The following is a 52,399-nucleotide window of genomic DNA, read 5'->3' as shown; positions in this document are numbered from 1 at the left end:
CACCCGAACCATTGACTAACCCAACGGATTGTTTCACTATGTGAACCGAAGCATTGACTGTCACAGCGGATGGTTTCACTATGTGACCCTAACCATTGGCTAACGGAGACGTCTTAGAAAAAAATGAAAAATATTATATAGGTAGTTTTACTTTTACCAGAATTATTTATCTTCCTTTTTAGAAAAACTAAATTATTCACTAAACTAAACCAACCATGACTAGGATATATAATATCTCCGACGCACGCTTGCTACAGCACACTGGGGTCTTGCTAGAGACCATCAAAACAGATCTACCACAGTTTACAGCATTTGACCCAGACCTAGACGAAGCGCTCATTACCGAGCTATCGGGATTGTACAGCGAGACCCTCGAAGAAGGTGGAGATGATGTGGCACGTGGCAAAGTGGGCGAAAAGACACAGTCCCTCCTCGACGAAATGAAACGCGCCGACAAAGCCACCAAATCGCTGCGCTACTGGGTCAAAAAGACCTTCGAAAAAGACCCTGCTTCGCTCAAGCGCTTCCAACTGGTCAAGTACTGGAAAGTTAGAGATAGACAGCCAGAACTGGTCGTCTATATGAACACGCTAGCTGCCGTCGTGGCGGAGTTGAGGGCACCGCTAGAGGCTGCCAAAGTACCCGTCGATCTCCTAGACAGCGTCAAGTCCATCGCCGATGCACTCTCTGCCGCTGATATCTCGCAGGAGAGTAGCAAGGGAGGCCGCAGTGCAGCCACTCAGGCGCGCGTCACCCGCCTCAATGCCATCTATGACACAGACCGAAAGATCAACAACGCAGCGGAGTTCATCTACGATGATGATCCCGCCAAGCGCGAACGCTACCGCATCCCCGGCAATGCCAAACCAAGCACCGAGGACGAAGAGCCCGAGGGTGAGGGTTGAGACACGCTGAACTACACAAACCAAAAGCGCAGCTGGACGCCATGTAGGGTGGGCAGCTGCGCTTTTCATTATATTGTAGGCAAGGAAATCTATAGATTAAATAAAAACATAGTAGATATAAAGTGCAGGGTGAACTATATTCGGTTGTTAGCCACAATGAAAATTAATAATGAAGGAACACTCCATTGACTATTTAATTGACAGTATATATAACTCAAAAACGAAAGAGTATTTTCATGAAGTGATTCAGTCATATTATGCTAATAGCTATCGGTCTTCCATAGTCATGCTATACTCAGTTGTAATTTGTGATTTGATATACAAATTGGAAGAACTACGAGATGTTTATAATGATGAATCGGCCAAGAAAATACTAATTGAGATAGAGAAGCTACAAAAGACTAACCCAAAATCTTCTGAGTGGGAAAACAAAATTGTTGAGTTAATTTCTGAAAGGACCAAGTTATTGGAAGTGTCTGATGTTGAAAACATTAACCAAGTACAAAAGCATCGACATTTGTCAGCACACCCTGTACTGAATCAAACTTCATTATTATACAAACCCAACAAAGAGACTGTTAAAGCTCACATCAAGAATATGCTTGAAGGCATTTTAACTAAACCTTCAATTATGTCAACTAAAATATTCAATGAGTTGACTATTGATCTCGCAACTAATAAAAATCGATTTTTAAATGATACAGAACTAGCTCGTTTTTTAAATGCTAAGTATCTCAAAAACCTTCGTCAAGAAACAATTAGTGACATATTTAAAAAAATGTGGAAGCTTGTTTTTAAACTAGATAACGAAGAATGTAATGAAAACAGAGCTGTTAATTACAAATGTTTAAATATCCTTTTCGAAATCAACGAAACCGAAATAATTAAACTTTTAAAAGATGAAGAAACATATTTCAACGGAATTATTGATGGTGAATGTTTAAAATTAGCCATTCGGTTTTGTTTCTACCATCCTTCTATTTACAAAGCGCTCAGCGTTATTAATCAGGATCAAATCAACTATGAAATAAAAAGTTCTATAAACCTGCTTTTCATAAGCTGGTTTGCATATGATTCTTTTCAGAATTTTATTGATCATTTAATACCTTCAATCGAAAAAGGAGAGCGCTTTTACGTTGAACAAGAATACTTTGAATTGTTGAAATCACTCTTAAATGATTACGACATGAGAAACGAACTTCTTGACATCTGCATTATTACATTTATTAAAAGTGGATCTTTTGATAGTGCCGATAGAAATTATTACAACAGAATTGATCCTTACTTAAAGGAGTTCTCTTCAGATCAATTGATTAAACTAATTGAGGGAATAAACGGTAACTCACAAATTAATAGTAGAAACCAAGCGAAGTACACGAACAAAAAAATCAAAGAAGTCTGTGATAAGATGTTACCGAAAGACTTCAATTATTCGGAATATTATCACTTTTAAAAAAATGTTGCTAACAAGCTGTGATAAAATCATGCTTGGACAATGCTAGAGGGAAGTTTTCTGCATTATGGCAGCCCCGCCAATTCGCAGAATTGGCCTAATTGAGAAATAAAAAAGGTAATAGCCCATTTCGCAGAGTTGGCTATTTAATAGACGAAACATTATCTTCACTAAAACGCACGATTCATACAGGATCGCTATACACAAGAAATATTTTTCGTAGAATTGCTATCTTTTCGATTATGACAAAGGAATCAAAATCATCATACCTTAACGAGATTAAATCAAGAATTTCTCAAAAAATGCCGAAGGTGATTGAAGAGATTAAGACCTATGAAGACAAGCTCAAGAACGGCCAATTAACTAAAAACCCAAAGACAGCACCTCAGTTTAATGGATAAACCCATTCTAACCGTAGTTGCTGGTTGTAACGGGTCAGGTAAATCATCATTCTCTTCTGCCCTTACCCCCGAAAACACTGAACCTTTTGATTACGACAAGGAATATCTGAATATTTATCGAAACGAGACGGATTCAGATATAAGAGACATTGTTGCTCACAACAAATGCAGACAATCAGAGAATCCCCAGCGGTAAGCGGATAATCTTACCTGTCTGCCGGAGAGTGGTCAGTCTAACTTTTCAAAGCTGTATTTCCAGTCACTGCCAGAGCCTCGGACTACTGAGGAGACAAAAGGCCGAACTTTGGAAAAGATGCTTTCCAGTTTATTGGTATTATTTTCCAACCTATTTTTGTTGCTCGGGTATAAGCATGAGGGACGAATAAAATTTGTGCCTCTAACTAGGATTTAGGAATGAGAGAAATTTATGCAGAGATTATTACCATCGGGGATGAGATCCTGTATGGTCAGATATTGGATACCAATTCGCAGTGGATCAGTCAGCAGTTGGACGACATAGGCGTCAAAGTCAGACGAAAATACTCGATCTCTGACCAGTCGGAGGTGATCAAAACAGCAGTGAATGAGTCGCTCGCGCAATCCGATTTGGTGTTTGTCACTGGGGGGTTGGGGCCGACCAAGGATGATTTGACCAAGCACAGCCTAGCAGCTATGTTTGAGATGCCGCTGGAGCTGAATCAAAGTGCATTGGAGGACGTGGAGGATATTTTCAAGCGATTTGGAAAAGAACTCACCGAGATCAATCGCCAACAGGCCTTTTTGCCCAAAGGCTCGACGAAGATCACCAATGAGCGGGGGACAGCTCCTGGGATGTGGTTTGATAGGGACAAGAAAGTGGTGGTGTCTATGCCTGGTGTACCCTTTGAGATGAAGGCGATGATGACCAAGACCATCTTGCCTAAGATCAAAAAGCGTTTTCAGCTTCCTGTTATTATTCACAAAGTGATTCGTACCATAGGGATCGGAGAGTCGTGGCTCTCTGAGGAGATTGCCCGTTGGGAAAATGCATTGCCTACACACTTGGCCTTGGCCTATTTGCCAGGCAAGGCGCAGGTGCGGTTGCGACTCACAGGTGTAGGAGAGGAGCGCGAGGTGCTAGAGGCTGAGATGGAGGAGCAAGTCGCAGCGCTATTGCCCACGATACAATCCTACGTGTATGGTTTTGGAGACTTGGAAATCGAAGAGGCAGTTGGTGAACTGCTCAGGGCGAAAAGCCTGACTATCGCCACCGCAGAGAGTTGCACCGGCGGGTATTTGGCACACAAGATCACCTCTGTGTCAGGGAGTTCGGATTACTACACGGGCTCTGTGATAGCTTATCAAAATGAAGTGAAGATTCAAGAGCTCAACGTCTCTCCCAAAACCATAGAAAAGCACGGTGCAGTGAGTGAAGAAACTGCCAAAGAAATGGCGGAAGGAATACGGAAAAAACTAAATGTAGACCTAGGAATATCTTTGACAGGGATCGCAGGTCCGGATGGAGGTACAGAAGAAAAACCTGTAGGTATGGTATGGATGGCAATATCCTTTGGTGGGACAGTTAAAACGCGAAAAATTCAATCACCTGGTACGCGCATTCTCAATATAGAATACAGTGGTGTCAAAGCCCTAGACTTCATCCGTCAAACGTTAATCGAAGCGTGATTTTTAGGCTGATATAGCCTATATTGCGGCATATTCCCAAAAAATGAAATTGACACGGTTATGGCTCATGTAGAAATGGTAATGCCCAAAATGGGTGAAAGTATCATGGAAGGAACGATCCTTTCGTGGTTGAAGAAAGTAGGAGAAAATATAGAACAGGATGAGTCTGTTTTGGAGGTAGCTACTGACAAGGTAGACACAGAAGTACCTTCTACTTACTCGGGTGTATTGCTCGAGATTTTGGCCAACGAAGGAGATGTCGTGGAAGTAGGGAAAGCCATTGCTGTCATCGAAGTGGATGATAGTCAAGTAGCTGCGAAAGAAGACGCTTTGGAGGAGGAAATCGCTGCTGCAGCGGCTGCCGAAACCTTACTCGTCGATGCAGTAGAAAAACATTCTGCTGCTGCAGTCAAACCAGCAGCACCTAAGACCCAAACACAAAAATCTGAGGTAGGTAAGTTTTATTCACCACTCGTGATGACGATTGCACGCGAAGAGGGGATCAGTATCCAAGAATTGGATAACCTACAAGGGACAGGCAAGGAAGGTCGTGTCACCAAACGGGATGTCATGGCGCTACTGAGAGACAAGAATCCGAAGACTTTTGGCTCTGAGCCAGGGATCAAATCCAAGTCAAGTAGTAAGCCGAAACCGAAATTTGGAAATCAACCTACTCCAGCCATATTTACAGGAGAGGATGAGATCATTCAGATGGACAGAATGAGGAAAATGATCGCTGATCGTATGCTCTCATCGGTTCAGACTGCGCCGCATGTCACGTCATTTGTAGAGGCAGATTTGACGTCAGTGGTCAACTGGAGAAATCAGCACAAGAAGGCTTTTATGAATGAGTATGGTCAGGCGTTGACCTTTACACCGATCTTTATAGAAGCCATCGCCAGTGCGATCAGGGACTACCCTATGATCAATGTACAGGTCGAAGGAGATACCATCGTCAAGAAAGGGAATATCAACATTGGTATGGCAGTGGCACTACCATCGGGCAATCTCATCGTCCCAGTTATCAAAAATGCAGACCGAAAATCTATCAAGGAGCTGTCCTTTGCGGTGAATGATCTGGCGAGACGGGGTAGAGACAATAAGCTTACCGCTGATGATCTCAGTGACGGCACCTACACTATGTCTAACGTCGGGTCTTTTGGCAATGTGATGGGAACACCTATACTCGTACAGCCACAGGTTGGGATATTGGCTTTGGGCACGATCGTGAAGAAAGCTAGTGTGATAGAAACAGCTGAGGGAGACTTCATCGGTATTCGTCACAAGATGTTCTTGTCACACTCCTATGACCACCGAGTGGTAGACGGGGCACTAGGAGGGATGTTCGTTCGTCGAGTAGCAGACTATCTAGAGCAGTTCGATACGACTCGATCAATATAAATTCACTTTAGTTAGACTTAGCTAAGCCTAACTAAAGTTCTATTTCTATATAGTTGAATGTAGCTCCGAGTAGATCAGCATAATCTTCTCCCGCCTCTTGCATGTCTTCATCGTAGGTTTCGTAGTACCAGTTGATAGATACTTTGTTTCCGTTTTGCTCTACCAGAAGAATTTTTTTCAAGATGTCAAAGATGCACTTCGAGGAGCTGGTGTTGAAGTACTCCAACTTGAAGTTGGCGACTAGATTTTTGGTTCCTCCATCAGCAAATTCCACGATACCGTTGATGAGTTCGGTGTAAAAACCGATGGCATTTTCGGGGCTAGATTTTCCTCTGAGTTCGAGCAGTCCTCTAGCTGGGTCAAAAAATATGAGTGGGGTTGTTCGTGTAGGTCTATAGATGATCTTGTTCATGGGAGACGATTTCTCTCTATCCGTATTAGAGGTGCTAGTCCTACTGTTTGATTGAGTAATTGGTTGCATTCTAGGTAGGTATGTTACAGATTTCTTATTGTCGGCTAATAGACAACCTATCAATTCGAAAAATAGACGGGAAGCCCAAGTGCTGCTTTGCTAATATATCTTTTTTGTTTTGAATAACTAAATTTATTTGAGATTATACATAGGTAGCTACCTATCTTTGAAGGATGAAAAAACCTCTACTAGTGGTGGTCGCTGGACCTACAGCTGTAGGCAAAACGGCCACTTCTATTGATCTAGCATTGCATTATCATACGGAGATTATTTCGGCAGATTCGAGGCAGTTTTATCAAGAGATGGAGATCGGTACTGCTAAGCCTGACGCAATGGAGCTAGCTGCCGTGCCGCATCACTTCGTGGATTCACATAGTATTACGGAGGATTATGATGCGGGACATTTTGCTGAAGAAGCAAACGCCCTATTGCTAGAGCTCTTCCAAAAGCATGAGGTTGTGTTTGTCGTCGGGGGATCAGGACTGTACATCAAAGCCTTGTGTGAAGGGCTCGATGATATGCCGACTATCCCAGAGGATGTTAGGGTACAGCTGAGACGAGAGTTTGAGCAAAACGGTTTGGTGCCTTTGCTCGAAGAGCTTCAAAGTTCCGATCGCGTCTACTACGATCAGGTAGATCGAAAAAACCATCAACGTGTCATTAGGGCATTGGAGGTTACGCGTCATACTGGGATGCCATTCACGCACTACCGAAGTGCCCAGACGCAGACCAGTCGCCCTTATGAGGTGATTAAAATAGGTATTGAGGAGGACAGAGCTGTACTATACGAACGGATAGACCAACGGATGGATCAAATGATTGCTGCGGGTCTTTTTGATGAAGCTAAAGCATTGTATCCTCAGAAGGGATTAAATGCACTGCAGACAGTAGGGTACAGGGAGATTTTCGGCTATTTGGGTGGAGACTATGATTATGAGGAGGCTGTTCGACTCCTTAAGCGAAACTCTCGACGTTATGCAAAACGACAGATGACGTGGTTCAAAAGGGACGAGTCTTTTGTGTGGTTTCAGCGGACTCAGCTGGAAGAAATGATCAGGATGATAGATGAAAAAATGCGAGCAGGTTGATATTCACTCGCTATGTTGTGATTGCTGTACTCTTTGTTATTTATTTTCCTCTCTTGCCTGTTTTTCTAGTGCCTTTTGTTTTGTAGCGTACAAGTCGAACTGGTCAGGAGATAAGAGTTTCTTCATTTTACTATCTCGGGTCTTTTTATGTGCTTTGTAGCCTTTGTACATTTTGACTTTAGAGGTTTCGTTGGTTTGCACCTCTTGTAGACCACTGTAGTATTCGGCGGTGATTTCGTCGAAGGTGGTTTTTTGATCGGTGGTTAAATTGAGTTCTGAAAAATACTCATCCATATCTATCTCTGAAGTATCCTGTGCCCAAGAGAAATGACAGAGAGATAGTAACAAAACAGTAGCAATACAGGTAGGTAGTGGTTTCATGTTAATGACAGGTTTTGTTTCTACATAAACTTACAACTGAAGGAAAATTTAACCTCAAACAAATCGAATAAAGTTGAAACTATTTGATGACGCGTCTAAACGTTTTGATATTAGACTTGTAGTAGTTGCTCGTGAGGTCGGACTGAATCACTCCTCGTGAACTAGAGGCGTGGATGAAGTAGATGTGATCCTGGTCTACCGAGGTAATGAGTCCACTATGATACCATTTGTTTCTTTTTTCTTTGAACTTAAAGAAGACAACATCTCCTGGTTTGAGTCTGTTCCAATTTACTTTTTTCCCATATTTAGATTGATCCTTGGAAGTTCTAGGTATTGTGTATCCTGCTTGTGAGAAGGAGTTTTGAATCAAACTACTACAGTCTATGCCGCTTTGAGAGGTGCCGCCATATCGATAAGGGGTGCCTGTATAACTTTCTGCTGTAGAGATGACGAGGCTGATTTCACGTAGTTTCTTTTTCTTTTTTTTACTCTGCCCATGTGCTGTCTGAGAGAACCCCATCACGGTGATACTTAAGAAGAGTATTAAAATTTTTTGCATACGAGCACTTTCTTTATCAGGTATCCAAGTATTATGCCATTGTCAATTGCCTTACTTTGCAGCTAATACTCGCGAATAAATTTAGAGTTTATTGTCTTTATTCTAATTTTGTGATCGTAAAAATTAATCAAAAAGTTATGTCTTGGCAGTTTGAAGAAGAAGAGATCGTATTAATCGAAGAAAAAGAAGACGAAGCAAAGGGCTTAGTTGTGTTCAATGATGACGTCAATTCTTTTGATCACGTGATTGATATTCTGATCAAAGTCTGTAAGCATGAAAGAATACAAGCCGAACAGTGTACCTATATTATTCATTTTAACGGGAAGTGTGAAGTGAAAAAAGGGACCTACAAAGCGCTGAAACCAATGAAGGAAGCTATTCTAGATGAAGGCATCAATGCGTCGATTGTATAACTTGCGGAGATGGAATTTCCGAGCGAACTTATAGAGGAGGCGGTTAGAGAGATCTCTAAGCTCCCAGGTATTGGTAAGAAGACCGCACTGCGTCTAGCATTGCATTTGCTCAAGGAGAAGGAATCTGCCACCGAGAATTTATCAGAGTCTCTGCTGAGACTACGCAAAGAGACCCAATACTGTGGCACTTGCCATGTGATCTCCCATACGACTGACTGCACCTGCCGCACGATCAACACCGATCCCTCTGTGATCTGTGTTGTCGTAGATACGCCTGATATGCTAGCGATACGTAGCACAGGGCAGTACAAAGGGACTTTTCATGTATTGGGGGGAGTGATATCACCCATCGAAGGGATAGGACCAGAGGATTTGCATATTGATTCGTTAACCACCCGTATCCAAGCTTCTGAAGGAGAGGTAAAGGAGGTTATATTGGCACTCAGTGCTACGATGGAGGGTGATACTACTTCTTTTTACATTTCCAGAAAATTAGAAAACCTTGGTGTGACTATCTCTACAATTGCCAGAGGAATCCCAATAGGTGGAGAGTTAGAGTATGCCGATGAGGTGACACTGGGACGAAGTATCGTGACACGGACGGCTTATTCGAACGGTGGTTTTTGATCTGAGAACTACTCCAGTCTACTAATTGATTTCTTGTTAAGTGTATTTGAACAAACTTTAACCAGACTGTTAAAATTTTAAAACTCAATCACTTCTACCTTGTGCAAAGCTTGTCTAGTTTTGCACACCAAATTATAGATCGAAGACAAGACATGGAACAAGTTTCAAACAGAATTAAGAATATGGCAGAGTCTGCCACTTTAGCGATGGCAGCCAAAGCTAGAGAATTCAAAGCCAAAGGTATCGATGTGATTAGCCTGAGTCTGGGTGAGCCAGATTTCAAAACACCTAAACATATCCAAGAAGGTGCTAAAGAAGCGATCGATTCAGAAAAATACTTTGCCTACCCACCCGTCAATGGTTATGCTGACCTGAGAGAGGCCATCTCTGACAAATTCAAGAAAGAAAATGGATTGACTTATTCTCCAGACCAAATCGTCGTGTCTAACGGAGCGAAGCAGTCTATCGCCAATGTATTTTTGTCTATACTGAATCCAGGTGATGAAGTGATCGTATTGTCTCCGTTTTGGGTGAGTTATACGGCGCTTATCGAATTAGCAGAAGGTACGCCAGTGCTGGTCAAAGGGGGTATTGAAAACGATTTTAAAGCTACTGCTGAGCAAGTCAAAGCAGCGATTACAGACAAAACCAAAGCAATGATTTTCTCCTCTCCTTGTAATCCGACAGGTTCGGTGTTTACCAAAGAAGAATTGGAAGCGATCGCTGAGGTATTGAAACCTCATGATATCATCGTGATTTCAGATGAGATCTACGAGCACATCAACTTCTCTGGAGGACATGCGAGTATCGGAGCGATCGACGGGATGCAAGACAAAACGGTAACTGTCAATGGTGTCGCAAAGGGCTTTGCGATGACTGGATGGAGAGTAGGATATATCGGAGCGCCGACTTGGTTGGCCAAGGCATGTAACAAGATTCAAGGACAATTGACATCAGCCAATAGTTCTATTGCACAGCGCGCTACCTATACTGCACTGACGACTGATCTCGCGCCTACCAAGGCGATGACAGAGGAGTATGGTAGACGTAGAGAGTTGGTTCATGGTCTATTGAGTGATATCCCAGGGTTCAAGGTCAATATGCCACAAGGAGCATTTTACTTCTTTCCAGATGTGAGTGATTACTTTGGTAAGTCTGATGGTAATGTGACGATCAACAATGCGTCTGATTTCTGTCTATATATGCTGGAAGTAGCACATGTGTCGCTCGTAACTGGAGAGGCTTTTGGTGATCCAGACTGTTTGAGACTGTCTTATGCTGCGTCAGAAGAGGATTTAAGAACTGCGATTAGCCGTGTCAAAGAAGCTGCTGCTAAGTTGAAATAATCATTTTGATAGAGGAGTGGAGTTCTTTCACTCCTCTATTTATTTTATTATCGCCTGATTTCATTAGTTTTATCCCATAACACTAACGTTAGAAGTCAGATTGAGAGTTAACCACCTAATTTTTACCCTCTTTATTTTTTGCCTCTGTACGGCATCTCTTGCTGTCGCAAAAGATCAGCCAGAAGTAAAGCAAGGCATACTTGATCTCCGTGATTGGGAATTCCAAAACAATGCGCCCTTGAAGCTGAAAGGTGAGTGGGAGTTTTATTGGAATAAACTGATCTTCCCGAGTGCTTTTGATTCATCTCAGATAGATCCTGTTTATCGACTTTTTCCGAAGCTATGGAAAAGAGATACCGTCGCAGGACGAATCATCGAGCCATCAGGATTTGCTACGCAAAGAGTTCGTGTGATTCTTAATTCAGTCACACCAGAGTTAGCCATATCGATTCCTCACTTTTACAGTGCATATATTTTATTTATCAACGGCGAATTCATCGCAGCGAATGGTCAGGTAGGTAAGAGTGAGACGACATCTAATCCGCACTGGGAGTTAATCACCAGAGATTTAAAAATCACCAATGATACGCTGGACATAGTCCTGCAGATTTCGAATTTCGATCACTCACGGGGAGGAGCTTTTGAACCCATAGAGTTGGGAGAGAAAGTCATCATGCAGACCCAAAACAGAAGAGAGGAGGCGAATGATTTGATCATGGCGGCTAGTTTGTTTTTTGTAGGGTTATTCTTCATGGTGTTGTTTTCATTCGGTAGACACGAGAAACCCATTTTTTTCTACTCGCTGTTTTGTTTGTTTTATAGTTATCAAACGATAGGGACTGGTAATTATACTTTTCATTCTCTGATGCCAACTGTGCCTTGGTTGGTGACACTAAAACTGGAATATATAACCATGTTTTTGTCTGCTTGGTCTTTTTCTTTCTATTCCTATCATCTTTATCAGAAAGAAACCTCACGGATATTTATGTTTTTTACCTCCGTGTTTTGTGGTGCGAGTGTGTTAGTGGCCTTGTTTTTTCCCGTTAGGATATTTAGTGAATTGGCTACACCGTTTTTTGTGTTTGTCTTGTTCTGCTTTGCCTATATGTTTGGGACCTATGTCTTGGCAGTATTCAGGCAGAGGGAAGGGGCTAAACTGTCTTTGATCTCTTCTTCTATCCTGTTTTTTGTGATAGGGACGCGTATATTGGAGTATTTTGGGTATTTGGAAATGTCGCTGATGTTTTACTTTTTAGGGTTTCAGCAATTCTTTTTTATCCAATCTATCATCCTGTTTTATAAGTATAACCGCAAGATCGAGTTGGCCAAGGAAAAGGCTGAATCAGCAGCTAAATCTCAATCCGACTTTTTGTCCATGATTTCTCATGAGATACGTACGCCACTCAATGCTGTCATCGGGTTGACCAATTATCTGATCGGGGACGATCCAAAGGAGGAACACGTAGATGACCTAAAGACTTTGAAATTTTCGGCAGAGCACCTACATATATTGATCAATGATGTGTTAGACTATAGTAAGTTGGATGCTGGGAAGATTGAGTTCGAATACATAGATACTAATATTGTCGAGGTGTGCAAAAATATCGTCAAGGCACAGGAACCTAAGGCACGTGAGAAGAATATCTACCTGAACATGATTCAAGATGATGAGATACCTAAGTACATTCTCTGTGATGGATTGAGAATGAGCCAGATTCTGACCAACCTCATCGGAAATGCCATCAAGTTCACGAACGAAGGAGGAGTAACCCTTAGTTTAACCAAAATCATGTTGACAAAGAAACGGGTGTCTATCAAATTTACCGTAGAAGATTCGGGGATAGGAATTCCAAAAGATAAGCAGGTAGAGATATTTGATAGTTTTTCTCAGGCATCGACCTCTACGACGAGACAGTACGGCGGGACGGGACTAGGATTGTCTATAACCAAGCGTATTTTGGATCTGCAAAATATCAAAATCAATGTGTTTAGTACTGAAGGGCAGGGGTCGAGATTTTATTTTACCCAGACATTTCAAATCAGTGAAATTCAAGAGAAAGTGACCGAGAAGATTAGTGAAGAGAAGAATCAACTCAAGGGTAAGAAAATTCTCTTGGTGGAGGATAATCCAGTAAATGTGATGGTGGCGAAGAAGTTTCTGTCGAGATGGGATATCGATGTAGATGTTGCAGAGAATGGTCGTGAATCATTAGAAAAGACTGCGACCGTCAAATATGATTTGATACTGATGGATCTCCAGATGCCAGTAATGGATGGATATACTGCGTCTAGAGAGCTGCGAAAGGGTGGTCTTGAAACGCCTATCTTAGCACTGACTGCATCGGTGATGCTCGACGTGGGAGATAAAGTCTACGAATGCGGGATGAATGATTTCATTACGAAACCATTCGAACCCGAGGATCTTTACAATAAAATAGTAGGACACATAGAGAGAAGTAGAGTCAAGCGACTCTAATCGCACTTAACTAGCTCTCCAGTTTTTTACGGTCTCGATGAAGACCTTTACTTTCTCTGGAGAGATATCTGGATATACGCCATGGCCTAAATTAGCGATGTGCCTGTGTCCTCCAAAGTCTTCAAGCATTTGGATCGTGTGTTTTTCAATCTCCTGATCAGAGCTGTATAGCACGCATGGATCAAGGTTTCCCTGCAATGTCTTGTTGTCTCCAATCAATCTTCTAGAGGCTGAGATGCTCATGTTCCAATCCAGTCCGATAGTTTCACATTTGAGCTCATTCATGCGTTTTCGTGCGAAAAATGCTCCTTTTGCAAAGACTGTGATGGGCACTTCGTCTATGGCATCACAGATTTTGCTGATGTACTTCAGTCCAAATGTATCATACTGATCTGGAGATAATATACCTGCCCATGAGTCAAAGATTTGAATTAGGTCTGCTCCTGCCTTGATCTGTGCTTTGAGGTATAGTATCGTGCTGTTAGTGATCATGTCTAGGAGTTGGTGGGATAGCTCTGGTTCTGCGTAGAGCATCTTTTTTGCTTTGGAGAAGGTCTTGCTGCCTGCTCCCTCTACCATGTAGGAGAAGATAGTCCATGGAGCTCCTGCAAATCCGATTAAAGGCACACGGCCGTTGAGTTCTTTTTTTGCAATTTTGATCGCATCTAGTACATAGGATAGGTCTTCCTCTGGGCTGGCAATGCGGACTTTAGAGAGATCTTTGGCCGATTGAATGGTATTTTCGAACCAAGGGCCTTGTTTTTCTATCATCTGATAGGGTAGTCCCATGGCTTCTGGGATAACTAGAATGTCCGAGAAGATAATGGCGGCATCTACCCCTAATAGATCGACAGGTTGTATCGTGACCTCTGCGGCTAGCTCAGGTGTCTTAGCTAGTTCGATAAAACCACTGACGCTATTTCGGACTTTTCGATATTCGGGAAGTATACGGCCGGCTTGCCTCATCAGCCATACGGGTACACGTTCTATTTTTTCACCTTTGGCGGCACGAATCAATAAGTCATTGTGAAGCGTCATATGCTATGCTGTTTTTGCTGCAAATATACATTGCAAAGTAGACTAGCGGTAGTCTGAGTGCAGACTAATGTTAGGGAATTTATAGTTCGCCTTCTTTCAGTTGGATGTTGACGTCTTGGATGATTTGATCCATCTCAGAGGCAGTTTGGTTGGCTAGAAAAACGAGCTCTTTGATTTTTTCGGGATCGTTTTCGTCTTCCAGAAGGGCGAGTAGACCGAGGACGTTGGATAGAGGCCTGCGTATGTTGTGAGAGTTCATAAATGCGAACTCTCTGAGTTGATTGTTTTGTTCTTGGATCTGCTTGGTTCGTTTGTTTATGGTTTGTTCTAGATTATGGTTGATGGATTGTATTTTTTCGTTCTGAGCATCGATCTCTTTGTTGAGCGAAATGAGTTTTCTTTCGTTTCGTTTTTTTGTACTATATATCCATATCAATACTCCTATCAGTAGTAGCGCGAATATTAGCGCAGATAAAAACATTGTATTGAGATAGCGCTGCCTTAGCAATTGGTTATTTGACTCTTGGATGACTCGTTCCTTTTGTGCCACTTTGTATTTGGCTTCTAGTTCTATGAGATCGGTATATTGTCCATGTTTATAGAGGCTGTCCTCTAGTGCATGGTATTGAGTGTAGTAAGTGAGGGCTTCTTTGTAGTCTTTTTGTTCTCGTTTGACCTGGTAGAGGTAGTCCAGTGCTTCGTGTTTTTGGTCTGTAGATCGGTTTACTTCGGATAGTTTTAGGGCATGTTTTAGGGTATCTTCGGCTTCTTTGTATCTTCCTTGTAGATAGTAGGACTGGCCTAAATTTGTCATATTATGGGTCGCTTCGTAGTGATCATTTCGTTCCATATTGCTTCTTAGGGCTTCAAGGAAGTACTGGTCGGCTTCTTTGTAATTACCTAGTTCCAAATAGATGACACCAATGTTGTTGATGTTGAATAGCTCTTTTTTGATGTCTTCATTCTGGCGATTGATTTCTAAGGATTGTTGGAGAAGGGAAAGAGCTTTGTCATATTGTTTTAGATCTTTGTAGACGACTCCTTTGTTGTTGAGTATGTGTGCTACATAGGCGGATTGACTAGAACGCCGACAATACTCTTCGCTCATATTGTAGTAGTCTAGTGCTCTGATAAAGTCCTTTTGCTTCTGAAAGTTCCAAGCAATGTTGTTGTAGATTTTGCAGAACTGACTATAGTTACTTTCGATATCTTTTAACCCATCGAGCGCCATAAAGTAGTACTTCATAGAGTTTTGCAAATCACCATCAAAATACCATGCTGCACCTATCTCATTGTAAGTTGACACGATGAGGTTGTTGTCCCCCATTTCTTGGGCCAGTAGCAGAACTTCTTCGTAGTGTTGAATGGCCAGTTGAGGGTTGCTTTCTTGTTGAGTCCGCGCTAAAGTTAATAAGACGCTTGCTTTTTGCTGAGGGATGGTGGTTGTGTCTAATTGGATTTGCAAGCTGTCACTTTGTGATACTGGGGCATGAAGGTCTATGAAACCGCTGATCAATAAGAACAGGCACGCAATTAGTGAAGACATATTGGGTATGACGAATTTATCTCAAATTAGGAGATAAATTCGTCATACAAAAGCTTTGTGACTCAAAATGAAGTGCGTCATATCGAAAAATCTTCTGGTTTTATTCAGACGATTTTTCACGGTCTCTTGCTATTTTCTTAGATGACTGTCCTAGTGGGCCTAAGAAGTGTTTTGGGTTGTCATCGAAATGTATGAGTAGCTCATCTAGGTCGAGTATCGCCTGATTCAAATTGGTGTATAGGGAGTCTTCGTTGAGTAGTTTCCCTAAAGAACCTTTGCCATTGTTTAGGTCTGTGACGGTCGTTTCGAGTTGTGATAGTGTCATGTTGAGACTGTTGACAGCTTTTTCTAATTCCAATCTGTTGATCTTGTTTAGTGTGCTATCTGCAGAACTCATCAAAGGTCCAAGTTGAGAAATTTTCGTGTCTACATTTTTGAGTAGCCCGTTGAGGTTATCAAAGGTTCTTCTTAGATGATTGTTGTTTTCGACAACCAGCGTATTGACATTAGACACGGTGACATCTAGGTTTCTTAGGGTGCTTTTGATTTGTTCTCCTGTTCCTTTCATTCCAGCCATCACCTCACTGAGGTTACTGATCATGACTCCAATGTCTTCGGTGATAGGTTCGGCACTGTTGAGGATAGCTGCCAGTCCTAAGTCGACTTCTCCTTGTATGGTGTCGCCACTTTCTAGTGGTTGGGCGATGTTTTTGATGTCCAAAAGAATCGATTTGCTACCTAGAAAATCGCTATTCATCAGCACTGCAGAGGAACCTTTGCCCACGGTCAAATTGCCTTTGATGTCAATTTCGACTATGATTTTGTTGTTTTGGTTTTGGAGAATTTCTATCCCACTGACTCGTCCGACAGCAAAGCCGTTGACAATGACAGGATTGGACACGTTGAGCCCATCGATGTTTTCATAGATGGCATAGAATTGTTGCGTGTTGCTAAAGAAGTTGACGCCCTTTAGAAAGTTGAAACCGAAATACAATATTGCTCCTGAAATAGCGGTGAATAGACCGACTTTTAGCTCTTTGGTCACAGTTGGGATTAATTTTTTGATTCTAGTTCGTTTTTGTAATCTCTAAATGCTCTAAAGATTCCTGATGCAATATACGTTTGTTGAAGTTTATCGTTGAGGTCTTTTTCTTCTTTTGCATTACTGAGGAAACCTGTTTCTATCAATATGCTCGGCATACTGGTTTTCCAAAGTACTAAAAATCCAGCAGATTTCACACCACGACTCCTACGACCTACTCGGTTTTTGAATTGGTCTTCCACATTTTGAGCTAATTCGAGGCTGTTGGATTGGTAGGCACTCTGATATAGAGAGAATAGGATGTAGGACTCTGGAGAGTTGGGATCGAAACCTTCGTAGTGCGCTTCGGCATTATCTTCCATGGTAATTACGGAGTTCTCCCGCATCGCTACTTCGAAGTTTTCATCCGATTTGTGTAACCCCATGATATAGGTTTCTGTACCATGGACGGTTTCGCTGTAGGGTGCAGAATTACAATGAATAGAGATAAAGAGATCTGCGTGGTTGTTATTAGCTAAGTCTGCTCGTTCGTAAAGTGTCGGGAAACTGTCGTCTGCACGAGTATATATAACTTCTACATCTGGTAAGTATTCGTTGATTATCTTGCCCGTCTCTAGCGCGATGCTCAGTGCGATATCTTTTTCTAGAGAAAAGTCACCAGAGGTGCCTTGATCTTTTCCACCGTGGCCTGCGTCTATGACGATTTTTTTGACCTTATAATCCTTAACCCCTGTATTGTTAAAAGAGGCGAATAATATGCCAAGCGCAAAGAAGACAATAACTAAAATATTTTTCATCAAGAGTTGTTTAGAACTTTATTGGCGATATTTTTGTACAAAAATGTATATTTTTAATTGAAACTGAAAATCCTAGTGCCCAATATAAAACGCCTGTTTTTATGCTTTTTATTCATCGTAGCAGGGGCAAAAGGGTTCTCTCAAAATGTTGAAATCGATACAGCAGAAGTCCTTGATAAAGTGACTTTTCTGATCCAAAACGGGTATATCGATTCTCTAAATTCCTATGCGGAATATCGCTCTTTTTTACCAGATTCTATCATATCGCTTTTGAGCCCTGATTCTCCTATCCTCCAAGGAGACTCTACACTAGTGCCCAAGAAGAAAACTAAGAATGCCGTCGAGACTACTGTGGACTACAAAGCCAAGGATTCGATTTATTTTGATCTGACCAATCAAAAAATGTACCTATATGGAGAGGGAAGTATCGAGTATGGAAATATAGGCTTGACTGGTGAGCGGGTAGAGATGGACTGGGTGGGCAATACGATACAGGCCAATTATGTATTGGACTCAGCAGGTAAGAAAGTAGGGAAACCAGTTTTTACCGAAGGGAGCGATAGCTATGTCACAGATGACATGATCTATAACTTCAAGACCAAAAAGGCTTTGATCAACGGGATCATCACAGAGCAAGATGGCGCCTTTATGCACGGAGAACGAGTCAAGAAGAACGAGCGTGATGAGATGTTTATCCGTGATGCCAAATATACCACCTGTAATCTGGAGCACCCTCACTACTATATCAAGGCAAAAAAACTGAAAGTGATACCTAATGACAGGGTACTGTCGGGTCCTTTCAATATCTATTTTGGGGAGATTCCTACGCCCATTGGTTTTCCGTTTGGGATGTTTCCATCTCCTAGGGAGAAGGCTTCTGGGATTATATTTCCTAGTTATGGGGAGGACAACAATCGAGGCTTCTTTGTGAGGGGTGGTGGATATTATTTTGATATCAGTGAGTATGTTGATCTCAAATTGACTGGTGATATCTACACGAATGGTAGCTATGGGCTGAACGGTGCTTCTACCTATAAGAAACGCTACCGCTACTCGGGTAATCTAGGAGTGCGGTACAATAAGACAGTGAGTCCTACTTTCGAAGATGATTCTTTTTCGAAGGATGTATGGGTCAATTGGAGTCATTCTCCACAGTCTTATGGTACTTCTCGGTTTTCGGCTTCTGTGTCTGGAGGTACGACTACCTATAGTGCCAATGCCAACAATGTGGGCTATGACTATACCAATAGTATCAATGCTCAATTCAACTCTAATATTTCTTACTCTAAGACCTTTCAAGGAACGCCTTTTAACCTGACTGTAAACGCACGACAAAGTCAAAACATAAGTACAGGAGTCGCCAGTGTTACTTTGCCAGAAATTAGTTTCAATGCCTCTAGAATTCAACCATTTAAGAATGTAGGGAATTGGAAAAACAATGCACTCGGAAAACTCGGATTTACCTATAGGCTATCTGCTAAAAATGAGATGAGCAATTCTCCAGTCTCTATTCCGAGTTATGTGGTGAATTCTAACGTCGCCTCTGATGAAATTTTAAGTTTTAACAGTGATAATTTTCCATTGCTATTTAGTCGAGCAAAAATGGGGGCTAGGCATCAAATCCCTGTCTCTACTTCTTTTAACATGCTGAAGTATTTTACGGTCAGTCCGAGTTTTAACTATACTGAGGTGTGGTACCCTAATGAACTCAAGTACGAGTATGACCCTGTTTTGGAGGGGGTACAAGTTGATACATTGAGTCAGTTTTCTAGGGCGGGATGGTGGAGTTCTGGAGCATCCATGTCGACGCGTTTGTATGGTATGTACAATTTTAGGAGTGATAAAATCAAGGCGATACGTCATGTGATGACACCAAATGTAGGCTTTAGCTATAGTCCTGATTTTGGGGATCCCTCTAAAGGGACTTATCGAGATGTGCAAATTGATGAAGAGGGAAACACACGTAGACTATCTAAATATGAGGGTTTTGCCTATGGAGGTCCAGCTAGTGGAGAGAGTGCCAGTGTCTCTTTCTCTCTCAATAACAACCTAGAGATGAAAGTGAAATCCAAGGTCGATTCGGTCGAGGAGTATAGAAAAATCAAAATATTCGACAATCTGTCTTTGTCGTCTGCTTACAATTTTCTAGCTGATTCGTTTAATCTAAGTGATATCAACTGGAATGCGAGGACTTCTTTTTTTAAGGGAGCCATGTATGTGAGTCTTAGTGGGACGATCGACCCTTATGTGTATGTCTTAGATAGTGTGCAAGAGACTACTAGTGGTGAGACATATCATCAGAGACAGATCGATAAGTTCGCCTGGAACAACGGGCAGGGTCTAGGGCAGATGACGCGAACGAGTATGTCGGTGGGTTTGAAACTACAACCTAAGAGCGCTAAATCTAATGGTAAAGACCCCGCTCAAGACCCGAATGCAAATGATCCATTTGGGAATAATAGTGGGATGTTCAATGAGGATGAGAATTTCGAAGCGGGCAATGTGGATGATTTTATCTCTTATGATCCAAATATGTATGTGCCATTTGATGTGCCATGGAGTTTGAATGTGAATTATTCGCTCAATTATCGAAAAACAGGTTTTGAAGATTTTATCATTACTCAGACGTTGAATTTCAATGGATCACTGAGTATCACAGACAAGACTCGGATCAATTTTAACTCTGGTTATGATCTGGAGGAAAAGGAATTTACAGTGACAAGGATTAACGTCAGTAGAGATCTACACTGCTGGAATCTTAGTTTCAACTGGGTGCCATTCGGTCCACGTCAGTCCTACTACGTCAGGATAGCAGTTAATTCTCAGCTCCTCAAAGATCTGAAACTAGATCGCAGAAGCCAGTCTGCTTATACGAGCTTCTAGCAGAGTTGATACAGTTATAGTGGTTTAGAATAATGTCGCCCAAATTACAGTTATTTCAAATCTCTATCCTGAAGACATAGTCTATCTAGGTGTAGTTTTGCGACGATGAACAACAACTCAATCTATTCCTTTCAATTTGGTCTGCTCTGCCTGAGTGGTCTGCTTTTTTTCGGTAGTTTCAACATGATTATTCCTGAGTTGCCATCGCACCTATCGAGTATGGGCGGAGGGGCGTACAAAGGATTAATCATAGCACTGTTTACCGTGACGGCTGGGCTCTCTAGACCCTTTAGTGGAAAACTCGCCGATAGAGTAGGGCGTGTCCCTGTGATGATTGTAGGTGCTTTGGTCTGTGGAGTAGCGGGTCTGATGTATCCGCTGGCAGGTAGTGTTTGGGCATTTTTATTGTTGCGATTGTTTCACGGTTTTTCGACGGGATTTAAACCTACCGGTACTTCGGCTTATGTGGCGGATATTATTCCTGCGAATAGGCGAGGAGAAGCGATGGGTGTTTTGGGTTTCTTTGGTACGGTTGGGATGGCGATGGGGCCAGCGATAGGCCCTGTGATCGCACAGCAGTTTTCGTTGGACGTGATGTTCTATGCATCCTCTTTTGCTGCAGTATTATCAGTGTTGATTTTGGTGGGGATGAAAGAGACACTAAAGGAAAAGGAGAAGTTGTCGTGGGATCATTTTGTGATCCAAAAGAATGAGATATACGAGCCTAAGGTTTTTGCACCTGCCTTTATGATGATGGTGTCTGTATTTGCTTTTGGAGCGATCTTGACGGTAATGCCTGACATCAGTGATCAACTGGCGCTTTCTAACCGTGGACTGTTCTTTACCTACTATACGGTAGCATCATTGATGGTGAGGATAGTGGCAGGTAAAGCTTCTGATAAGTTTGGGCGAGTACCGGTTCTCAAACTGGGCTGTTCGATCATTTTCATCTCTTTATTGCTTTTGGCGAATGCCGATACCTCCGTGTTGCTTTTAGCGACAGGTGTATTGTACGGTGTGGGAGCAGGGCTTTGTTCTCCGACGATATTTGCATGGACGATAGACCTGAGCGATGTAGATCATAGAGGGAGAGGGATGGCGACCATGTATATATTCCTAGAGATCGGAATAGGTAGTGGAGCGTTGCTCGGTGGCTGGATCTATGGCAATGAGTTTTCGAATATTCCTATGATTTTTTATAGCTGTGCGGCGGTCGTGTCTGTCGGTTTTGTTTATTTATTCTCAAGAACAGTGCGTAATTTACCTGTTATTAATGAAGCATAAGGATGAAAAATAAGGGACAAAAAATTGCTAAGTATGTTTTTGTGGGCGTGTGTATCGCGGAGTTATTGACACGCATATTTGATGTGCCGCAATTACAGCACTTTACCAAACCACTACTGATGCCCGTACTGTTGGTGTATTTTCGTCAGGGAACGACAGGCCGTTTGACGCCTTCGTTTTTGTGGGCAGCTGCGGCATTGGTTTTTTCTTTTGTTGGGGATTCTGTGTTGATGTATGATCAGCCTATTTACTTCATGATAGGTTTAGGTGCTTTTGCAGTGGCTCATGTGTTTTACATGGTTTCGTTTAGCGGAGCGGTAGCGTCAGGCGTAGCAGGTCCGAGTTTGCTGTCCAAAGGCCTGTATGCGATTCCGTTTTTGACGGTGTACGGCATACTCATGTCAGCACTATGGCCAACGCTCGGGGCATTCAAAATCCCTGTAGCGGTGTATGCCTTGATTTTGATAGGTATGGCACTAAGTGCTGTCTATCGCAATGGTCGGTCGGGTCAACAGGGGGTGAGCCAAGTGATCTTTGGTGCTATATTGTTTTTGCTATCTGACTCCCTTCTAGCACTTAATAAATTTTACATGCCTATGGCTAACGCAGGAATCTGGGTCATGTCGACCTACCTACTGGCTCAGTGGAATATCATCAATGGCCTGCAGAAGCATTACAATGCTTAGTGTTGAAAATCGTAGCGAATGGTGTTTGTAAGCTTGTCGGTATTGACCAGTTTGTAGTCCGTTTCCTCTTCAGTGAAAATGGGGGTTGGAATGCCTAACGCTTGACATGCTTTGTTATAGAACTGCTCTTTGGTCGGATGACTGGGAGAGCAGACACTGAATCGTTCTCCCCAGATGTTTTGTTCCATGATTGAATTAATGACCCCAATACAATCGTCGAGGTGAATCATATTTATAGGATTGGTTTTTCCGCCTAGAGTCTTGCTTGATAAAAATCTACCAGGGTGTCGATCTGGCCCATATAGTCCTCCAAATCGTAGTATGGTCGTAGCAGGATTCGCTATCAAATCTTCTATTTCTAGTAGTGCTACACCGCCTCGGCTGGAGGCGTTATGGCTGGCGTCTGACTCTGTAACTTCACCAGAGAGGTTAGGATAGACGGCTGTCGAACTGATGAAGATGATTTTGGTCTTTGTAAAGTCAATCTGCGTAACAATGGACTGTATCATCTTGTGATGAAACTGAGGGTCGTCAGGAGTATTGCGTGGCGGTATGTTGATGATGATCAAATCAGTATCGAAAAAGTCACCAATCTTTACTTCTGCTTTGGAACGGTCAATCAAATAAGGTTGTATGCCGAGGTTTTTTAGTTTGTCTAGCTTTTCGGGGGTCGTGGTGGAGCCTTTGATTAAATAACCCTTGGACGAGAGGTGCTCGGCCAAGGGTGTTCCTAACCAACCGCATCCTAGTATGCTGATACTTTTCATATTGCAAGGATAACATAGGATGAATTATATGAAGCACTAAAATATTCTTTATAACCAGTCGGGCATGGTGGCATTGTCTAGGAGTAAAACTCGGTCTTGCCCAGTCGCTACGTCAAGGGTGTATATTTTGCTAGTACCCGAGCCATCATTTTTTTGGTTCACGAAAATGAACAAAGATCCATCGGAGGAATACCTCGGGTATAGATCGTTGGTGCCATTGGGCTTGAGTACGGCGTGGTAGGTCCATTCTGTAGGGTCACTGAGTGCTACGGTGACGATCTGTGCATTGAGCTTTCGTCCGCTCAGTGTTTCGTGCCCCGCTACATCTAGAGTGAATACAATCTGAAGGCCGTCGATGGAAAAGCTAGGGTTTTCTAGAACACCAGGTTGGTCGGCGATAAGTTCGGTCATGGATGATCCGTTGGTATTCATAAGGTAGATTTCTCCATCGTTGATGTTCACCCCGACGGTTTCCACAACTATTTTGTTGGCACTTTCGCTCCAGTCTACACTTCGAAAATGTCTATCGGCAGGAGCTGTGGCCAGAGTCGTGAGATTGCTACCATCCGCATTGATTTGGTAAAGTTTGTTGTAGTGGCAGTAGACGAATTTGGAGTTGTCAGGAGACCATGCATAGCCTCGACCATTCTGATGGTAGGATGCTACTGGAACGGAGGTGACCTTGGTGAGTTTGTCCCCTTCGTTGTTGATGGTGTAGATGTGGTTTTCTAACCCGTCATTGCCAATGTAGGCGATTTTGGTTCGGTTGCTATTGTACTGTGGGTTGTACTTGTTTTGACTACTGTAGGTGAGTCGGGTAGGGCTGTCGCCATTGATGTCGGAGGAGAAAACTTCTTGATTGCCAGTACTACTGATAGAGGTGTATAGGATTTGATTGATAGGGAAGGGGATAGTTTTGAACTTCCATACTTCGCTATATTGAATTTCTCCTTCTTTGTTTTTGGTACTGACTTGCCAAAAGTATTGGGTGCTGAATTTTAGATTTTCTAGCACCAAAAGGGTGTCTGTGAGCCCACTGATTTGCAGGAAGGGTGTACTGGAATTGGACTCTAGGACTTCTACATCGTAGGATACCACAAAGGTGGAGTCGTTCATGTTTTGCCAATTGAGTTGGACTTCTACGTTGACTTTGTCTTGATTGTCTGCTGGGGTAGGGTTAGCAGAGCTGACGAGTAGACCTGCTACTGGACTCATGGTGAGCGTGGTAGAGCTTTCCGAGTCGGAAAAAACAGATATGCTAGATATTTCTGTATTGTAGTTGTTTAGATTGGCTCTGACACTATAGTTACCTGTTTCTACCTCTGGGAAAATAAAGAATCCCAAAGAATCGGTAAATAGTACACTGGATGAAGGAACGGTGGTGATTTCTACTCCTTCTAGTGGGTTGCCTGTGCCAGCTTGGAGGACTGTGCCAGATATGCTGCCTTTTTCTTTAAAGTCTATGGTATCTTCTTTACATGAAGAGAAGAGATACATAGGGATGATTAAAAATAAGAAGGAGTGTGTTTTCAGGGTAATCTTCATTGGGGTAAGTGTGGAGTATAGGGGTTAATAAATGTGCCTCGGCTACCCGAGGCACATTGAAAATTATCTACTGATTACGGAGACGTTCAGTTCGTTTCCTTTCTGCTGGATACCAATGTTATGATTACTAGCACCGAAGTTCATATAGAGCGCATTGTTGTTGTCACCATTCTGAATATACTCAGTAGAGTTGTCCGTCCCGTAATAACTGTAATGCGATATATTGTTGTCTTTGCCATTTTGTAATATTTGTAATTCGGTATTGGCACCAACTGTGTTGATATAAATTTGGTTGTCTTTTCCCCTCTGCGTCATTTGCGTATTGCCATTTCCCTGTTGGGAGGCTTGCATTGAGTTGGAGAGGCCAGCTTGATTGATTTGATAATCAAAGCTGCCAAACTGGTTTAGATATACTGAATTGTTTCCTCCATGCTGATTGATCTCATTGAGCAGCAGACTTTCTGCATTTAGCTCTTGTACAGTCAGGCTTTGAGGGTTTTCTTGGGCATAGCTATGCCCAAGAAAAAACAATAAAATAAAGGATAACCAAACTAGTCTTAAGATTTGCATGGATTAGTTCCCTTGTGTTACAAATGCTGAGTTTGCTACACCTGCTTGTGTAATGATGCTCACGTTACCCATACCAGACTGGTAGCTAGTCGCCATGTTACCCGTTCCAGATTGTGTAGTGTATGCTTCGTTCTCCGAGCCAACTTGAACTTGCATCGCCATGTTACCCATACCAGACTGATTTACTTTTGCTACGTTGTAGTCACCTGCTTGTCCCTGTATCGAGCTGTTCAGTGTGCCGTTAATGTTAGCTATACTCGTGTTGCCATTGCCTAATTGACCTTGTACGGATAGGTTAAGATTGCCGTCTTGGTTGATGACGGCAGAGTTGTCATCACCTAGTACCTCTAGTTGCAGCGCTTTGTTTCCATTTCCTACTTGATCGATAGATGCAGCGTTGTTTGACCCTAGGATTTGGGCTTGCAGTGCATAGTTAGACTGTCCTTCTTGGCTAATTAGCGCAGTGTTATAGTTGCCAGCTTGCCCTTGTGCAGCCCAGTTAGAAGATCCATCTTGCGAGATTCTAGCAGTATTTTCTAGTCCTGCTTGTACTTGCCATGCGTCGTTGCCTGTTCCTATTTGCGCAATTTTAGCGGTAGAGCTAGCTCCGTATTGTTCCTGAGAAGCCATGTTGAATGATCCTTCTTGCGTCGCTACAGCAGTGTTTGCGTTACCCTCTTGGTATTGAGTGGCGTCATTGCCTTCGCCTGATTGAGTGATTTTCAACGAGCCATCTTGACCATTTTGTTCTTGGTCAGCGATGTTGCTGTCTCCAGTTTGCTTGATGCTAGCTAGGTTATCATTAGCCGTTTCGCCAGTATACTGAGTTGCTTCATTGCTCACACCCTCTTGGTTGATAGAGACTGTGTTGTATCCATTGTAGTAATCGCCTTTTTGTGTTTGCGTCGCTACGTTAGATTCGCCTGCTTGCTTTACAGATGCACTGTTGTGCGTTCCTCTTTGATCTTGCGTAGAAGTATTGCTTTCACCTTCTTGCTTAGCCGTTGCACTTAGCTCATTACCAGCTTGAGACTGAGTCGCGAGGTTCAGGTCACCACTTTGTGTGATTTTAGCATCACCACCTCTTGTCCATTGGTTTTGTCTTGCTTCGTTTTCAGATCCGGACTGAGAGATTACAGCAGTGTGATCGTTGGCATGACCGCCTTGTCTCTGTACCGCTAGGTTTTCTGATCCAGATTGTGAGATGATCGCACTGTTGCCAGAGATGTCTCCAGATGTACCAGGATCCATTTGATCTTGGCTAGCTACATTCATGTCACCAGACTGTTTGATTTTCAAACTGTTGTCTTCTCCATACTGAGACTGCGTTGCACTGTTGCTCACACCACTTTGTGAAGCAGATGCACTGTTGCTTGCACCGTATTGTACTTGCGTAGCGGTGTTCGAGACTCCGTTTTGGTTGATGCTCAGGCTACCTAGATCACCTTCTTGTGTTTGAGAAGCGATGTTAGCCTCGCCCATTTGCGAAGTAGTGGCTGTATTGTCATCACCATCTTGAACTACCAAAGCACTGTTGTTATCTCCACTTTGCGTGATCGTAGCGGCATTGTCATCACCAGTTTGCTGTACACCTACTGGATCACCGTACCATTTAGTACCTACGGTATTTCCTGTGCCAGACTGTGTGATTTTTGTAGTGTTTCCGTCTCCGCGTACTTCAGCAGATGCTACGTTATCAACACCAGACTGAGATACTTTGACACTGTTATCATCACCGAATACTTGTGATGCTGTCCAGTTTTCTTCTCCCGCTTGTGTAGCATTCGTGGTGTTGTTGTCACCACCAACGTAGAATCTAGCATGCTGATCATCTCCCGACTGCTTGATCGTAGCGTCGTTATCATTACCGTTTTGAGAAGTAAGCGCTTTGTTGCTCACACCTGATTGCTTTGCCAGTGACTTGTTGCCATCGCCGTTTTGAGTAGTTTCAGCTTCATTCCACTCTCCACTTTGATCGATTTTAGCTGAACTTCCAGCTCCTTCGATTCTGATGGTACCATCATTGTCTGATCCAGATTGAGTGATTTCACCTTCACTACCGATACTTCCCGATCGGAAAATACCCACAGTAGCAGTGTTTCGATCACCTTCTTGGTAGGTCTTTCCCTTGTTGGGGCCATTGGCAGAAGTGACAGTCGAAACGTTTTCAGTTCCTTTTTGCACTTGATTGGTCTTGGCACCAGCGTTGAAAGAGGTAGAAGTAGCGGTGTTGTCATCGCCATACTGTTTTTGAACTGCTTCTCCACCTGTAGCCCATGTACCGCTTCTCATTTTGATAGTCGCTACATTGTCAGATCCTTCTTGCAGCTGAATTGCTTTGCCTCCATTTTGAACGTCCATGTTGCTCGGTGCATCACCTTTGAAGTCACCTTGATGGATAGAAGCAGCGTTATCACTACCTTTCTGGGTTTGTTTAGCTACGTTATCGGAGCTAGTTGACCCATTTGTACCGATTCCGTCTTGCGTAATCGTAGACTCGTTAGAGTTGCCCGCCTGTAATACAGACGCATCATTCGAATTGCCTAATTGTGTCACTGTCGTAGCATTGAAATTGCCGGACTGAGAGACATTAGAATTGTTGTTCTGCGCATAGGCAGAGATTGTGAGCATACCTAATAGGCACGCTGCAACACTTTTCATTGTGTTCATAGAAATATAGTTTAGTTAAGAAATTCAAGTTGGAAGTGACCGTCTGTCACTGGGTTGCTGGTCGAAAATCTACTTTTACTATTATTCTGAATAATTGCTGCTTACTATACTCTCTCAAAACCAGATCTACCTTTTGTAAGATTCACTCTTGCTAGATCGATTTCTTCGATTGATTTTTTCTCTTCTTTGTGTCAAATAAAAGTTAAGTCCAATATGACCGCCCATGATGTAGTCGTTGTACTTTCCTTGTTCTATGTTGTCAAAACTGTCTCCAAATAGATTGATATAGCTATACTGACCAAATAAACCTATGTGGTCAGATAGCATGTATTCGATCCCAAAATTCCCTGTGACTTGAAACTGCATGCTGTAGTCATCTGTCATGTTAGTAGTAGCGCCTATGCCGACTTTGAGGTATGGCGTAGCGCGATAGCCGTTTAGCATTCTATAGGTGATAGAAGTGCTATTGGTGAGTGCGTAGAATTCGTAAGCTTCGGAGATGCCGAGCTGTCCGTAGTAGCTGTCTATACCTATACTGACTGGGTTGGTGCTAAAGAACTGGAGTCCGAAATAGGCGTTGGGTTTCACTTCTCTTTTGTAGTAGTCTCCATACATTTGGTTGCCCCCAGCACCGATACTCATGCCGAAGTTGCTTCTGCGTTCTTTGGTGATGCTACCAAACTGGTCTCTGCGTTGTACGCTCCATTTGGACTGATTGTATTCTGATACGGTAGTGTTGTCTACGAATTCGGTGGATTCTGCTTCCCAAATTCCTTCTTCTATTCCTTCGACGATGAGGCCAATGACGGATTGCTCGATGGCTTCTCGCACAGCCATTTCAGCGGGTTCGTTGTAGGTGAATCCAGTTTCTGCTTCTAGTAATTTTTGTGGAGCGACGAACTTGAATACGCCTATGTCTACTTTTTGGGAGAGAATGGTTTTGGAGGTGTAGATAGTCTTTAGGATTTTTCCATTGATGGTAGAAACAGCTCTTAAGTAGACTGTGACGCGATCTTCTCGGTATTGTCCAGACGAACTCATACCCAAGTATCTAGCACCTATGCCCCCGGTGAGGACATTGCTGTCAAAGGAAATGATACCACCCTCTAACAGAACACCAGCGTACAATAATGGTGGAAGAAGATCTCCTTGTGTGTCTTGATTGCCATAGGTGGCTCTGCTAGAGCGGATGATTTTTCGCTCGTTTAGCAGGTTAGGTAGTCCCTCTCTCTCTATCGGTACGAACCAGCCTGACTCTTCCATGGTTCGGATCAAAATGGAAGTAGCACCTTGGGTGACAGCCGTAGACCAGTTGGAGCCTACTTCTGACATTTTGTACTGCCCCGTTTGGTCTCTGAATTTATAGACGGCCGCTACGATTTTTTCTTTGGGTACTGGCAGGCTAGTTAGATGTTGGTAGCGTGCGCTTTCTTCTCCCTGCTCCGCCTGAGTTACTTTGACAGGCTGATGTACCAGTGGGGCACAACTAGCCATAGTCGCAACAATTCCATATATAATGAGGCGATTGATCATGTGTTTAGTGTAGAGTGAATTTCTTAGGTTTTTGGCTTTGAGGAATATTGATTAGTAATAGGGGACTGTTACTAGGGTTTCGCTACCATCACTGGTGTTGACTACATATACATTGATTCCATCGGTGTTGGATGATACTTCTATTTCGAAGGAGCCTATACTGTAAAGGCCATTTTCTAATCCGTTTTCACCGAATAAGTCACCTGTTAGTTCACGGGAGAGTAAATTGAGGACTTGTCTGTTGAGGTTTTCTTCGAAATTATCAAGGTCTGTATCACTCAAGGAACTTTGGTTTTGATGCTGATTTTGTTCTTGAGCTGAGCTCAGTAGCCAGTTGTAGTTGAAAGTATCTCCTCCGAATGCTGGGTTGATAGGCTTGTAGACAAAGTCTTGCGCCTGTAGTCCGGACATAGTCATCCAGAGTATGCCGATCAGCATAGTGAGTTTGGTGTTTAGGTGGTTCATTTTATAATCTTTCTATTTTCAGAATAAGCCTGTTCCAGTCATGTCATCTCCTTCGAGTTGCTCCAGTACCTCTCGATACTGTATTACATAATTGTATGCGTTATAGCTGGCCTGGTCTGAAAGCTCAACCAAAAAATCATGCCTTGGTTGTAAAAAACTTTCGAATACAAGTAGTTCGTTTACATAAACTTGTACTTGTGTACTATTACTTCTTGCTGGTCGCTCTTTAATATGGATGATAAAGGAATCTTCTACGTCTGGCCAGTTCCAATTGGTATAGAACATGTCGTAAAAATCTCTACCGCTTTTTGATAGGGTTTCATCAACGATCAACTGATCAATCTCTATCAAAACACTTTCTGAAAATACATCTTGAGCTTGGCCCTGAGCATTGAAAAAGAACCCAATCAAAAACACACTTACGTGTATTTTTATAATGTTTTTCATATAGTGAAAGTAGAAAGTTAAATTGTATTAATCAAGCTTAGAGTAGGCGGCTAGGTGATAAGGGGTGTGGCTTGAAACGTCGAGAGTGGTTAAGTCAAATATAATCTTAGAATAGTAATAGTATAAATATCCTAGTGAGCCTGTAGTGTGTTTGTTTCGAAACTGTTAATTGTTAGTTAAAATATTGTTTTACAGTGTTTTATGATTGAATTGGTTGCGTGATTTTTCGAGCTTCTTAATCAGTTTGATAGACACCCATCCCTGAAAACAGGTATTTTTGTGTTTCGGGGTAAGAAAAAGTAGAGGTTCTTTTTGGAGTGAGGCGGAAGCGGTAGGTGTGATTTATGGTAATTGTACTATTTTTATAAATAGTATGACTGGGAGTCAATAGGGAAATGCGTAATTGTTAATAGGAGTTGGGTTTTCTTTGGAGCTTAATGTCAGTTATAGCTTAACCCAATGGGTTAAAATCTTACATCTAGTAAAATGCTGTTTAGTACATTGATCATCTATCTTCTTTTAACTTTTAAACCTGAATTGAAACATTTCATTCAGGTTTAAAAGCATCATATAAGAATCAATTTTATTGGATCAAATCACTCATTTCTTTTTCAGATATTTTTTTAAAGAACACTCTAGGGAAACGACCTGACACCAATGTTGTACCTAGCACGAGTAGATTATTGTCCTCATCTACCTTGATGGAGGAGAGGGTGTATGGATTGATATTTCCTATTTTTAATACGCCAACTGATTCTGAAGTGGCTATGTCAAATACATTGAGCGCAATTTGACGAGATTGCGTTTCGGCTGCTATCACAGAATACATGGTACCATTGCGCTCATAACTCACGATGTTTGCAGGCGTTCTAGATTTGTATTCCGAGAAGGGGACATTCATAAAGTTGATACTAGATGTCACCACATCATTTGCGATAGCCTGGTTGGGCTGTATGAAGTTGTCATTGAACTGATAACCAAACAATGAGTAGCCGCCAGACGGCAAGGGGAGTAGCGCAGTGAGTCCACCATCGGTTCCTTGTCCTTGACAGACGCCTGTTGGGTTTTGCCCTAGGTTAGTAAATACGAGAGACAGCGTGTGGTCATAGATGCCATTGAAGTAGTAGGTCGTCTCGCTGAGTTGCCCACAAAAGAATGGTAATCCATACCGCTCTGGATCAGTAAAATGATCAAATATCACGGCTGCTATGTCATTGTTGGTTCCTATAGAGTAGGCAGCGTTAGTCGTAGCAGTACCGTCGAGGTTGACCAAACTAATGATGGTTTGATCCGTCCCATCAAAACTCAGTAGGATGATGTTGTCATTGGTGCTGAGGCTTGCGGCGAGAGGCCAAGTAAGTCCATTGCTCAGTGGGGTGATGACGAGACTTTCGATGCTGCTACCAACACTGGCAAGCTGTGCTCGTTTGTTGTTGTCCATCATCACGAAGTAATACATGTCATCTATGGTCATGAAGTCACCGATTGGTGAGTCATATTGTTCTGCATTAAGAGTGGTTTCTGCTACGTAGTTTCCTTCTTCGTCCAGTTCTATGAGTTGTACACCTGAGTAATTGCGGTCATCATCTGTGTTTTTTAGTGATTGACTGGTGAGAACCAAAAAACCCGTTTCGGTAGCGACTATATCTATCGGGTAGTAACTCTGGTCGCTTCTGAAGCTGTCGTATATTTTGGTGAAGGATGTTTTAGGATCGATTTCATCGTCTTTACATGCAGCAAGGATGATTAGCAAGAAGAGGGCGTATACTAGGTTTTTCATTGTTATCGAGAGGAGAAGGTGTTGTCAATGTATCGTAGTGGGAATATGACACTAAGAGATGCATTGATACCATTGATATTCGTTTCGTCATTAGACTCGCCGAGTGATACGAGATCGTTTTCGCTGTAGCGTTTGTCGGTATCGGTGATGGAACTCAGGCCATAGGCATAAGAGACCTCTAATACCGTTCGGATATTGCCTACATCCCACCCAAAGCCGAGTCCGGCGAGCGCACCATAATAGTTCTGGAATTCTTCTTTGACATCTACCGTGACAGACCCACCATCATAGGTTTGTGGAGTACCGGTGATATAGTCTGTGTGTTTGATGTCCGTTTTTTTGTTCGCATAGAGTGCGAAAGAATATTGAAACCCGGCCATGATGTAGGGGCGTAGCTTGCCTTGTTTGATTATCTCATAGCGGAGAGAAATAGGTAGCTCGATGAAACTTGCTGTTTGCTTTATGCTGTATTCAGTCTCGAAAGTTTCTGTATCCAGATCTCCAGTCCACTCTAAGTTACTTTTGTAGTGATACCCTATTTGCTTGAATACAGGTGTAATGGCAACAGATACCCCCTTGTGGTAGAAGGATAAATCCAAGCCTATTAACACTCCTGGTTGGCTGAAATTCTCGTAGGTTTTTTCTAAAAGCTCCGTGTCGTAGTTGATCGGCGTTACCGATGAGTATCTGTCTTTAGGATTGGGTTGGGTGAAATTGGCACCAAACTTCAACCCTAGCCACCATTGTGTCTTGAGGAAGTTTTGGTATTCAGAGCCAGGCAATCTTGGCTTCATATTGCGCTGCGCTAGCACGGACTGGCTAGACAGGAGTAGAACAGCGATTAGTGCTGCTTTACTTGCGAACAAAAAGGCGTTTCGTATCATTGAGTTTAGGTGATTTAGCTTTGATAAAGTAAAATCCAGGCATCATATTCGTGAGCTGAAAAGTGATCGTATGCTTGCCTGGCGTGATGAGACGTCTCGTAGAGCGTACTACTCTGCCTGACGAATCGATCATTTCAAAATTAACATTTTGTGTATCATTGACCATCACTATGGCTTGGACATAATTCGTTGCAGGGTTAGGGTAGATGGACTCTATCTGGAACATGCTCTTTACGTAGCTGTCCGTTCCTGTGATTACTTCTTTGATTAGATCAAGTGGCTCGTAGGTGCCACCGTCATGGCTTGGCCCTGAGATGAAGTCTCCGAATAAGATGTCATTTTGGATTACAGATTGATCCACACCCATCCACTCATGTAGGAGGTTGGCGTAGAGCTGTCGGTAATCGAACTGCATGTTGACATTGTGATTATCTAAGTCTGGGTTAGTACCATAGATACCAGCATTGACACCCGCGCCGAACATCATGACTGGCCCGCCAGTTCCGTGATCTGTACCGTATGATCCGTTAGATCCGATTCGGCGGCCAAATTCGGACATGGTTACTGACATGACGCGTTCTGACAATCCTCTGCTTCTGAGGTCTGCGTCAAAGGCATTCATAGCCGAGCTGATGTGATAGAGCAGTGCAGCATGCGACCCCAAAGTAGGATCGTAAGAGGTTGTTTGATCTGCATGGGTATCGAACCCACCGATTTTGACCAAGAATACTTTGGTTTTGAGTCCCCCACTTAATAATCGAGCAATTAGCTTTAGTTGAGAACTTAGGTGGTTTTTAGAATCTCCGTAAGGGTATTTTTCTGGATAGTCTACTTCACTTTCCTTAGTCGGTTCATATACTTTAGCAAGTCGCTTGATGTAGGTTTCTGACTTGTCCTCCAAACTCAGTAGCCAGTCCATTTCTTTACCATAAGGGCTGGAATTCAAAAAATCAGGAGGTGTACCTCTAGGATCTAATCCTTCGTCAGTAAACCCGTCCAGCCCTTCTATCAAATTGGCAAATCCTTCTGGGTTGCCTGGTAGAGAGATTGATGTAGGAATGTTGCCTTCTTGATGGAAAAGAAGAGATACGTCATTACCCATTTCCAGTGCTAATGGATCAGGCATGGTGTCGTTAGGGAATTCTTCAGGGTATTTGAGAGGGGTATATTCGTGATTAAGATAGCGGCCGATCCATCCAGATGAAAAATAGTCGTCAGACCCTCCACCCATCAATTGTATATCTCTACCTCTAAAGTGAGATCCATTGTTGTTTTCGTATGACACACCTTGAAAAATAGCCGCCTTTCCTTTGTCGTAGAGGTCTTTGAAGCCATTCATGTCAGGGTGAAGACCGACCTGATCCGCAGATGCTACCGTGCTGTCTAATGGGATGAGTGTACGACTACCAGATTTATATGGGATGGCGATGTTAGCTCTTCTGCTATAATACTGGTCGTATTTTTCTATAGGGATGACGGTATTCAGACCGTCATTACCTCCATGCATCTGTAGTATGATGAGTACATTGTCGTTGGTGCTTTGTGCAGCTAGGTTTTGGAACTCTTGCTGCGCAGCGAGGATTTGAAGCGGCACCCCTTGAAATGCAATAGGGGCGCCAGCTGCAAAACCAAGTTTCTTGATAAAGTTTCTTCTTTTCATACTCAGAGAGATTACATCAATTGATATTCTGGAGACTGTAGCATGGCGTTGAATAAGTTAGCTAGCTGGTTGTCCGCTTTGTCCATGTCTGTTTGGCTGTCCCAGTTGCTCGTCCAAGCAGCTTCGGGATCAGCATCCATTGTGCCTAAGAACACCGATAGAAAATAGGTCATACGCTCTTGTGTCATCTCGCTCGTTGATGCACCATCAAAGGACGCATCGGTACTCATCGGTAGGAAATATTCGATCAAGGAAATGACTAATGTTTTGGCATCTCGTGCATCTGCTGCGGGGATATTGTTTTGCACGAATTGAATTGGACTAATGTCTCCTAAGTCTTGTAGGTCACCAGGGGTGATGCGGTTGCGTACGAAATTGTACCGGTTGGTGAGGTAGTTTGGACTAATCCATGAGCGATTGTACAGCGGGAACTGATGGTATGCGGAGTATCCTGCCACTTCAAATGGCTCATAAAAATCCATGCCTTGCCCTCCCATTTCTCCTAATAGCGCGCGCGTCAATTCGTAAAAACGAGCTGTATCAGTTTGTGAATTAGGTACAGCGATGTTGAAATTTTTGGTGAATCCCAGCGTGACATCCAGTGGAGATTTGATGATACTACCAAACACATCGTCGGTTACGCCACCTGTGCCACCATAGAACTCTTCGGAGGTAAATAACGCTTCGAGTACAGGAGCTAATTTGAAATCATTGGCCTTGAAAATATCAGCCATATCTTGAATAACACCTGCTTGGATCGTGGGAGTTACCTCGTGGTATACATAAAAGCGATACAGTCTTCTGCAGATATGAAGTGCTGTTTCATCTTGGTCATAGATCAGGTCAATGAGTTGACTGATTTCATCAAGGACACTTTCCTCCGTAGGACTACTGCCTTGTAGGAGCTCTGGGTCTGCTTGTATGGTGGCATTTCCCATCCGAGCACTAAAGGTCTTGACAGTGTTATCATGCTGTGTCGCGATGTTACTACCTCGGATGACTCCTCGTGGGAGTTCGGTTTCGATATCTAAATTATTGAATGCGCCATTTTCTACATTGGTATCTGTGTCAAAACCAGAGAGTACTTTAGCGGCAGCTTGTACATCCTCTTCTGTATAATAGATGTAATCTCCTGGTGTGTTTGTTTCTGGGATATCCCCTTCTAGACCTCTTCCTATGGTGTAGAGTTCCAGTAGTTCTCTTGCATAGTTTTCATTGGGGCTTCCTTTTACGTTTTGACTTCCATCAAGGAATTTTAGCATGGCATTGTCTACACATACTTTCTTGGTCAAATGCTTAAAATTGACGGGGTATATGGTGTTAGGTAATATCTCTGTAGAATCGGGATCAGGATTAGGTGTAGGGACCTCTCTGTCATTAGTGTCAAATGCATAATGTCTAAATAGTGCGTTTTGGTAGTAAATAGACCTTGTGTTGTTGACCTTCTCTTGCTTTGTCGTGAAGAGTGTATGCATAAAAAAGACAATGCGTTCTCGAAAGGAGTAAGAGAGTTTCTGAGTTTCGTCGACATCACTGGCGAGCATCTGTCCGATCATCCATGCATTGAGTAGCGTAGATAGATTGTCTCCATTCGCATCTGTGGGGCCATTGGTGATCCACTCCGAGCCTGTTTCTGTATCAATAGGAGGGAGAGGGTTTGGGAGATCGGTAGCAGTTAGTCTTTGGTAGGCTTCTGACGCGGTGAGGCTTGCAAACTCATCAATCTGAGTAATAGATGCGCCTGTACAAGCTCTCCTTAATAAGTGTGCGGCTCTTTTCTTTCCTAATGTCCCCGACAAGGCAGTAAACGGCATAGTGCTTTGTTTGTAGTGATTCTGATTACAAGTATAACAATATCGGGCGTTCATTGTTATATTTTATCTTGCAATAATTACATCTATGTGTTAACACATAAAAAAACCTCAGCACATGCTGAGGTTTTTTTTAATTGATGTTTTTTTAGTGACCTAAAATCAGGTAGCACAGAACTCTTTCAATCTTTGGTTTTTGTTAGGTTCTCTTAGTTTTTGGAGCGCCTTTTCTCTGATTTGTCTTACTCGTTCACGGGTTAGTCCCATGATGTCCCCGATTTCTTCTAGGGTGAAAGGGTTATCAGACCCGATACCAAAGCTCATTTTAACTACTTCTCTTTCTCTAGCTGTCAGGGTAGATAGCGCTCTAATGGTTTCTACTTTCAACGAATCGTTGAATACCATCTGCCCATCAGTAGGGCCAGTAGTTTTGTTTTCTAGTACATCAAGCAATGAACCTGATTCGTCTTCCCCAAAAGGAGCGTCCATAGACATTTGCTTTACCTCAGCACCGAGTGTGTTTCGAACCTCACTTGGTTTCATTTCCAAGATTTCTGCCAATTCTTCTTCGGTAGGCTCTCTTTCGTATTTCTGCTCTAACTCTGCATATGCTCTTCTAATCTGGTTGATTGCACCAGATTTGTTCATCGGTAGTCTGACGATTCTAGATTGCTCAGCGAGTGCCTGCATAATAGATTGACGAATCCACCATACGGCGTATGAGATAAATTTAAAACCTTTGGTTTCGTCAAATTTCTTCGCTGCTTTGATAAGGCCTAAGTTACCTTCATTGATCAAGTCATTGAGTGGTAAACTTCTGTTTTGGTACTGTTTCGCTACAGAAACCACAAACCTCAAGTTTGCTTTTACCAATTTTTCTAAAGCTAGATCATCTCCTTGTTTGATACGTTGTGCGAGTTCTACCTCTTCGTCTGGGGTAATCATCGGCACACTACTAACTTCCGTAAAGTACTTCTCAAGTGTGTGACTCTCACGTCTGTTAGTTATGGATTGTGTGATCTTAAGCTGTCTCATATGATATATTTTTCCTTAATTATTAGGACTTTTTGGTCGTCCCTGATGTGGGGGATGAGCTTTAAAGCCCGCAAATTTAACCTTTTATACGATTTCAATCAAATTGGTGGTCGGAATTATCTAAATTTTTATTAAATCTCTTGCCTAGATTGTAGTTGGTAAGACATTCTTTCGAAAAGAGGCTTCCTATCCCATCTTAACAAAGTACAAAATGTAGATGTTAAATCCTATTAAAATGAAGCTTTTAATGTAAAGTCTTGATTTTGAGATCAAAATACTGTAAACTCATAGGTACTATTAACATCATCATCCACTTAAACCTACAATTATGGTAATGAATTTTAAAGGCGTACAAATAGAGCAAGAAAGAGATGTCAAGTATGAAAAGATATCAGATTATATGGCGCGTGATCTCGTGACTTTTACACCTGATATGGAGATTGCAGAGGCTATTGATATTATGCTCAAAAAACGTATTTCTGGCGGGCCAGTCCTGAATGAAAAAAGGGAACTTGTAGGGATGTTGTCAGAAAAAGATTGCTTGAAAGTACTGGTGCAATCGTCCTATCATAACATACCTAGTGGTAAAGGCAAGGTGAAAGATTTCATGTCTGAAAATGTCAAAACCCTAGAGATGGATACTGATGTTGTGTCGTGTGCGAATGAATTTCTGACGACTTATTTTAGGAGATTTCCTGTGACGGAAAATGGTGTTCTAAAGGGGCAAATATCACGCAGAGACATTATGCGAGCTGCTCAAAAAATCAAATCTACGACTTGGTAGTTACTTTATACGATTAGGGTTGTCTGCCAAGAATGCATTCCAGCTTTTGCTACTGGACTGCACTCGACCGCCCTGATAATGGTGAGTAAGTGCGACTGCTAGGGCATCGGTTGCGTCTAGAAGTTTGGGCGCATCTTGGAATTTTAATATTGATTTGAGCATGGCTGCTACTTGTTCTTTGGAGGCATTTCCATTTCCTGTTACGGATTGCTTCACTTTTTTAGGTGCATATTCTGTGATTGGGATTTCTCGGTTGAGTGCAGCTGCCATTGCTACCCCTTGCGCTCTTCCTAGCTTGAGCATTGATTGTACATTTTTGCCGTAGAAGGGAGCTTCTAATGCGACATGATCAGGATGAAACTCCTCGATGATAGAAGATACGCGTTCGTATATTTTCTTGAGTTTTATTTCATGAGTAGTATATTTGGTTAAATGGATGACGCCAAATTGCAATATTTTGACTTTCTGCCCTGTGACCAATATGACACCATATCCCATCACGGTAGTACCAGGGTCTATGCCTAATATGATTTTTTCTTTAGTTTTTTCCATTGATCTGAATAGCATTGCAAGATAGAAAATGATCCCTCTTTTTTATAAATCAAGGCTCAATTAATGGAAACTCTGAAATCAACTAGTATAGGTGCTCGTCAGTCTTGGGTGAATATAGCCAAGCTATTGTGGGGGTGGGGGCTGCCCGTTACTGTGCTGGTGATTTTGGCGTTGCGTTTGGAGAATGGGGTGTGGAGAACTTATTCATGGGAGTATTTAGAGATTTCTTATTTGGCGGTCGCACTGGTTCTACTGCCTTTGAATCTAGGATTGGAAGCATATAAATGGAGATACATGACTCAGTTTTCGGTAAAGCGAAAATTTGTTGATGTTTTGAAATTGGTGCTTGCAGGTCGAGCAGTCAATATGATCACACCTCTAGGTTTGGGAGATGCAGTTGTCCGTGTGGGTGATATTGAGCCCGAACAAAGAATGAAGGCCATTGCTGTATTAGCAATGGCAAGAGTGAGTCAGATGGTCCCCACACTAGTACTGGGAGGGATGGCTACTGTGTTTTTATTGAGGCAGGGTGTAGAAGTGTTTGATTCAGGAAGGCTTCAATGGGTTTTAGTAGGGTTGGTGTCATTGGTACTGCTTGGTTTTTTGACTAGGAAGCGTGTTAGCGATTGGTTAGGGGAGTATTATCAGTATTTTATTTGTTTTGATATTTGGCAGTGGGTTACGATCCTGTTGTTGTCTTTTTTAAGATATGCGGTTTTTAGTGTGCAGTTCTGTTTGGTGTTTTATGGACTGGAAATAGGTTTGGATTTTCAGGTTGTTTTGCTAGGCGTTTTTTGGGTTTTCTTGGTCAAAACTGTCATTCCGAATATGACGATTTTGGGAGACTTGATGAAGCGGGAGATTTCTGCAGTTCTGTTTTTCTCTCTTTTTACTTCTGATTTAATGCTAATATCCGTCGGTAGTGCTGTGGTGTGGTTGATTAATATAGTGATCCCATCTGTGCTAGGTTTAGCATATGTATCAAGATTTAGACCTAGATTGTCATGATGCTGGGGCTTATAATCGTGGTTTTGTTATATGTCACAGCATTGTTGGTGCTGATGAATGCACTACGCAGGATCAAAAGTACTAAGACTCAGCCTTCAGAGGAGTGGGTTACAGTATTGATTCCTGTCCGAAATGAAGAGTTTTGCATCCAGAGGACGGTTCAGTCAATATTGACTAATAAATATCACAACATAGAAGTACTGGTCATAGATGATCACTCTACAGACAGGACAGCGGAGATCGTTTCATCGATAGATGACGATCGGGTGTGTTTGTTGAAGCTAGAAGGATCTAAAACGGGTAAAAAGGCAGCGATAACTATGGGGGTGGATGCTGCTGCGCGAGGTGATATTGTTATTTGTACAGATGGTGATACAGTTGTAGGGGAACGATGGGTTGAAAACCATGTTACTAATCTGTTAGAGGAAAAAGTGCTGGCGTTTGGGTCTGTCAAATATTTTGACCGAGGTGGGTTTTGGACAAATTTGCTCAATACAGAATTAACCGCTTTAGTCGGGGTAGGAGCGGCTACTTCGGTATTAGGGAAAGCGAGTATGATTAATGGCTGCAACTACTCATTTAGAAAGAAGGCTTTCAAGAAGGTGGCTGGGTTTGAAGGGAATGAACATGTCGCGAGTGGTGATGATGAGTTTCTGCTCCGGAAGATTACGAAATTCTACCCAGATGGAGTTGCTTTTCTTGGAGAGGAGGGTGGTAGAGTGGAAACAGAGCCTCCAGCGAGTGTTAGACAGTTCTACTACCAGCGCAAACGCTGGGCATCTAAGTGGAAGCACCATAGGGATTTGCTATCTTGGGTCATGCCTTTGTTTGTGTTTGCCATTTATGCATTGTTTGTAGGATTGGCTTTCTACCTCTTTTTCGATCACAAGACGGAGGTCATAGGCTGTATAGCAGTTAAGCTCTTGGCTGACTGGATGTTTTTGAAGAAGTCCAGCACATTGACAGGCGTGAGATTATCTGTTTTTACTGTCTTTTGTCTCCAAATTATTTATCCCTTTTATGTGGTATTCTTTGGCATAGCTTCTAATTTTGGGAAGTTTCGGTGGAGAAGTCGAAGCTATCCTATTTGACCTTTGACTGAGATATTATGAGTGACCATGAATATGACGTTTTGGATGAATTGTATTTTTTGGTTTCATTCCAAGAACTCAAAACCAGTGTAGGGATGGAAGAGGATGAACTATTGTCCGTACTTACCAAATTACAAAAGAAGGATTGGATTAAGTGTTTTGAAGAACCAGACGTGGAGTTGGAAAGCAAGGATGTGGATTTGGAAATTAACTTTCGAAAGTATCACTACTTGGCTACTAAAACGGGGTTGAAAGCACATACGAGTACTACATGAGTTCTGAAAAGGAAATAGCATCAAACTTACGGGAATTGGAATTGAACTCGCTGTTAGAAGTGACAGAGGCGATCAATAATAACCTGCCCGAAGACTCTCTCTATAAAATCTACCACTTTACGCTACTTGCCAACCTTAAGGTTAAGAAGTTGGCGTTGTTTGTCCTAGAGGAAAAATGGGAAAATAAGGTTGTTTTTGGGGTACAGAAGAGCATCTGTGATCAGATATCTTTCACCTCATTTGAAAACCTAGACCGTACTTCTGCAATCGACCGGAACTTCAAAGAAAGCGAACATTTTGAGTATGTGATTCCGGTTTTACACAAGAAAAAACTATTAGCACTGGTATTCATAGCGGATGTGGCTCAATCTAAGGTGGGCATATCCTCTAAGTCTCCGACGACCTTTTTGGAAGCGATTACCAATATTCTGATCGTTGCGATTGAAAACAAGAAATTGGCTCGAAAACAACTCGAACAAGAGGCTTTGACGAGAGAGTTGGAGATTGCACAACAGGTACAACAAAATTTGTTTCCTAAGTCACTGCCCCAATCAGACCTATTAGAGATAGATGCTGTATATCGACCACATCACAATATAGGCGGAGACTACTATGATTATGTATTGATAGATCCAGATCAATACATGGTATGCATCGCCGATGTATCTGGCAAAGGTGTGCCAGCGGCACTGATGATGTCTAATTTTCAGGCATCTCTGAGGACATTGGTGCGACAGACGGATGATTTGGAGACGATCGTCACGGAGCTGAATTATCAACTCAATGGAACTGGTAATGCAGATATATTTATCACGTTTTTTGTAGCATTATACAATAGAGAAACACACGAACTGCGGTATGCCAACTGTGGACATAATCCACCGTTGCTTGTTTCGTCCACAGGTAAGTTGCGTATGCTCACCAAAGGAACGACTGTTCTAGGGATGTTCAACCCTTTGCCATTCATCGCGACGGAGGTGATTTGTGACGTGGATAGCTTTGATCTGTTCTGTTTTACGGATGGGTTGACGGAGGCCGAAAATCTGGACGGAAGTGAGTTTGGCGAAGAGAAAGTAGAGGCAATCGTAGCGAAATATCACGATCAATCTGCCTCAGATCTGAATCAAAAGATGCTTTTAGCGGTAGAAGAATTTCGAGAAGGTAAAGCATACAGAGATGATATCACGCTACTAGCAGTGAAGCAAAAGCCAATTCATTGATTCCTTTTTATTTTCAACGGATACCTCGGTTTATTCAATGGCTATGGCCTTCGATATTGTGGCGAGGAAAGGGGGCGAGTGATGAACTATACTTGACTTTTGATGATGGACCAAACCCCAGAACTACACCAGTTATCCTGTCTATATTAGCGGATTTTGAGGTTAAGGCTACCTTTTTCTTGTCAGGGAGTGAAACCGAAAAATATCCTGAATTGGTGAAGGAGGTGGTTGCAAGGGGGCATGTTATTGCGAACCATGGTTATAAGCACGTCAGTGCACGAACTCAAAAAACGGAAGAATGGTGGGACGAAATTCAGCAGACTGAAAAGCTGTTGTCGACTTATGATTCTCATTTGGCGTGTCAGTATCGGCCACCCTATGGTTTGTTGACATGGCGACAGTGGCGTTTTGCTCAAAAGAGCGGGTATACTTTATCTCTGTGGACACTGATGCCTGGAGACTTTGATAGTAAAAAATCTAATCAAGACTGTTTAGATACTTTGGTTAGAAAGACCCAAGCGGGTGACATTATCGTGCTACATGATAATGAAAAAGCTGTCAGTCGGTTAAGTGAAATTTTACCGAAGTATCTTCAATATGCCAAGTCCGGAGGTTTTCAGTTTAAATTGCTGGAATGAGTCTTTTAGAAGTCACAAGCTTAGTTGTCGCGTGTATACCCATATTGATCTATCTTATTGTATTGAGTTCAGAAAGGGGCATGAAAGAGAGGTCTGGAGTAGAAGAAGAGATGCTCCCGATGGTCTCTATATTGATTTCTGTTCGAAATGAATCCACGAATTTGAGACGCTTATGTGTGTCATTGCAAGAGTTGAATTACCCTACAGATAAGTTTGAAATACTTATCGGAGATGATGGGTCGGATGATGATTCTTTGGCTATCCTTAGTGAATATGCACAGTCTCATTGGCGGATATTCTCTTATCATCATGATGTCTATGGGAAGCAACAGACCTTAAAAAAAATGTACCAAGAAGCTAAAGGGGATATGCTTTTGTTTACGGATGCTGATATGTCTATTCCGTCAGGATGGGTCAGTACAATGCTGAGAGGTGTGGATGAAGGTAAAGTGCTGCAATTGGGGCTGACGAAAGTCCGAGAAACTGGATGGTTCAGTGTGTTTCAGTCCATAGATTGGGTTTCAAATCAACTCTTGATCAAATGGCTATCCGATAGAGGGATGTTCCTTACTGCTTGGGGCAATAATATGTGTTTGAGCAAGTCAACGCTAGAGGCTGTGAGGTTCGAGTCATTGCCAGATTCGGTGGTAGAGGACGTGTCATTGATGAGAACGATGATTCGGTTAGGAGGTGAGGTGCGTGTAAATGATGATGTGGAAGCTATAGCTATCACTCAAGCCGAGATCAGTTTCAAAAGTGTGATTCAACAACGTATGCGTTGGTTGCAAGGAGTCGTAGAGTTGCCAATTCGATACAGTCTATTGGCTTTTGTGAAGATTTTGTTTTTGCCATTGGTGCTTTTTTTGAGTTTTTATCAGCCGGTATGGCTACTCTTGATACTGGCCAAAGCACTCGTCTTAACGTTACTGTTGTATAAAAATCAATTATTGAATTTGTCATTCAATAGGTTTGTTTCTATATGTTTCATTGATTTATATGAAGTAGCGATATATTTTTCTTCTTTTGCACTGCATGTCTTACCAGTAAAATTTGAGTGGAAAGGGAGAAAATACAGATGATAGAAACACACGCACATATTTATTCAGATCAGTTCAAAGAAGATATAGATGAGGTGATCGATAAGGCTAAGGAGTCAGGTGTTGAGCGCATATATATGCCCAATATAGATAGTGGATCGATAGATGCCATGTTAGAGATGGAGCACCTGTATCCAGGGTATTGTATCCCGATGATAGGCTTGCATCCATGTTCGGTCAAAGCTGATTTTGAGAAAGAACTTTATATCGTAGAGGATTGGTTGTCTAAGCGAGATTTTGTTGCTATCGGCGAGATGGGGACAGATTTATATTGGGATAAAACGTTGTTTGAGCAGCAGAAGGAAGCTTTTAAAATACAGTCCGACTTAGCCGTTAGGTATGAGAAACCAATTGTTATTCATTGTAGGGAATCGATGGAGGAGACGATAACGCTACTCGAATCATATCGAAATACAAGTTTATTCGGAATCGTTCATTGTTTTTCGGGATCCGAAGAACAGGCTAGGCGCATTATTGATCTAGGGTTCAAACTCGGGATTGGGGGAGTAGCGACTTTCAAAAATGGAGGGTTAGAGCCTGTGATGCAGAATATTTCGTTGCATGAGATGGTTTTGGAGACTGATAGTCCCTACTTGGCACCTGTGCCGTATCGAGGCAAACGGAATGAGCCAGCTTACATTCGTCAGGTAGCTCAGAAGATTGCCGACGAAAGAAATATAGATATAAGTGAGGTGATAGAGGCGACTACTGATACGGCTATGTGTATATTTGAGAACAACAAATAATCCAAATTGAGTAAGAATTATAAAGTAATAAATATTGCGACTTCATCAGAAGCGCCCAAGTCTTCAATACTGTTGATTTATACAGGAGGGACATTTGGGATGGTGTATGACGAAGATGGTTCATTGGCCCCATTTAACTTTTCACTAGTTATTGAGAAAATCCCTGAACTACAGAGCTTGGACTTGAAATTGACAGTGATATCGTTTCCAGAACCTGTGGATTCTTCTAATGTGAATACAGAGCATTGGCATGCAATGGCTGAAATCATCAAGAGTTACTATAACCAATTTGATGGTTTTGTGATTCTCCATGGTACCGACACGATGGCATATACGGCTTCAGCGCTTAGCTTTATGTTTCGGGGGCTAAATAAACCTGTGATACTAACTGGCGCACAGATACCTATAGGAGCAACACGGTCTGATGCACGTGAAAACTTGATTACCGCATTAGAGATTGCTTCTAAGAAGAATGAAGGGCGACCGATGGTCAATGAAGTAGCGCTTTACTTTAACTATTATCTACTAAAAGGCAATCGTTCCCAGAAAATAAGGAGTAGCAATTTTGCAGCTTTTGAATCTGAGAATTATCCATATTTGGCTGAATCGGGAGTGGAGATTGTTTTCAATGAATCTTTCTTGAAACCACATGAAACTCAGCAGCGCCTAGAGTACTATCCTAAGTTAGATCCTAATGTAGTGGTATTGAAGATTTTTCCAGGGATTACGCAGGAAGTCGTGAAGAGTATATTGAATATCAAAGGACTAAGAGGAGTAGTCATAGAGTCCTATGGATCAGGTAATATGATGACATGGGAATGGATGAGCAACCTGCTTCGTGATGCAGTTGCTCGTGGAATATTTCTCTACAATGTATCCCAGTGTATGGGGGGTAGTGTGGTGCAGGGACGTTATGAGACCAGCAAGATGCTGGACGATATAGGGGTCATCAGTGGACATGATATTACGACCGAAGCAGCCTTAGCCAAGCTAATGCATTTGTTAGGCACAGAGCAGAACGTAGATATAATAAAACAGAAGCTAAATATCGCAATACGAGGAGAATTGACCGTATTAGAGTAGCTTGCCAAAATTGTAAGGACTTCCTTGCATATAGCAATAATTTGTAATTTATTTGTCGCTTTGAGAAAACTAAAAGTTAGAGGAGAGGTGGCCGAGTGGCTTAAGGTGCTCGCTTGGAAAGCGAGTGTACCCCACAAGGGTACCGGGGGTTCGAATCCCTTCCTCTCCGCGCTATTTAGTGATTTGGAAAAGCATATTTAGATAACTTTTAAAACCTTTATTTGAAGATTTATTAAAAATTGGACTATGAAAAGAGTAGTAATTTTATTGATGATGACGGGTGTGTTTACTTTGGGACACCTTCAGTCAATGGCACAAACAGAAGAAGACTCGATGATCGAGTCACAGGGAGATTCTACAGAACTAGTAGATGGTGATAGTAGTACAGTCGAAGAAGCTCCGATTCAAGAGGAAGTTGTCGAAGAGGTAGCTGTCGTTGAAGAAGATTATGTTGAAGAAAAACCTGGTTTTCACCAAATTGTAAAAGAACAGTTCATCGCAGGTGGATGGGAGTTCATGGGTATTGTATTGTTATGTTTGATCCTCGGATTGGCTGTAGCTATCGAAAGAATTATTACACTAAACCTTGCAACTACTAACACGAAGAAGCTTTTGTCTCAAGTAGAAGACGCATTGGCTGCTGGTGGAGTAGAAGCTGCTAAGGATGTATGTAGAAATACACAAGGTCCTGTTGCTTCAATCTTTGTACAAGGTTTGATGAGAATGTCAGAAGGTATCGAAATGGTAGAGAAATCAATCATTGCCTATGGTTCTGTTGAAATGGGTAAATTGGAAAAAGGAATGACTTGGATATCTCTATTCATCTCATTGGCTCCTATGCTTGGTTTCATGGGTACTGTAATCGGTATGATTGGTGCATTTGATGCTATCGCTGAGGCGGGTGACGTATCTCCTGCATTGGTTGCTGGTGGTATTAAAGTTGCACTTTTGACTACAGTTGGTGGTTTGATCGTTGCGGTTATTCTACAGTTGTTTTACAACTACCTTGTATCTAAAATTGATTCTCTCGTCAACTCTATGGAGGACGCTTCTATTTCTTTAATAGATATCTTGGTTAAGCATTCTGCTTCTAAATAAGATTTTCACATTAAAAGAATAAGAAGATGGATTCAATAGATGTTGCATTATATATATCGTATACGTTGACAATATTGGCAGGCTTAGCAGCCATTGTCTTCCCAATTATTAATTCAGTAAGTGACCCTAAATCTTTGGTGAAAGCTGGAGCTGGATTGGGAGCATTGCTAGTGATATTCTTGATTTCTTGGGCGATTTCTGGTTCAGACGTTACTGCTGCTTATGCAGATTTAAGCCCAAGTCTCTCTAAGTTTATTGGAGGATTGTTGACTATGATGTACGTTTTGACTGGTTTAGCACTGGTTGGGATTGTATACACAGAAGTTTCAAAAGCAATAAAATAATATTATGGCGAAAGGCAAAAATAGACCGGCCGCTGAGGTGAACTCGGGTTCTATGGCAGACATTGCCTTCCTTTTGTTGATTTTCTTCTTGGTAACTACCACGATAGCGAACGACAAAGGAATAGCGATGCTTTTGCCTCCTAAACCGGACCCAAATGAGCCACCTCCGGAGGTGACGAAAAACGATAGAAATATCTTTAAGATTCAGGCAAATTCCATGGACAAACTTCTAGTAGAAGATGAGCCTATGAGAGACGTAACTGAGTTGAGAGGTATGATTAAGGATTTTATTCTGAATTTCAGAAAGCCTTCTATAGAGGGAAAAGAACTCTATAACTCTTTGCCAGCTTCACTGAGAAGTCATGTGAATAGTAAAGGAAAGAAGGATAATTCTTCGGACGAACCTGGTGAAGCTGTTGTTTCATTCAAGGCGGATAGAGGGACGAGTTACGAACTCTATATCCAAGTACTGGATGAGATTAACGCAGCATACAATGAAATTTATGGTCAGAGAATTGGATTGACTGCTGAAGAGTTTCTTCAGTTGGACAAGAAAGATCCTGAACAAAAGGAATTGTATCAGCAGGCAAGACAGGGTATTCCAAGAGCGATTTCGATCGCGGAACCAAATAAAATAGGAGGGTGATATGGCAAAGTTTAAGAAGAATTCTAACACGACGCAGGAAATCCCTACCGCTGCACTACCAGATATTATCTTCATGTTGTTGTTTTTCTTTATGGTAACGACCGTACTAAGAGAAACTTCAATCATGGTAGAGCAAACTTTACCTAAGTCTACTCAGTTGAGTAAACTAGAAAGAAAGTCTCTAGTGAGTTATATCTATATCGGTAAGCCAACAAAAGTGGATTTATATGGTGAACAACCAAAGATTCAGGTTAACGATGTATTTATTGAGGCTACAGACGTGGTTAGGTTTGTGAACCAAGAAAAGGATAAATTGTCTGAGGTAGAAAGAGATCAGATTACTATTTCGATGAAGGTGGATGTGGAAGCCAAAATGGGAATTGTGACTGATGTACAACAAGAGTTAAGAGAAGCGAATGCGAGAAAAGTACTTTATAGTTCTTTGAAGCGTTTGGATTGATATTAAATCTCATATAAAGTTAAAAGCCTCCTCTTTTTGAGGAGGCTTTTCTGTGTTATGACAGAATTGAAAAAATTAACGCATGCTTGGTGCATGTACGACTGGGCTAATTCATCGTATCTGCTCGTCATTACTTCTACTATTTTCCCCATCTATTTTAATAGTATCACGCGAAGTGTGTTTGGAGGAGAGCAGGTAATGTTTTTTGGACATCAGATGACGAATACGGTTCTGTATTCTTATTCGGTATCAGCAGCTTTTTTGATAGTCGCCATTATTTCACCGTTGCTGTCTGGTATAGCGGATTCAGGAGGGCGTAGACTGATGTTTCTTAAGATATTTACTGCGATAGGTTCTATAGCTACTTTTTCACTCTATTGGTTTCGAGGTTATAACGTAGAGTACGGTATTATTATGTCTGTTTTGGCAGGGGTAGGCTATTCTGGGAGCTTAGTTTTTTATAATGCTTTTTTGCCAGAGATTACGACTAAGGATAAGTATGATAAGCTAAGTGCTCGGGGGTATGCTTATGGCTACATCGGTAGTGTGATCTTGTTGGTTATTAGTTTTGGTATCATTATGTCGTATGAGTCATTTGGTTTTGTAGAGAAGTCATCGGCTGTGCGTGTTTCTTTTTTGATGGTGGGTGTGTGGTGGATGGTATTTGCTCAGTACAGTTTTTATCACTTGCCGTCTGATGACAAATCTGCCAAGAACGAGCAAAGTTGGTTCAAAAGGGGTAACCAGGAGATTATGAAAGTATATCGATGGGTAAAAGACATGCCGTCGATTAAAATGTACCTCATTGCTTTCTTTTTCTATAGCACAGGGGTGCAAGCAGTCATGCATTTGGCGGCATCTTTTGGAGAGAAGGAATTGAGGTTAGAGGCGAATAAGTTGATCATTACGATCGTCATCATTCAAATTGTAGCGATACTCGGGGCTTATGTTTTTGCAGCTGTTTCGAAGCGATTTAATAATGGGATTTCAATACTGATTATGCTAGTGATATGGGTAGGTGTTTGTCTTTTTGCTTATCAGACGCAGACCGCTTTGGAGTTTTATGGGCTGGCATTCGTCGTGGGGTTAGTGATGGGAGGTATTCAATCTATATCTCGTTCTACTTTCTCAAAACTGATTCCTGAAAATTCGATTGATAACACGTCTTTCTTTAGTTTCTATGATGTGGTGGAAAAACTGTCAATTGTTTTTGGGACATTTTCATTTGGGTTTGTAGAATACCTCACAGGCTCTATGCGGAATAGTACATTGGTTTTGGTTTTTTATTTTGTGATTGGAATCGCTCTGCTTTCTTTTTCAGGTTTTCTTAAGAAGAAAATATATACTGGAACTGTTTAAATCCAAGATTATATAGTTTGGTTGAATTACAGTTCCAATATGTTAGTAAAAAGGGGGAGATCCTAGTTAATCAAAGCGCATGTGCTTAACTGAATCACCTGAATTGGCTAGTTCCATCAACGAGTCTATCCCAATCTGAAGATGCTTTTGCACGAAATTACTGGTGACTTGCTTGTCAGAGGACTCTGTTTTGACGCCCTGAGGAGTCATGGGGTTATCTGAAACGAGTAGTAGTGCCCCTCTTGGAATTTCGTTGATGAAGCCTACAGTGAATAAAGTGGCAGTTTCCATATCTATGCCCATGGCTCTGATTTTTCTCAAGTATTTTTTGAATTTCCTATCATGTTCCCATACTCTGCGGTTGGTGGTGTAGACAGTTCCCGTCCAGTAGTCTAACTCATGTTTCTTGATCATAGATGAGACGGCTCGTTGCAGCCTAAATGAAGGGAGTGCGGGAATCTCTATGGGCATATAATCATTGGATGTCCCTTCTCCTCTAATCGCCGCTATGGGCAGGATAAGGTCGCCTAGTTGTGTTTTTTTCTTCAACCCACCGCACTTGCCTAAGAACAAAACAGCTTTTGGGGAGACTGCTGATAGTAGATCCATAATGGTAGCAGCAACTGCACTGCCCATACCGAAGTTGATGATGGTGATGTTGTTGGCCGTTGAGGTTTGCATCGCGCGACCTTCTCCAGTTATAGGAGCATTGAATTTCTCTGCAAACAAGTCTATGTAGTTGGAGAAGTTAGTTAGGAGGATGTATTCTGCAAATTCGTCTAGTTCTAGACCTGTATATCTGGGGAGCCAGTTTTCTGTTATTTCTTGTTTTGTTTTCATTGATTCAGGGTTATTAATTGTTGATGTTTGTGTGTAAATGAGCAAAGAAACTATGGAGCGACTCAACTTACCTCCTTTTAATTTTAATATACGAGAATCTACTGAGGGGAATGAAATTTGGGACGAATTTCGTAAGAAATATATTGTGTTAACCCCTGAGGAGTGGGTGCGACAAAATTTTTTGAGATTCCTTAATCAGTACTTGTCCTATCCTAGAACACTGCTCAAAGTGGAGGGTAGTATGAAATATAATAAGCTCAGTAAACGCCCAGATATTGTAGCCTATAGTTCATCAGGTGCTCCGATAATGTTGGTAGAATGTAAAGCGAGTTATGTGAAGATAACTGAAGAGACGTTTAAGCAAGCGTCAGTGTATAACAAGGTTGTGAGGGCTCGTTACTTGGTCGTAACCAATGGTTTACAACATTTTATTTGTGAGCAGAACTTTGAAACGGGAACCTCTTTGTTTCTTAAAGAAATTCCCGTTTATCAAGTCTAAAGATAACTTTCTACACTCGCGTAAGGTAAATCAAATGCTTCTGCAACAGCCTTGTAGACTACTTCTCCTCTGATGATGTTGAGGCCTGGCTTTAATTCCAAATTCTCTTTGCAGGCATTTTGCCAGCCTTTGTTAGCCAATTGTATTGCATAGGGTAGTGTCGCATTGGTCAGAGCCAAAGTGGAGGTATATGGTACAGCACCTGGCATGTTGGCAACACTGTAGTGCACCACATCGTCGATGATGAAAATCGGGTCTTGATGTGTCGTAGGTTTGGTGGTTTCCATGCATCCACCTTGATCAATTGCTACGTCTACGAGTACTGTACCAGGGCGCATATCTTTCAACATATCTTTGGTGATCAGTTTCGGTGCTTTTGCTCCAGGGACTAATACAGCACCAATAATAAGGTCGTGATCTTTGATCAATTCTCGAATGTTGTATTCGCTAGACATAAGTGTCTTGACATTGGCAGGCATCACATCGTCTAGATACCTGAGTCTTTCTAGACTGAGGTCTAATATAGTGACATCTGCACCTAGACCAGCGGCCATTTTAGCTGCTTCAGTACCTACCACTCCTCCACCAAGAATCATGACTTTAGCGGGGCGTACACCTGGAACTCCTCCGAGGAGTATACCTCTGCCTTTTAGTGGTTTTTCGAGGAATTTGGCTCCCTGCTGTATGGACATACGTCCTGCTACTTCCGACATAGGGACGAGTAGCGGAAGTGTCCTATTTTTTTCCACAGTTTCGTAGGCTAGACATATAGACTTGCTCTTGATCATGGCTTTGGTCAATGGCTCATGAGAGGCAAAGTGGAAGTAAGTGAAGAGTAGTTGATTCTCTTTGATCAAATCGTACTCGGGCTCGATAGGTTCTTTGACTTTGATGATCATTTCAGCGATCTCATACACTGACTCGATCGTAGGTAGAATTTTAGCACCTACACTGAGGTACTCCTCATCTGGGAATCCACTGCCTTCACCAGCCGTATGCTGAATATAGACGTGATGACCATGTTTTAGG

Annotated in this window: 49 protein-coding genes and 1 tRNA gene (1 of these 50 running past the window's edge); 28 read left to right on the top strand and 22 right to left on the bottom strand. The window is 42.2% G+C overall.

Annotated elements, in window-relative coordinates; translation table 11 throughout:
• Positions 1 to 215: 215 nt before the first annotated feature.
• The 4 genes from BUB99_RS04660 to BUB99_RS04645 all read left to right on the top strand — a co-directional run bounded on the left by BUB99_RS04660 (position 216) and on the right by BUB99_RS04645 (position 5,825).
• A complete protein-coding gene (locus tag BUB99_RS04660; RefSeq protein ID WP_073119816.1) occupies positions 216 to 905 on the top strand; it encodes a hypothetical protein in 690 nt (229 codons plus the stop codon).
• 169 nt (positions 906 to 1,074) lie between these two features.
• On the top strand, positions 1,075 to 2,358 hold the full coding sequence (locus tag BUB99_RS04655; protein WP_073119815.1) for a hypothetical protein: 1,284 nt from the start codon (positions 1,075 to 1,077) through the stop codon (positions 2,356 to 2,358).
• Positions 2,359 to 3,173: 815 nt separating this feature from the next.
• Positions 3,174 to 4,424, top strand: coding sequence for a competence/damage-inducible protein A (locus BUB99_RS04650; protein WP_073119813.1), 1,251 nt, complete (start codon positions 3,174 to 3,176; stop codon positions 4,422 to 4,424).
• A gap of 60 nt (positions 4,425 to 4,484) precedes the next feature.
• Positions 4,485 to 5,825 carry a dihydrolipoamide acetyltransferase family protein gene (locus BUB99_RS04645; protein ID WP_073119811.1) on the top strand — a complete coding sequence of 447 codons (1,341 nt, stop codon included), beginning with the start codon at positions 4,485 to 4,487 and terminating at the stop codon, positions 5,823 to 5,825.
• Positions 5,826 to 5,856: 31 nt separating this feature from the next.
• Here BUB99_RS04645 and BUB99_RS04640 read toward each other — a convergent pair whose 3' ends face one another.
• Positions 5,857 to 6,237, bottom strand: a complete 381-nt coding sequence (locus BUB99_RS04640) for a DUF1987 domain-containing protein (RefSeq protein WP_073119810.1) — start codon at positions 6,235 to 6,237, stop codon at positions 5,857 to 5,859.
• A gap of 233 nt (positions 6,238 to 6,470) precedes the next feature.
• Here BUB99_RS04640 and miaA point away from each other — a divergent pair, with 233 nt between their 5' ends.
• Entirely contained in the window at positions 6,471 to 7,385 is a 915-nt protein-coding gene (miaA, locus tag BUB99_RS04635; protein ID WP_073119808.1) for a tRNA (adenosine(37)-N6)-dimethylallyltransferase MiaA, read from the top strand.
• Positions 7,386 to 7,421: 36 nt separating this feature from the next.
• Here miaA and BUB99_RS04630 read toward each other — a convergent pair whose 3' ends face one another.
• On the bottom strand, positions 7,422 to 7,766 hold the full coding sequence (locus BUB99_RS04630) for a hypothetical protein (protein ID WP_073119807.1): 345 nt from the start codon (positions 7,764 to 7,766) through the stop codon (positions 7,422 to 7,424).
• Positions 7,767 to 7,845: 79 nt separating this feature from the next.
• Positions 7,846 to 8,325: a C40 family peptidase gene (locus BUB99_RS04625; protein WP_073119805.1), complete on the bottom strand. Its 480-nt coding sequence runs from the start codon at positions 8,323 to 8,325 to the stop codon at positions 7,846 to 7,848.
• A 137-nt stretch (positions 8,326 to 8,462) separates the two neighbouring features.
• Between BUB99_RS04625 and BUB99_RS04620 the strand changes: the two genes are divergently transcribed.
• The 4 genes from BUB99_RS04620 (at position 8,463) to BUB99_RS04605 (ending at position 13,187) form a co-directional block, all read left to right on the top strand.
• Positions 8,463 to 8,738, top strand: coding sequence for an ATP-dependent Clp protease adaptor ClpS (locus BUB99_RS04620; RefSeq protein WP_084190347.1), 276 nt, complete (start codon positions 8,463 to 8,465; stop codon positions 8,736 to 8,738).
• A gap of 9 nt (positions 8,739 to 8,747) precedes the next feature.
• Positions 8,748 to 9,365 (top strand): recombination mediator RecR, encoded by a 618-nt coding sequence (recR, locus tag BUB99_RS04615; protein ID WP_073119803.1) that lies wholly within the window; start codon positions 8,748 to 8,750, stop codon positions 9,363 to 9,365.
• Positions 9,366 to 9,517: 152 nt separating this feature from the next.
• Positions 9,518 to 10,711, top strand: coding sequence for a pyridoxal phosphate-dependent aminotransferase (locus BUB99_RS04610; RefSeq protein WP_073119802.1), 1,194 nt, complete (start codon positions 9,518 to 9,520; stop codon positions 10,709 to 10,711).
• A 238-nt stretch (positions 10,712 to 10,949) separates the two neighbouring features.
• Positions 10,950 to 13,187, top strand: coding sequence for a response regulator (locus BUB99_RS04605; RefSeq protein ID WP_139280894.1), 2,238 nt, complete (start codon positions 10,950 to 10,952; stop codon positions 13,185 to 13,187).
• 6 nt (positions 13,188 to 13,193) lie between these two features.
• Here BUB99_RS04605 and hemE read toward each other — a convergent pair whose 3' ends face one another.
• The 4 genes from hemE to BUB99_RS04585 all read right to left on the bottom strand — a co-directional run bounded on the left by hemE (position 13,194) and on the right by BUB99_RS04585 (position 17,610).
• Positions 13,194 to 14,225 (bottom strand): uroporphyrinogen decarboxylase, encoded by a 1,032-nt coding sequence (hemE, locus tag BUB99_RS04600; RefSeq protein WP_073119799.1) that lies wholly within the window; start codon positions 14,223 to 14,225, stop codon positions 13,194 to 13,196.
• Positions 14,226 to 14,304: 79 nt separating this feature from the next.
• Positions 14,305 to 15,771 (bottom strand): tetratricopeptide repeat protein, encoded by a 1,467-nt coding sequence (locus BUB99_RS04595; RefSeq protein WP_073119797.1) that lies wholly within the window; start codon positions 15,769 to 15,771, stop codon positions 14,305 to 14,307.
• Positions 15,772 to 15,871: 100 nt separating this feature from the next.
• Positions 15,872 to 16,816 (bottom strand): MlaD family protein, encoded by a 945-nt coding sequence (locus BUB99_RS04590; RefSeq protein WP_073119795.1) that lies wholly within the window; start codon positions 16,814 to 16,816, stop codon positions 15,872 to 15,874.
• 8 nt (positions 16,817 to 16,824) lie between these two features.
• A complete protein-coding gene (locus tag BUB99_RS04585) occupies positions 16,825 to 17,610 on the bottom strand; it encodes an N-acetylmuramoyl-L-alanine amidase family protein (RefSeq protein ID WP_073119793.1) in 786 nt (261 codons plus the stop codon).
• A 75-nt stretch (positions 17,611 to 17,685) separates the two neighbouring features.
• Between BUB99_RS04585 and BUB99_RS04580 the strand changes: the two genes are divergently transcribed.
• From BUB99_RS04580 to BUB99_RS04570, 3 genes are all read left to right on the top strand, one after another.
• Positions 17,686 to 20,493 carry a putative LPS assembly protein LptD gene (locus BUB99_RS04580; RefSeq protein ID WP_139280893.1) on the top strand — a complete coding sequence of 936 codons (2,808 nt, stop codon included), beginning with the start codon at positions 17,686 to 17,688 and terminating at the stop codon, positions 20,491 to 20,493.
• 105 nt (positions 20,494 to 20,598) lie between these two features.
• Positions 20,599 to 21,777, top strand: a complete 1,179-nt coding sequence (locus BUB99_RS04575) for an MFS transporter (protein WP_073119790.1) — start codon at positions 20,599 to 20,601, stop codon at positions 21,775 to 21,777.
• A 2-nt stretch (positions 21,778 to 21,779) separates the two neighbouring features.
• Entirely contained in the window at positions 21,780 to 22,463 is a 684-nt protein-coding gene (locus tag BUB99_RS04570) for a lysoplasmalogenase (RefSeq protein WP_073119788.1), read from the top strand.
• Here BUB99_RS04570 and BUB99_RS04565 read toward each other — a convergent pair.
• The 12 genes from BUB99_RS04565 to BUB99_RS04510 all read right to left on the bottom strand — a co-directional run bounded on the left by BUB99_RS04565 (position 22,460) and on the right by BUB99_RS04510 (position 37,630).
• A complete protein-coding gene (locus BUB99_RS04565; RefSeq protein ID WP_073119786.1) occupies positions 22,460 to 23,230 on the bottom strand; it encodes a Rossmann-fold NAD(P)-binding domain-containing protein in 771 nt (256 codons plus the stop codon). The two genes, BUB99_RS04570 and BUB99_RS04565, sit on opposite strands and share 4 nt — an antisense overlap.
• A gap of 48 nt (positions 23,231 to 23,278) precedes the next feature.
• Positions 23,279 to 24,775 carry a carboxypeptidase regulatory-like domain-containing protein gene (locus tag BUB99_RS04560; protein WP_084190345.1) on the bottom strand — a complete coding sequence of 499 codons (1,497 nt, stop codon included), beginning with the start codon at positions 24,773 to 24,775 and terminating at the stop codon, positions 23,279 to 23,281.
• A 63-nt stretch (positions 24,776 to 24,838) separates the two neighbouring features.
• Entirely contained in the window at positions 24,839 to 25,345 is a 507-nt protein-coding gene (locus BUB99_RS04555) for a hypothetical protein (protein ID WP_073119782.1), read from the bottom strand.
• 3 nt (positions 25,346 to 25,348) lie between these two features.
• On the bottom strand, positions 25,349 to 28,015 hold the full coding sequence (locus tag BUB99_RS04550; RefSeq protein WP_084190344.1) for a hypothetical protein: 2,667 nt from the start codon (positions 28,013 to 28,015) through the stop codon (positions 25,349 to 25,351).
• 126 nt (positions 28,016 to 28,141) lie between these two features.
• Positions 28,142 to 29,548, bottom strand: coding sequence for a CsgG/HfaB family protein (locus BUB99_RS04545; RefSeq protein WP_073119778.1), 1,407 nt, complete (start codon positions 29,546 to 29,548; stop codon positions 28,142 to 28,144).
• Positions 29,549 to 29,599: 51 nt separating this feature from the next.
• Entirely contained in the window at positions 29,600 to 30,013 is a 414-nt protein-coding gene (locus BUB99_RS04540) for a curli production assembly/transport component CsgF (protein WP_073119777.1), read from the bottom strand.
• Positions 30,014 to 30,031: 18 nt separating this feature from the next.
• Positions 30,032 to 30,460, bottom strand: coding sequence for a CsgE family curli-type amyloid fiber assembly protein (locus BUB99_RS04535; protein WP_073119775.1), 429 nt, complete (start codon positions 30,458 to 30,460; stop codon positions 30,032 to 30,034).
• 583 nt (positions 30,461 to 31,043) lie between these two features.
• On the bottom strand, positions 31,044 to 32,240 hold the full coding sequence (locus BUB99_RS04530; protein ID WP_073119774.1) for a hypothetical protein: 1,197 nt from the start codon (positions 32,238 to 32,240) through the stop codon (positions 31,044 to 31,046).
• 2 nt (positions 32,241 to 32,242) lie between these two features.
• Positions 32,243 to 33,124, bottom strand: a complete 882-nt coding sequence (locus tag BUB99_RS04525; RefSeq protein WP_073119772.1) for an outer membrane beta-barrel protein — start codon at positions 33,122 to 33,124, stop codon at positions 32,243 to 32,245.
• Positions 33,093 to 34,784, bottom strand: a complete 1,692-nt coding sequence (locus BUB99_RS04520) for a DUF1501 domain-containing protein (RefSeq protein WP_073119770.1) — start codon at positions 34,782 to 34,784, stop codon at positions 33,093 to 33,095. The genes BUB99_RS04525 and BUB99_RS04520 overlap by 32 nt, the downstream gene beginning before the upstream one ends.
• Before the next feature lie 11 nt (positions 34,785 to 34,795).
• Positions 34,796 to 36,598: a DUF1800 family protein gene (locus BUB99_RS04515; RefSeq protein ID WP_073119769.1), complete on the bottom strand. Its 1,803-nt coding sequence runs from the start codon at positions 36,596 to 36,598 to the stop codon at positions 34,796 to 34,798.
• A gap of 159 nt (positions 36,599 to 36,757) precedes the next feature.
• Entirely contained in the window at positions 36,758 to 37,630 is an 873-nt protein-coding gene (locus BUB99_RS04510) for a sigma-70 family RNA polymerase sigma factor (RefSeq protein ID WP_073119767.1), read from the bottom strand.
• A 328-nt stretch (positions 37,631 to 37,958) separates the two neighbouring features.
• On the opposite strand from BUB99_RS04510, the gene BUB99_RS04505 reads away from it, so the two are divergent.
• Positions 37,959 to 38,414 (top strand): CBS domain-containing protein, encoded by a 456-nt coding sequence (locus tag BUB99_RS04505; RefSeq protein ID WP_245816794.1) that lies wholly within the window; start codon positions 37,959 to 37,961, stop codon positions 38,412 to 38,414.
• On the opposite strand, the gene ruvC is transcribed toward BUB99_RS04505, so the two are convergent.
• Positions 38,415 to 38,966, bottom strand: coding sequence for a crossover junction endodeoxyribonuclease RuvC (gene ruvC, locus BUB99_RS04500; RefSeq protein ID WP_139280892.1), 552 nt, complete (start codon positions 38,964 to 38,966; stop codon positions 38,415 to 38,417). It lies immediately after the preceding gene.
• A 63-nt stretch (positions 38,967 to 39,029) separates the two neighbouring features.
• Between ruvC and BUB99_RS04495 the strand changes: the two genes are divergently transcribed.
• The 14 genes from BUB99_RS04495 (at position 39,030) to BUB99_RS04430 (ending at position 50,031) form a co-directional block, all read left to right on the top strand.
• Positions 39,030 to 39,974: a lysylphosphatidylglycerol synthase domain-containing protein gene (locus BUB99_RS04495; RefSeq protein WP_073119762.1), complete on the top strand. Its 945-nt coding sequence runs from the start codon at positions 39,030 to 39,032 to the stop codon at positions 39,972 to 39,974.
• The gene (locus BUB99_RS04490) at positions 39,974 to 41,065 is read left to right on the top strand and encodes a glycosyltransferase (protein WP_221407484.1); all 1,092 of its coding nucleotides are present in this window, start codon (positions 39,974 to 39,976) and stop codon (positions 41,063 to 41,065) included. The genes BUB99_RS04495 and BUB99_RS04490 overlap by 1 nt, the downstream gene beginning before the upstream one ends.
• Before the next feature lie 17 nt (positions 41,066 to 41,082).
• Positions 41,083 to 41,340, top strand: coding sequence for a hypothetical protein (locus tag BUB99_RS04485; protein WP_073119758.1), 258 nt, complete (start codon positions 41,083 to 41,085; stop codon positions 41,338 to 41,340).
• Between the two features lie 35 nt (positions 41,341 to 41,375).
• A complete protein-coding gene (locus tag BUB99_RS04480; protein ID WP_245816793.1) occupies positions 41,376 to 42,560 on the top strand; it encodes a PP2C family protein-serine/threonine phosphatase in 1,185 nt (394 codons plus the stop codon).
• Positions 42,557 to 43,198 carry a polysaccharide deacetylase family protein gene (locus BUB99_RS04475; RefSeq protein WP_073119754.1) on the top strand — a complete coding sequence of 214 codons (642 nt, stop codon included), beginning with the start codon at positions 42,557 to 42,559 and terminating at the stop codon, positions 43,196 to 43,198. The genes BUB99_RS04480 and BUB99_RS04475 overlap by 4 nt, the downstream gene beginning before the upstream one ends.
• Positions 43,199 to 43,278: 80 nt before the next feature.
• Complete coding sequence (locus BUB99_RS04470; RefSeq protein WP_073119752.1) at positions 43,279 to 44,277, top strand: glycosyltransferase; 999 nt, start codon at positions 43,279 to 43,281, stop codon at positions 44,275 to 44,277.
• Entirely contained in the window at positions 44,274 to 45,041 is a 768-nt protein-coding gene (locus tag BUB99_RS04465) for a TatD family hydrolase (protein ID WP_073119751.1), read from the top strand. The genes BUB99_RS04470 and BUB99_RS04465 overlap by 4 nt, the downstream gene beginning before the upstream one ends.
• 6 nt (positions 45,042 to 45,047) lie before the next feature.
• Complete coding sequence (locus BUB99_RS04460; protein WP_073119749.1) at positions 45,048 to 46,124, top strand: asparaginase; 1,077 nt, start codon at positions 45,048 to 45,050, stop codon at positions 46,122 to 46,124.
• 81 nt (positions 46,125 to 46,205) lie between these two features.
• Positions 46,206 to 46,293, top strand: a tRNA-Ser gene (locus BUB99_RS04455).
• Between the two features lie 77 nt (positions 46,294 to 46,370).
• Positions 46,371 to 47,222, top strand: coding sequence for a MotA/TolQ/ExbB proton channel family protein (locus BUB99_RS04450; protein ID WP_073119747.1), 852 nt, complete (start codon positions 46,371 to 46,373; stop codon positions 47,220 to 47,222).
• 26 nt (positions 47,223 to 47,248) lie between these two features.
• Positions 47,249 to 47,566 carry a hypothetical protein gene (locus tag BUB99_RS04445; protein WP_073119746.1) on the top strand — a complete coding sequence of 106 codons (318 nt, stop codon included), beginning with the start codon at positions 47,249 to 47,251 and terminating at the stop codon, positions 47,564 to 47,566.
• 4 nt (positions 47,567 to 47,570) lie between these two features.
• Positions 47,571 to 48,212 carry an ExbD/TolR family protein gene (locus BUB99_RS04440; protein ID WP_073119744.1) on the top strand — a complete coding sequence of 214 codons (642 nt, stop codon included), beginning with the start codon at positions 47,571 to 47,573 and terminating at the stop codon, positions 48,210 to 48,212.
• A 1-nt stretch (position 48,213) separates the two neighbouring features.
• Positions 48,214 to 48,672 (top strand): ExbD/TolR family protein, encoded by a 459-nt coding sequence (locus BUB99_RS04435; protein WP_073119742.1) that lies wholly within the window; start codon positions 48,214 to 48,216, stop codon positions 48,670 to 48,672.
• A gap of 57 nt (positions 48,673 to 48,729) precedes the next feature.
• Positions 48,730 to 50,031, top strand: a complete 1,302-nt coding sequence (locus tag BUB99_RS04430) for an MFS transporter (RefSeq protein ID WP_073119740.1) — start codon at positions 48,730 to 48,732, stop codon at positions 50,029 to 50,031.
• Between the two features lie 66 nt (positions 50,032 to 50,097).
• Here the strand turns inward: BUB99_RS04430 and BUB99_RS04425 are convergent, their stop codons facing one another.
• Positions 50,098 to 50,871 carry an AMP nucleosidase gene (locus tag BUB99_RS04425; protein WP_073119738.1) on the bottom strand — a complete coding sequence of 258 codons (774 nt, stop codon included), beginning with the start codon at positions 50,869 to 50,871 and terminating at the stop codon, positions 50,098 to 50,100.
• Positions 50,872 to 50,908: 37 nt separating this feature from the next.
• On the opposite strand from BUB99_RS04425, the gene BUB99_RS04420 reads away from it, so the two are divergent.
• Positions 50,909 to 51,370 (top strand): type I restriction enzyme HsdR N-terminal domain-containing protein, encoded by a 462-nt coding sequence (locus BUB99_RS04420; RefSeq protein ID WP_245816792.1) that lies wholly within the window; start codon positions 50,909 to 50,911, stop codon positions 51,368 to 51,370.
• Here the strand turns inward: BUB99_RS04420 and ald are convergent.
• Positions 51,367 to 52,399, bottom strand: partial view of an alanine dehydrogenase gene (ald, locus tag BUB99_RS04415; RefSeq protein ID WP_073119737.1) — the 3' portion only. It continues 77 nt past the right edge of the window; only the last 1,033 of its 1,110 coding nucleotides appear in the window; its start codon lies off the right edge, out of view — the gene reads right to left on this strand; its stop codon occupies positions 51,367 to 51,369. The two genes, BUB99_RS04420 and ald, sit on opposite strands and share 4 nt — an antisense overlap.

The organism is Reichenbachiella agariperforans (assembly GCF_900142205.1).
GTDB lineage: Bacteria > Bacteroidota > Bacteroidia > Cytophagales > Cyclobacteriaceae > Reichenbachiella > Reichenbachiella agariperforans.
This window is presented reverse-complemented; position numbering and strand designations above follow the sequence as displayed.

Excerpts from the sequence above, each read along its gene's own strand:
- BUB99_RS04565 (WP_073119786.1), bottom strand. The coding sequence starts at position 23,230 with ATGAAAAGTATCAGCATACTAGGATGCGGTTGGTTAGGAACACCCTTG.
- miaA (WP_073119808.1), top strand. The coding sequence starts at position 6,471 with ATGAAAAAACCTCTACTAGTGGTGGTCGCTGGACCTACAGCTGTAGGC.
- BUB99_RS04625 (WP_073119805.1), bottom strand. The coding sequence starts at position 8,325 with ATGCAAAAAATTTTAATACTCTTCTTAAGTATCACCGTGATGGGGTTC.
- ruvC (WP_139280892.1), bottom strand. The coding sequence starts at position 38,966 with ATGGAAAAAACTAAAGAAAAAATCATATTAGGCATAGACCCTGGTACT.
- BUB99_RS04535 (WP_073119775.1), bottom strand. The coding sequence starts at position 30,460 with ATGAAAAACATTATAAAAATACACGTAAGTGTGTTTTTGATTGGGTTC.
- BUB99_RS04655 (WP_073119815.1), top strand. The coding sequence starts at position 1,075 with ATGAAGGAACACTCCATTGACTATTTAATTGACAGTATATATAACTCA.
- BUB99_RS04575 (WP_073119790.1), top strand. The coding sequence starts at position 20,599 with ATGAACAACAACTCAATCTATTCCTTTCAATTTGGTCTGCTCTGCCTG.
- BUB99_RS04660 (WP_073119816.1), top strand. The coding sequence starts at position 216 with ATGACTAGGATATATAATATCTCCGACGCACGCTTGCTACAGCACACT.
- BUB99_RS04425 (WP_073119738.1), bottom strand. The coding sequence starts at position 50,871 with ATGAAAACAAAACAAGAAATAACAGAAAACTGGCTCCCCAGATATACA.
- BUB99_RS04610 (WP_073119802.1), top strand. The coding sequence starts at position 9,518 with ATGGAACAAGTTTCAAACAGAATTAAGAATATGGCAGAGTCTGCCACT.
- BUB99_RS04490 (WP_221407484.1), top strand. The coding sequence starts at position 39,974 with ATGCTGGGGCTTATAATCGTGGTTTTGTTATATGTCACAGCATTGTTG.
- BUB99_RS04570 (WP_073119788.1), top strand. The coding sequence starts at position 21,780 with ATGAAAAATAAGGGACAAAAAATTGCTAAGTATGTTTTTGTGGGCGTG.
- BUB99_RS04505 (WP_245816794.1), top strand. The coding sequence starts at position 37,959 with ATGGTAATGAATTTTAAAGGCGTACAAATAGAGCAAGAAAGAGATGTC.
- BUB99_RS04430 (WP_073119740.1), top strand. The coding sequence starts at position 48,730 with ATGACAGAATTGAAAAAATTAACGCATGCTTGGTGCATGTACGACTGG.
- BUB99_RS04440 (WP_073119744.1), top strand. The coding sequence starts at position 47,571 with ATGGCGAAAGGCAAAAATAGACCGGCCGCTGAGGTGAACTCGGGTTCT.
- BUB99_RS04465 (WP_073119751.1), top strand. The coding sequence starts at position 44,274 with ATGATAGAAACACACGCACATATTTATTCAGATCAGTTCAAAGAAGAT.
- BUB99_RS04520 (WP_073119770.1), bottom strand. The coding sequence starts at position 34,784 with ATGAAAAGAAGAAACTTTATCAAGAAACTTGGTTTTGCAGCTGGCGCC.
- BUB99_RS04420 (WP_245816792.1), top strand. The coding sequence starts at position 50,909 with ATGAGCAAAGAAACTATGGAGCGACTCAACTTACCTCCTTTTAATTTT.
- BUB99_RS04545 (WP_073119778.1), bottom strand. The coding sequence starts at position 29,548 with ATGATCAATCGCCTCATTATATATGGAATTGTTGCGACTATGGCTAGT.
- BUB99_RS04515 (WP_073119769.1), bottom strand. The coding sequence starts at position 36,598 with ATGCCGTTTACTGCCTTGTCGGGGACATTAGGAAAGAAAAGAGCCGCA.
- BUB99_RS04495 (WP_073119762.1), top strand. The coding sequence starts at position 39,030 with ATGGAAACTCTGAAATCAACTAGTATAGGTGCTCGTCAGTCTTGGGTG.
- BUB99_RS04525 (WP_073119772.1), bottom strand. The coding sequence starts at position 33,124 with ATGATACGAAACGCCTTTTTGTTCGCAAGTAAAGCAGCACTAATCGCT.
- BUB99_RS04450 (WP_073119747.1), top strand. The coding sequence starts at position 46,371 with ATGAAAAGAGTAGTAATTTTATTGATGATGACGGGTGTGTTTACTTTG.
- BUB99_RS04620 (WP_084190347.1), top strand. The coding sequence starts at position 8,463 with ATGTCTTGGCAGTTTGAAGAAGAAGAGATCGTATTAATCGAAGAAAAA.
- BUB99_RS04485 (WP_073119758.1), top strand. The coding sequence starts at position 41,083 with ATGAGTGACCATGAATATGACGTTTTGGATGAATTGTATTTTTTGGTT.
- BUB99_RS04435 (WP_073119742.1), top strand. The coding sequence starts at position 48,214 with ATGGCAAAGTTTAAGAAGAATTCTAACACGACGCAGGAAATCCCTACC.
- BUB99_RS04550 (WP_084190344.1), bottom strand. The coding sequence starts at position 28,015 with ATGAACACAATGAAAAGTGTTGCAGCGTGCCTATTAGGTATGCTCACA.
- recR (WP_073119803.1), top strand. The coding sequence starts at position 8,748 with ATGGAATTTCCGAGCGAACTTATAGAGGAGGCGGTTAGAGAGATCTCT.
- BUB99_RS04530 (WP_073119774.1), bottom strand. The coding sequence starts at position 32,240 with ATGAAAAACCTAGTATACGCCCTCTTCTTGCTAATCATCCTTGCTGCA.
- BUB99_RS04555 (WP_073119782.1), bottom strand. The coding sequence starts at position 25,345 with ATGCAAATCTTAAGACTAGTTTGGTTATCCTTTATTTTATTGTTTTTT.
- hemE (WP_073119799.1), bottom strand. The coding sequence starts at position 14,225 with ATGACGCTTCACAATGACTTATTGATTCGTGCCGCCAAAGGTGAAAAA.
- BUB99_RS04595 (WP_073119797.1), bottom strand. The coding sequence starts at position 15,771 with ATGTCTTCACTAATTGCGTGCCTGTTCTTATTGATCAGCGGTTTCATA.
- BUB99_RS04650 (WP_073119813.1), top strand. The coding sequence starts at position 3,174 with ATGAGAGAAATTTATGCAGAGATTATTACCATCGGGGATGAGATCCTG.
- BUB99_RS04585 (WP_073119793.1), bottom strand. The coding sequence starts at position 17,610 with ATGAAAAATATTTTAGTTATTGTCTTCTTTGCGCTTGGCATATTATTC.
- BUB99_RS04560 (WP_084190345.1), bottom strand. The coding sequence starts at position 24,775 with ATGAAGATTACCCTGAAAACACACTCCTTCTTATTTTTAATCATCCCT.
- BUB99_RS04540 (WP_073119777.1), bottom strand. The coding sequence starts at position 30,013 with ATGAACCACCTAAACACCAAACTCACTATGCTGATCGGCATACTCTGG.
- BUB99_RS04630 (WP_073119807.1), bottom strand. The coding sequence starts at position 7,766 with ATGAAACCACTACCTACCTGTATTGCTACTGTTTTGTTACTATCTCTC.
- BUB99_RS04510 (WP_073119767.1), bottom strand. The coding sequence starts at position 37,630 with ATGAGACAGCTTAAGATCACACAATCCATAACTAACAGACGTGAGAGT.
- BUB99_RS04445 (WP_073119746.1), top strand. The coding sequence starts at position 47,249 with ATGGATTCAATAGATGTTGCATTATATATATCGTATACGTTGACAATA.
- BUB99_RS04470 (WP_073119752.1), top strand. The coding sequence starts at position 43,279 with ATGAAAGAGAGGTCTGGAGTAGAAGAAGAGATGCTCCCGATGGTCTCT.
- BUB99_RS04640 (WP_073119810.1), bottom strand. The coding sequence starts at position 6,237 with ATGAACAAGATCATCTATAGACCTACACGAACAACCCCACTCATATTT.
- BUB99_RS04645 (WP_073119811.1), top strand. The coding sequence starts at position 4,485 with ATGGCTCATGTAGAAATGGTAATGCCCAAAATGGGTGAAAGTATCATG.